The following is a 57,671-nucleotide window of genomic DNA, read 5'->3' on the forward strand; positions in this document are numbered from 1 at the left end:
ATCTGCAAAGTCTGCGCTTCGGAGTTATGCGGCGGCGCTGCTCATTATCCTCGGAACCCTTCAGGGCTCCGCTCTTGCGCAAGTTCGCTCAGCGACTGATAGAGACAGGGCCGACAAGGAAAAGGAACGTCAGGCGCAGGTCTCCGATTACATCAAGGCGAACTACACCAAGTACGAGTACCAGGTCCCCATGCGCGACGGAAAAAAGCTATTCACCTCCGTCTACGTGCCCAAGGACAACTCGCAAACCTATCCCATCCTGTTCGATCGCACACCCTACGCCGTCGCTCCTTATGGACCGGACAACTACCGCACGAACCTTGGACCTTCTGAACAGTTAATGCGGTCCGGCTACATCTTCGCCTATCAGGATGTGCGCGGACGCTTCATGTCGGAAGGCGACTTCGTGGAAGTTCGCCCCTTCAACCCTAACAAGAAGGGGACCGACATCGATGAAAGCTCCGATGCCTACGACACCATCGATTTCCTGGTGAAGAACGTGCCCAGGAACAACGGCAAGGTTGGAATGTGGGGCATCTCGTATCCGGGCTTCTACACGGCCATGGGAATGATCGACGCGCACCCCGCACTGAAAGCCGTCTCTCCGCAGGCGCCTATCGCCGATTGGTTCATCGGTGACGACTTCCATCACAACGGCGCATTGTTTATGCCGCATATGTTGCTGTTCGAGGCTGCGTTCGGACTGGCGCGCCCGAAGCCAACGACGAAGTGGCCCGAGCGCCTCGATCCGGGCACGCCTGACGGATACAACTTCTTTCTTGGTCTCGAGCCGCTCAGCAACGTGAACGAAAAATATTTCCACCGCCAGGTCAAATTCTGGGACGAGTTCATTCAGCACCCCAACTACGACGAATTCTGGAAGTCGCGCAGCACCCTGCAACATCTTAAGAACATCAAGCCTGCCGTCCTCATCGTAGGCGGATGGTATGACGCCGAAGACCTCTGGGGCGAAATCCATTCCTACGAAGCGGCTAATCGCCAAAGCCCGCAAGGCGACGTCAAGTTCGTGATGGGCCCATGGTGCCACGGCTGCTGGGGTCGAGGAGAAGGCGAACATCTTGGCTACGTTTGGTTCGGATCAAAAACGAGCGTCTTCTATCGCGAGAACATCGAATTTCCATTCTTCGAGCAGTACCTGAAGGACAGGGGCGATGCCAAGCTGCCGGAAGCCTTCGTTTTCGAAACAGGCTCAAACGAGTGGAAGCAGTACGACGCCTGGCCTCCAAAGCAAGCGAAGCAAACTTCTCTCTACCTGCACGCTAATGGGAAGCTGAGCTTTGATCCGCCGGCGGCGAACGAAGCTTTTGACGAGTACGTAAGCGATCCCGCCAAGCCCGTCCCCTTTTACTCGGAGACGCAGATCGGCATGGCGCAACCTTATATGGTTGACGACCAGCGCTGGGCCGGGCGCCGCACCGATGTTCTTGTCTATCAAACCGACGTTCTCGATCGGGACGTTACTCTCGCTGGGCCGCTCAAGCCGAGCCTTTTCGTCTCCACCACCGGAACGGATTCGGACTTTGTCGTGAAGCTGATCGACGTTTATCCCGATGACACGACCGATACGGACGATAAGAATCCAGCGCACGTCCGCCTCGCGGCCTATCAGCAACTTGTGCGTGGAGAGCCGTTCCGCGGACGCTTCCGAAACAGCTTCGAGAAGCCTGAGCCATTCGAACCCGGCAAGACCACAAAGGTCGAATTCGCAATGCCGGACGTGAATCACACCTTCCGCCGCGGCCACCGCATCATGGTCCAGATTCAGAGCACCTGGTTCCCGCTCGTGGATATCAATCCGCAGAAGTTCGTACCGAACATCTACCTGGCGGCACCGGCGGACTTTCAGAAAGCTACGCAGCGCGTTTACCACGCGACGAACGCCGCCTCGCGCATCAACGTGACGACGCTGCAACCCTAAGGCACGCGCGTAAAGCGCGCAGCAATGGCGAAGGGCAAACCGTCTCGGTTCGCCCTTCGCCGTAACCATCCGTCCACAACAGGAGTGACCGATGACCCGCATAGGCCTATTGTTCGCAACGTTGCTGTTAGCCGTTTCTGGCTTAGCAGCCGATCAGCCTAAGAGTGCGACATTCTCTACAAGCGACGGCGTGAAACTACACTACATAGAAAGTGGCAAGGGCCCCGCCATCGTTTTCATACCCGGTTGGACCATGCCCGCCACCATTTGGCAGCCACAAATTGATTCTCTTTCCCGGAACTATCATGTGGTCGCCCTCGATCCACGCTCACAAGGTGACAGTGACAAGCCAACAGACGGGCACTACCTCGAGCGTCGCGCCCAGGACGTGAAAGAACTTATCAACCACCTCAAACTTGAAAACGTCGTCCTCGTCGGATGGTCTCTCGCGGTACCGGAACTGGTCACCTACGCAAAAAGTTTCGATAACGCGCACACCGCCGGGTACGTTCTCGTTGATGGAATGCTCTGGGACAAACCAGATCCCAAAGCGACCGCCGAGTTCGCCGGGTGGATGACAGAGTTTCAGAAAGCTCGAGTGAAGAGCACGACGGAGTTCGTCCGTAACATGTACAAGAAGCCACATCCGCCCGAATACTTCAAGAGTGTCGAACAGGCTTCCTTTAAAACGCCCTCCAACACCGCGGCCGTACTTATTTACAACATGGCGGCCGTGACCGATTTCAGCCCCGCAATCAGGAAGATCACGGTGCCCGTCATGTTCACCTACACGCCGGACACAAAGTCCAGCGCCGATCTTGTGAAATCACTTATTCCGTCCACACGCCTGGAACTCTTCGAGGACGACGGACACGCGCTTTTTGTCGATAATGCCGAACGTTTCAATCGCGTGCTGGACGAGTTCACCAAGTCAGTACAGCCCAGATAGAACACTTGGGCGGAACTATGCTTGCAGCCTAGTTTTGCAGCGTGCGCCTGCAATGAAGCAAGCCCCGTTCCGCCCAGCGTTTCCCTCCCTTGCCTTGCCTGTTCTACAATTCCCGGTTGACCTTCCTGTTCTGGTGAATCCTAATCAACACTGGAGTACGACTTTGCCTGAGACGATCTATGACGTCGCTATTATCGGGAGCGGTCCTGCGGGTTACACGGCCGCCATCCGCGCCGGTCAGCTCGGATTGAAAACCTGCCTCATCGAGGGAGAGGCCAAACTTGGCGGCACCTGCCTGCACGTCGGCTGCATCCCGACTAAGGCGCTGCTCTTCAATGCCGAAATCTTCGATCACATCAAGGATGCAAAGGAATTCGGGATAGAGGGTGTTGACGGCGCAAAGCTTAACTGGACGACGATTCAGGATCGCAAGAACAAGATCGTCGCTAAGCACGCCAAGGGCCTTGAGTTCCTCATGAAGAAGAACAAGGTCACCGTCATCCCGGGTTGGGGACGCCTCGCCGGCCCAGCGCAAAACGGTGTTCACACCGTTGCGGTCGAGAACGGCGGCAAAAACCAGAACGTCCAGGCAAAAAACATCCTGCTGGCGACGGGCTCTACGGCACGAATGCTGCCCGGGTTGCAGGCCGACGACCGCATTCTCACCAACGTCGAAATCCTGAACCTGAAGCAAATTCCGAAATCGCTGGTCATCATCGGCTCCGGTGCCGTAGGCGTCGAGTTTGGATCGATTTACAAATCCTTCGGCGCGGAAGTCACTATTCTTGAAATGCTGCCGCGCATCGTTCCCGTGGAAGATGAAGAGGTCAGCAAGGAACTTGCGCGCGTTTACCGCAAGCGCGGCATCAACACGCACACCAGCGCGAAGGTGGAGAAAGTCGAACGCACGAAGACGGGCGTAGCCGTTACGTTCGCTGTCGACGGCAAGCCGCAGACCATCGAAGCCGAAAAGTGTCTCATCGCCGTGGGCCGTGCGCCGCGCACGGAAGGCATCGGACTCGACAAGGTGCCGCAGATTAAGGTCGAGCGCGGCTTCATTCACGTTGACGAATGTATGCGCACGGGCGTCCCCGGCATCTATGCTGTCGGCGACATCTGCGCCGGATACCCGCAACTCGCACACGCCGGCAGCATGGAAGGCATTACGGCTGTCACGCAGATCGCTGGAAAGCCCGCCAAGCCCGTGAACAAGAATCGCATTCCCGGCGCCACGTATTGCCATCCTGAAATCGGCAGCGTGGGCCTCACCGAAGCCAAGGCAAGAGAGCTGGGCTACGAGGTGAAGGTCGGCAAGTTCCCATTCACCGCCAACTCGCGCGCATCCATCGTCGGCCAGCACGAAGGCTTCATCAAGGTCGTCGCCGAGGCGAAGTTCGGCGAAGTTCTCGGCGTACACATCATCGGCCCGCAGGCGACCGAGTTGATCATGGAAGCCGTCGCCGCACTCGAACTCGAAGCGCGCGTCGAAGACTTGATGTGGACGATCCACGCGCACCCGACACTCGCCGAAGCAATGGGCGACGCGGTCGCGGGCGTTTATGGAATGTCCATCAACGCGTAAAACTCGTAAAGGCGCATGGCAGGAGACATCCGTGCCATGCGCTAGAGAATTGTGCGTCATCCTGAGGTCGAGGCTTCTAGTGCGGCCGAAGGATCTGCTTTGTTCAGGGTAGCGGCACAGAAAGCAGATCCTTCGCTTTCGCTTAGGATGACCCTCTGTTTTTTGGCGTGACGCGTTTCGCGACGCGCCTCTACTTCGCTGCTTTAGCACTGGGTGAGAGCACGCGGAAGATGATTTAGAATTCCTTTCACGCTTTCGTGGTGAACCGCCTTTGATCTCCGTCGTAAATCTCGGACGTGTTGACTACTCCTCAGCGCAGGAGCTACAGAAAACTCTCGTCGATCTTCGCAAGCAGAATCGCATCTCCGACGTGCTGCTGCTGCTGGAACACACGCCTGTAATCACGCTGGGACGCAACGCCAAAGAAAACAACATCGTTGCTTCCCGGGAGCTTCTGGCAAGCCGAGAAGTTGAGGTCGTCGATTGCGACCGCGGCGGAGACGTGACCTTCCACGGCCCCGGACAGCTTGTCGCATATCCCATCTTCGACCTGCGAGCCTTCCGGGAAAAGATCGGCGCGGTCGAGTTCGTTCGCCGACTTGAAGAAGTCCTCATGCTCACTTGCGCCTTCTACGGCATCGCCACCCAGCGCATCAAGGGCATGACCGGAGTGTGGACCAACGCCGAACCGCCAGCACGCGCGCGGGTGGAGCCGCGCACTAGCAACGCCCCTTGGCCCGAGCGCAAGATTGCCGCCATCGGCGTACACATCTCGCGCGCCGTCACCTCGCACGGGTTCGCGCTCAACGTCAGCACTGACCTCGACTACTTCAACCTCATCGTGCCCTGCGGACTGACCAAACCTGTCACATCCATTGAGTTTGAAACCGGCCAGAATCCATCGCTTGAAGAAGTGATGCCCGTCGTAACTCGACACTTCGGTCAGGTATTTCAGCAACAGGTGCTCTGGGTCGAGTCGCTCAACGACCTGCTTCCCGGCATCGACATCGGCGCTCCGCAGGACACGCCCGCTACCGCGCCCAGGAACCTGCACGAACTTCATGGCGACGACTTATTCAACGTTTAGATTCGTCAAAGAAACCGTGGTTCTTGCGAGTAACGGGCGTTGACTTACTCGGCGCTCTCCTGCGTCACAAAATCGTTTAGACTGGGATTACTGAATTGAAGGACAGAAATCGTCATTATGCCGACGCCCGTTTACAAGCGCATTCTGCTCAAGCTTTCCGGTGAAGCCCTGGCTGCCGGCCAGGGGTTCGGTGTCGATAACACGCGCGTTCACGAGATCGCGGCGGAGATCAAAGACGTTCATTCGCTCGGCATCGAGATGGCCATCGTCGTTGGCGGCGGCAACTTTTTCCGCGGAGTCGCCGAGCAGGCCAAGGAGATGGATCGCGTTTCCGCAGATCACATGGGAATGCTTGCTACGGTCATCAATGCGCTCGCCTTGCAAGATGCCATCGAAAAACAGGGTGTACACACGCGCGTGATGTCGGCCATCGAGATGAACCAGGTTGCCGAACCGTTCATCCGGCGCCGCGCCATGCGCCACCTGGAGAAGGGCCGCGTCGTCGTCTTCGCCGCCGGAACCGGCAATCCATACTTCTCCACCGACACCGCCGCTTCGCTGCGCGCCATGGAGATCAAGGCTGATGTCATCATGAAAGCCACGAAGGTCGATGGCATCTACGACGCCGATCCGGTGCTCGTAAAAGACGCCACCATGTTCCCGGAGATCAGCTACTACGAGGTGCTCAAGAAGGGCCTTCGCGTGATGGACGCCACGGCGATCAGCCTCTGCCGCGAAAACAATCTGCCTATCGTCATCTTCAACCTCAACACCTACGGAAACATCCGTCGCGTGGTGCTGGGCGAAAAGGTCGGATCTCTCGTCACCGCCTGATTTGCGCTGGCTGAACGGTCGAAGCTTTCGCACCCGGTATCGGGACTTGCAAACGGGCGCGTGAGCGTGTCTTCGGGATCGTTGTTTCAGGGTTTATAATCGCTCGTTCAGTACACTTGAAATAGGCGGACAACAATGGCTCAGATCAGCATGGCGGCTGTGCCCGCATTGAAAGAACTGTACGTGCAGCTAAAAACACGTATGGAAAAGGCTGTCGAGGATTTCCGTAAGGAAATGGCCGCAACCCGTACCGGACGCGCCTCCGTACATATGCTCGACAACGTGCAGGTGGACTACTACGGTTCCATGATGCCGCTTAACCAGATTGCGCAGGTACACGCTCCCGAACCACAACTCATCACCGTGCAACCGTTCGATCCCGGCGCACTGGCTGGCATCGAAAAAGCGATTCGCAGCGGGGACCTGGGCCTGAACCCAATGAATGACGGCAAGATCATCCGCGTTCCCGTTCCGGCACTTACCGAAGAACGCCGCAAGGATATGGTTAAACAGCTCCATAAGCTTCTTGAGGAGCATCGCACGGCGGTCCGTAATATACGTCGCGACGGCAACGACGCAATCAAGAAGATCATGAAGGACAAGAAGATCTCCGAGGACGAAGAGCGCGGTGCGATGGAACAAATCCAGAAGCTCACGGACGACGAAATCAAGCGCATGGAAGAAATGAGCAAGGTGAAGGAAAAGGAAGTGATGCAGGTCTGATCGCTTCTTGAGTTGCTTGAGTTCTTAAAGGAAGGCGCGCTGCGGCGCGCCTTTGCTTCTGCTTACGAAAAGTGGCCGTCTGCGTCTGAGTTTCCCGGAGGAAAAATCGTGAGCCTTGGAAAGTGGTGTTCCGTTGTTTCTTCTGTTTGCTGTTGGCCCTGGCCGCCGCTGCGCAGCAACCACTGCGTGTGCCTGCGGGTGAGTTCATCATGATGGATGGGAATCTCGATGCCACGGAGTGGAAAGATGCGGCGCGCATGCCGCTTGGAGATTTCGCGCGACTATACGTCAAGCAAACGGACGGATACGTGTGGCTTGCAGTGGAATTATTGAAGAGCGACACGGGCACGCTTGATCTCTATCTCTCGCCAGGCGAAAACAAGGTGTATAACCTGCACGCTTCGGCCAAACTGGGAGAGCGCTTCCTGACGACTGGTGTCTGGCCTGAAGAGTGGCACTGGTGGAACAACACTGGCTGGGTTGCGAACGTCTCGCGCGTTGATGCCTGGGACAAGCGCACCTTCATGCCGGAGAAGGTTCGCGAGTATCAGATATCGCGAGCGCGATTCCCCGGCAGCGAATGGCGAGTCATGTTGGAAATCATGACGCCGGCTAAACCCTCGTGGCAGACAACGGCTTTTCCTGCGGGCGCTAACAACACTGATCCAAAGGACTGGATCAGGCTGCGGCTTGACTAATCTCGTCAGACGTCAGGTCAGGCATCAGCCGTCACGAGACCTGAATCTACAGGTGGGTACCTGAGCCGCTGCTTCCTGCTTGTCGAGTGCAGGGACTGAAGGCCTGCTCCGATCAAAGTCCGGATCGGTTTTCGATTGAAAGAACGGTAGCTTCAACTTCGGACCGAGCTTCGGGACTTTCAAAAGCGTAGCCGAGTGACTCTGCTCTGGTCGGCGCGCATAGCCGAAACTTGGTCAACTTTTGCGGGTTCGATTTGTTATGGGACTTCCAGGCGGGTGCCGCTTGTGGTATTCCGGACGCTAGTTCCGTATAATCAACGTTTCCGCACTCCAAGTGTCTGAGGGTGTTCCCATTACCGGCATTCATCACGTCAATGCTGTGCCTGCCGTCGGTTGCAATCCGCGCCGAAATCGCAAGATTGCATTCCTACTCTGCCTCTTCGTGCTGCTCTGCTGCGGTTTGGCATTTGCGCAGCAGGGTGTGGTCGAGGAAGTCATCATCCACGGCAACCGGCGCATCCCGGCCGACACCATCCGTGCACGACTGTTCACTCGTCCAGGTGATGTGTATGACCAGCCCGGGATCGAGCGTGACTTCAACTCGCTATGGAATACCGGCTACTTCGACGATTTGCGCATCGAGCGCGAAGAAACGCCTAAGGGCTGGCGTTTGCACGTTTACGTCAAAGAGAAGCCGACGATCCGCGAGATCAAGTACGACGGACTGAAGTCAGTTTCTCAGTCCGATGTGCTTGAGAAGTTCAAGGAGCGCAAGGTTGGACTGACACAGGAAAGTCAGTATGACCCGACCCGCGTCAAGAAGGCCGAAGTCGTCCTGAAAGAACTGCTTGCCGCTCGCGGACGCCAGTTCGCCACCATTCGCACGGAAATCAAGCCGATTCCTCCCGCCGCCGTCAGTGTCAGCTTCATCGTCAAGGAAGGCACGAAGGTTAAGGTCGGCAACATCCGCTTTGAAGGCAACAAGAAAGTCAGCAGCCGATTCCTCCGTAGCGCGATGAGGAACTCGCGACCCATCGGCATTCCGCACAGCATCATCCTCGAGAGCCTGTTCGCCAAGACCTTCGACGCCACCAAGCTGAGCGAAGATGCCGAACGCGTGCGCGTTGCCTATCAGGAGAAGGGCTACTTCAAGGCGCTCGTGCAGGATCCCAAAACGAAGATCCGCGACGCTGGCGGCGTGAGATGGTATTTCCCCTTCAAGGCAAACAATGGGAAAGTCGTAGATATTACGGTTCCTGTCGAGGAAGGCGAGCGCTTCCACCTGAAAGAGATCAACTTCAGCGGTAACAAGGCCATCACCAACACTGCCTTGTTGCGCAGGTTGTTCAAGATGAAGGAAGGCGACCTTTTCAACACTTCCTTAGTTCGCAAGGGCCTCGACGAACTTCGCAAGGCATACGGTTCGCTCGGCTACATCAACTTCACTTCGGTTCCGAACACCGTAATCGATGACGAGAAAAAGCAGATTACCATCAACGTCGACGTCGACGAGGGAAAGCCGTTCTATGTTCGCCGTATAGAGTTTGCGGGGAACAGTACCACGCGCGACAAGGTCATCCGCCGCGAGTTGGCGTTGGAAGAAGGCCAGGTTTACAACTCGCAACTGTGGGAACTGAGCCTGCTGCGCCTCAATCAGTTGAATTATTTCGAGCCGCTCAAGCCTGAAGAGGATTCCGAAGTTCACCAGAACAATCAGGAAAGCACGGTCGATATCACGCTCAAGGTCAAGGAGAAGGGCAAGAACTCCATCGGCCTGACTGGCGGTGTCAGCGGTCTTGCCGGTTCGTTCATCGGCTTGAATTACGAAACCAATAACTTCCTCGGCATGGGAGAAACCTTACACGTGGAAGCGAACGTTGGCAGCCGCGAGCGCAACCTTGTGTTCGGATTCACCGAACCGTACATGTTCGATCGTCCGCTCCAGTTCGGATTCACGGTCTTCACCCGCAAGTACAACTACGACCAGGCAAAGGAAGCGGAGATTTCCAGCAACCAACAGCTCAATCTTCCGCAATCATTCCTGGAGTCCTTGCAGAATTTCACGCAGTCATCGACCGGCTTCACCGTATCCGCCAGTTATCCGCTGCATCGTTCGTTCAAGCGTGTCGGCTTAACGTATTCGCTGGACACCTCATCGGTCGAAGTCTTCACGGACGCATCACGCGGATATTTCGAGGCCCTCGCGTTCCGCGGCATTTCCGGCCCAGACTCCTTGAAGGGCGTAATCACCAGCAAGTTCGTTCCGACGTTCAGCTTCAGCACAATCGATAACCCGATGCGTCCGCACAGCGGCCACAGCCTGTTCCTCGGCACGGACATTTCCGGACTCGGCGGCAACGTACAGATGCTGCGTCCCGTCATGGAGTACAAGCGCTTCATGCCGATGAAGGGGATCCACTTTGCCGACGCTCAGACAGGTCAGCAGACGCTCGGCATCCGCCTCCAGAGCACGTTTGTGACAGGCTATGCGGGCAGAGTGGCGCCTCCGTTCGAGCGGATGTACACCGGCGGCGACAACGATATTCGCGGTTTCGATATCCGCTCCATCTCGCCAGTCGCGTTCCTGGTGGATAGCGTTAGCATGCCGTTGACCAACCCTGACGGTTCTGTGGTGCCGATCGATCCGAGTAACCCGCGTCGTGGCAGCGTCACCGTTCCTATCCCGGTTCATCGCCTCGTATTCCCCGGCGGCGACACCAGCATCGTGGGCAACGTCGAGTACCGAGTTCCCATCGCAGGTCCGGTCACGCTGGCCGCCTTCGTCGATAGCGGTATGAATTTCGTGTTGCGCAACTCGCAACTCCGGTTGAGCGACGTTCAGGTCAATAACCTGAACAACACTCCGTTCGGCTGCCCTGTGATCGCACCCGGCAGTTTCACTTGTGGCGGCACTCAGAACTTGACGTTCCAGCGCGAACTAACGCCGCTGAGCAAGACGAATTACATTCCCCGCATGTCGACCGGATTAGAACTTCAGGTCATCATGCCTGTCGTCAACGCGCCGTTCCGCATCTACTATGCGTACAATCCCTTGCGGCTCGACACGTTTGCGACACCTCCGTCTCAGTTCAATCGGTCAATGTTCCCTGTAGGCGCAGCAGGCGATTTCACGTTCCAGCAGGCGCAGGCACTCTACGGCTCGGCCTTCATGCTGAGAGAACCAAGAAAGACGGTGCGCTTCACGGTCAGCACCACGTTCTAAGTTATTCTGATCGGGCCTTGGAAGACGTCATCAACATAGCTTTAGATTGTTTGGTTTGACGCTTGCAGGCCCTAATTCTATAATTCGTACTCCGAAGCCAATGAAATTTTTTGGTTGGGCATGAACGGCTGATTCTCTGCCGAGCGCCCCATTCCTGAAAGGTTTCTGAGGATTCACACGGAAGCTCCCAAGGAGTGAAAGCAACTCAATGACACACAAGCTCGCTCGTTTCATCCCGGTTCTTGCGCTCGTTCTTTCTATCTCAGCGGTCGCGCAGACGGGCACCGCAGCACCCGCCGCCGCACCCGTTGCTGGGCCGGCCAAAGTCGGTATCATCAACGTGCAGGCCGCCATCGTCAGCACCAACGAAGGCCAGCGCGATTTCCAGGGTTTGCAGAAGAAATTTGATCCCAAGCGCACGGAAATCGAGGGCCTCGGCAAGCAGGTTGACGATCTGAAGAAACAGCTCAGCGCACAAGGCGACAAGCTAAACGACGACGCCCGTGCTCAACTCGTCAAGCAGATCGAGCAGAAGCAGAAAGTACTTCAGCGCGAATACGAAGACGCCAACAACGAACTGCAGGCGCAGCAGAACGAGATCGCCAGTCGCATCGGCCAGAAGATGATGCAGATGCTTGAGAAGTATGCTCGTGAAAACGGCTACACAGTTGTACTCGATGCAGGCTCGCAGCAGAGCTCGGTCCTGTGGGCCACCCAAGCCGCGGACATTACACAGGCCATCGTCGATTCGTACAACGTTGAGTCCGGCGTTCCTGCTCAGCCTCGCCCCGCTGGCGCTCCTGCGGCAGGCACGGCGGCTCCGAAGACCGCGACTCCTCCGGCGCGTCCGGCTGGTGCTGCGACCAAGCCTACGCCGAAGTAAATTCGCACATTCTGTTCTATTGACTAGGCCGCCCCGACCGGGCGGCCTTTCGTTCTTGATCTTGTTTGACTCCTGACGCCGCATACCTGTGATTTGTTCCCTGTGCGCGGTCTTTATATTTTTCGCCACCCTCCTGAAATCCGACCGTTGCCGGTGTCCATTCTCAGTACAAGCGACGTACGGAGGTGGACGATGTTCGACAACGCTGTTTTCGATACGCTCGAAACCACTCCCCACAATCGGACGTGGACGACGATGGCGTCATTCGCGCTGCAAGGGATTGGCATCGGAGTGCTCGTGCTCATGCCACTCATCTACACGGAAGCCCTGCCAAAATTGCGGATCGCCGAAGCGCCGTCCGCACCGCCTGCGCCTCGCCGGCCGCAGGCAGCCGAAGTTGTCCCTGTCCCGGCAACGTTGCGCCATGCCAGCCAGTTTGTGGAAGGCGCGCTCGTCGAACCGCGCTGGATCCCGAAACACGCCCAATACTTCAACGATCCGCCGCCGCCAGCACCGGGTGGCGATGGCATCGGCGTTCCGTATGGCCTGGGGACGCCAGACGCCAGGCAGAGCGCAGCTTTGCGCAACATCCTTGCCCTTAACGTTGCACCGGCCGTTGCCCCGACGGTGGTGCGTCCGCGGCCATCCGTACTGTTGCAGGGCAACCTCGTCCGTCGCATCGAACCTGCATATCCGGCGAAGGCTCGCCTCGCACGCGTGCAGGGTCCGGTGCTGCTTGCCGCCGTCATCGATGCCGACGGTAACATTGCGAACTTGAAAGTAATCAGCGGACACCCGTTCCTGGCTGAGGCCGCGCTCGACGCCGTCCGCCAGTGGCGCTACCGCCCGTACGTTCTCAATGGCGTGCCCATCGAAGTCGAAACGCAGATCACTGTTGTGTTCACCCTGCGCTGAGCAAGCTCCCGCCGTGCTCTTCCTCAGCGTTCTTCCGGATTCAGGAGGCGCCTCATCGCAGGCGCCTTTTTTTGGTTCCAAATCAGTACTTGAATCTGTTCCCAACGAACTTGAGTTGCTTCAAATATGTGGCAGCTTCGGTGGGGAAGAAATTACGCAATGCGGAGACGCAGTTTTTACGCGCCCTGCAAACTGCGCCGCCAGAAATTCCCCTGTTCCGATCTGGCACGCCTGTGGAAAATTTTGTGGAATACGCAGAGGTGCTCCGCCAGACAGCTCGCCACGGAGCCCTGAGATGTCCTTTGGCAGGCTAGGGAAAGCCATGAAGCCACTGCGTTTTCAGCGATTTGCGATATTACGGTTTTTGTTGTTGACGAGAGGATTGTTGTCTGCGAGAGAAACGTTCTAAAGAGAGTTTTGCACACCTATCACCTTAGACAGCGACTTGAACTCTCCTGTGCCTCGGACCGTAGATGCCGAGTTTTCAGCAGCTTAGGATGTAGAAATTGCAGAAATCTGAAGGTCGATGCCGGTTGGAAAGACGACAGTATTTACGCCGAAGTTAACTAATTGAAGTTAACTAATCTTCCCCAACGCGAAGCACCGCCAGGAACGCTTCCTGCGGAATGTCCACTTTGCCGATACGCTTCATCCGCTTCTTGCCTTCCTTCTGTTTCTCCAGCAGCTTGCGCTTGCGCGAGATGTCGCCGCCGTAACACTTCGCAATTACATTTTTGCGAATAGCGCCGACAGTTTCGCGCGCGATGACCTTGGCGCCGATCGCGGCTTGTATGGCGACCTCGAACATCTGTCGCGGGATCAACTCCCGCATCTTGGAGACGAGCGACCGGCCACGCTCATAAGCGAAATCCTTGTGCACGATGATCGACAGGGCATCCACGGCTTCGCCCGCGACCAGTATGTCCAGCTTCGTCATCGCCGATTCCCACATGCCTGAGAGGTGGTAATCGAGCGAAGCGTATCCGCGAGAAACCGTCTTCAGCTTGTCGTAGAAATCGAGCACGATTTCATTCAACGGCAGTTCGTAGGTCAGCATCACGCGCGTTGCGCTCACATATTCGAAGTTCTTCTGCTTGCCGCGCTTCTCTTCCACAAGCTTCAGAATGCCGCCAACGTATTCCTCGTTTGTGAGGATCGTCGCCATAATGATCGGCTCTTCGATTTTGGCGATGTAGCTCTGCTCTGGCCACTTGGATGGATTATCCACCTCGACGACCGAGCCATCCGTCAGCGTTACGCGAAAGCGAACGCCGGGGGCGGTTACGATGAGGTCCAGGTTGTACTCGCGCTCCAGGCGCTCCTGGATGATCTCCATGTGCAACAGGCCAAGGAAGCCGCAGCGGAAGCCAAACCCCAGCGCCACAGAGCTTTCCGGTTCGAAGAAGAATGAGGCATCGTTCAGCCGAAGTTTTTCGAGCGCCTCACGTAGCAGCGTGTGCTCGTGTGCATCCACCGTGTAGAGGCCCGCGAAGACCATCGGCTTCAGCTCTTCGAAGCCCGGAAGCGGTTCGATTGCCGGACGCGCATCGTCCGTGATCGTGTCGCCAATCTTCGTGTCGGCAACATTCTTCAGGTTGGCAAACAGGAACCCGACTTCTCCGGCTTCGAGCTTGTCGATCTCGACAGGTTTAGGCGATTGCACGCCCACGGTTTCCACGTCGAAGGATTTGCCGTTCGACCAGAGCCGGATCTTCTGCCCCTTGTACAGCGTGCCCTGGAAGACGCGCGCCAGCACGCCAACGCCTCGATACGGATCGAACCAAGAGTCGAAGATGAGGGCCTGTAGCGGCAGGTCCGGCTTGCCCTTGGGGGGTGGGATGCGCTGCACGATGGCCTCTAGAACATCTTCTACGCCCAGACCGGTCTTCGCGCTGATCGGCAATGCATCCGTCGCATCCAGCCCGACAGCGCTTTCAATCATTTCCTTCGTGCGCTCGATGTCCGCGCTCGGCAAGTCGATCTTGTTGATGACCGGAACGATCTCAAGCCCGTGATTGATAGCCAGGTAAGAGTTCGCCAGCGTCTGCGCTTCCACGCCCTGCGTCGCATCAACGACCAGCAGAGCGCCTTCGCAAGATGCCAGCGCACGAGACACTTCATAGGAGAAGTCCACGTGTCCAGGCGTATCGATCAGGTTCAGTTGATACATCTGGCCGTCCCGCGCCTTGTAGTTCATGCGGACGGCATGGGCCTTGATGGTGATTCCGCGCTCGCGCTCCAGGTCCATGTCATCCAGCACCTGTTCCTGCATCTCGCGGGCGGTCAACGCACCCGTCAGCTCAAGCATGCGGTCGGCAAGCGTGCTCTTCCCATGGTCGATATGGGCAATGACGGCGAAATTCCGGATGTATGCGCGATCCATGTCCTACGTATTCTGTTCGGTTTCGAATGGCGGCGCGCCGAAAAGGCGCTGCCCACGATCGGGTAGTCGCAAACGCCGATCATGCCCCAGCACACGTCGAACTGCGGTACTGGGCTGGAATGGGACTGGCTTGATTGTAGCATCCAGCGCGCGTTATCACTTTGCGCCGGAAGGCGGCAACCTTTTTACTAAGTCGCTTAGCTGCTGAATCGCTGAGTCGCTTGGCTACCGCAAAATCGCGTTCTCCTGAGAGCGTAAGCCCGAGTCGAAGGATACTTTTTGGCTTTGTGCTGATCGTAGGGTCCTTCGACTCCGCGGCGCTCCGCTCAGAGAAGGAAGACAACTCAGCTTGACGCTTTGGCAGTTCAGTAGCTTAGGAGCTCAGCAGCTTCGTAGCCGCTGGAACACTCGCACGGCATAACCGTCTTCGTCGCTCGCAAAGGCCTGTCGCCAGCATTTTCCGGGATCATAATTCGCCTCACCTCGGAATCTCGCCACGACCAGGATTTTAGGCTCGTCCCTGGGCACCTGCATCACCAACTCGTCTTCGCGAAACTCGGCAGCGCACGTACGTTCGCCGTGAGCAATATGACGCCGGCGCAATGCAAGCAACTGCCGATACCAGCGCAACATGTCGTTCTCATCCGTTGCCAAATCCCAGTGCAGGCGCGAGCGCTCGAAGGTCGAAGCATCCTGCGGATCAGGAACATCGTCCCACTTGAAGGCCTTGAATTCCTTTCGACGCCCTTCGCTCACAGCCTGCTGGAGATTCGGATCGCCGAAGTCGGTGAAGAATTGAAACGGCGAGGGTTCATCGTATTCCTGCCCCATAAACAGCAGAGGGGTTTGCGGCGCGAGCAGCAGTAGCGCGGCGGCAAGCTTGCGCGCCCCCCGCGGCACCAGATGATTCAGGCGCTCGCCCCTGGCGCGATTCCCGACTTGATCGTGATTTTGAATGGAGATGATGTGCTTCGGCAGCGGAATCCCCACAGCCGAAGTGCCGCGAACGTCGCTCCAGTAGTGGAAGAACTCTCCCTGGAAGACGAAGCCTTCGTTCAGCGCGCGCGCAATCTGTTTTTTGTTTCCGAAATCCTGGTAATAGCCTTCGCGTTCGCCCGTCAGGTACGCGTGCAGTGCGTGATGGAAATCGTCGCTCCAGACGGCGTCCAGCCCATAGCCGCCTTTCTCGGCGGGCAGTACGTAGCGCGAATCGTTCTCGTCGGTTTCAACCGTCACACAAACAATCCGCCCTAGTTCGCGAGCCAGCGCCTGCACATTTTGCTGAATTTCGGCTGTGATGTGCAGCGGCGAATCATCCTTGATTGTCTGCACCGCATCCAGCCGTAGTCCGTCGAGATGGTATTCGCGAATCCAGTACAGCGCGTTATCCACGATGAAGCGGCGCACGCCTTCACAGCCATCGTCGTCGTAATTCACGGCTTCGCCCCAGGGCGTCTGGTGCTTCGCCGTGAAGTACGGGCCGAACATCCGCAAATAATTGCCCTCATTACCCAGGTGGTTGTAGACAACGTCGAGCATGACGCCAAGGCCTTCACGGTGTGCTGCGTCCACAAAGCGTTTGAACGCATCCGGCCCTCCGTAGCTCGCCTGCACTGCGTACAGCCCCACCCCGTCGTATCCCCAGTTGCGCTTTCCAGGAAACGCATTCACCGGCATAACTTCGATGATCGAAACGCCGAGTTGCTTGAGATAACTCAGCTTTTCGATTGCTGTGTCGAACGTGCCCTCGGACGTGAACGTGCCGATATGCAGTTCGTAGATGACGTAGTCCCGCAGTTCGCGACCGCGCCAGTCGTGATCTGTCCAGCGGAACGTGCCCGGCTCCACTATTTCCGTCGGCCCGTGCACTCCCTCCGGAAGCAGCCGCGACACCGGATCGGGCACCGGTTTCTGATCGTTCACCATGTAGAAGTAGCGGTCGCCCGGGCGCGCGTCGATTCCCGTCAGCGCCCACGTATCCATGTCCACCAGTTCGGAGAGGTCCGGCAGGCCGAAATCCGCTGAGCCCAGCCGCCGCATAGAAATGTCCTCGGCGTCACAGCGCCCTGCCCGCATCAGTCGCAAAACGACCTTCTGTGCCGCAGGCACCCACACGCGGAACTCCACCTCGCGGCCGCGCACAATCGCGCCGTTCATCGTGCTTTGCACTTCGGTGCTCACGCTCGTGAGACGAGACCCGCACCGGCAAGGATGTATGGATGTAAACGAGGGCGGTACAATCGCTGCCGTATGCTCATCCTGGCCTCCGCCTCACCACGCCGCTCCGAACTGCTGCGCAATGCCGACATCGCTTTCCAGGTCAAACCAGCGCACGTGCCTGAAGTCGCCGATTCCGGCGAAGCGCCGTTGGCGTATGCAAAGCGACTCGCGCGCGATAAGGCACGGGCCATCTCCGCCGCGCACCGCTCAGACTTCGTCCTCGGCGCAGATACCGTCGTCATCGTGGACGAACACCTGCTCGAGAAGCCGCGCCACGCCGACGACGCAGCGCGCATGTTGCGCTTGCTCTCGGGACGCGTTCACCAGGTCACAACCGGCGTCTGCCTCATTGGCCCGGCGGAGGATGGGAATTCGTTCGAGGACGTCCGCTCCGCAACAACAGAGGTGACGTTTAACCACCTTAGCGACGACGACATTCGCGCCTACATCTCGAGCGGCGAACCCATGGACAAAGCTGGCGCTTATGCCATTCAGGGCATAGCCTCTCGTTGGATTCCGCGCATAGACGGCTGCTACTTCAACGTTGTCGGACTGCCGGTGCCGCTCGTCTTCGCCATGCTGCGAGAGCGCCTGGCCATCTGAGCGTTGTGCAAAAGCGAACGCCCCACAGTAGGGGCGTTACAGATCAAAGCTCGTGCCAATCGACGTTTAGGCCTTCTTGTCGGTCTCGCCGTCGCCGTCTTTCACAGCGCTCTTGAAGTTGCGGATTCCATCGCCAAGACCTTTTCCCAATTCCGAGAGCCGACCCGGCCCGAAGATCAGGAGCGCGATCGCGAGGATGATAAGGATTTCGGGCAGTCCGATTTTGCCAAACATACGACCTCCAATTTAGTGCAGGCCCATCAAGTCGCTGCCGGGGTTGTGCCGCACAACAAATATATACGCCGCTCCTCCAAACTCACATGGAGTGTTTCAGCAACGGCGCGCTCCCTAGGCTTAATACATAGTCTAGGTCAGCTTGCGGCGCGAGTCAAAGGAACTGCTACTCACGAGGCCAGGCATCAGACGCCGGACCTTGGACGTCAAACGCGAGACATCAGACATTAAACGTCGACGGCTCGCAAGCAGACTACGAAGACCCTGATTCGGAATCTTATCTCTGATCAAGAACAACCGCAGCGTAAACTCAGGCAAGCTTCATGCCTGTGTAAAGACTCGCTTACATGCTTTCCAGGAGCCGGGCCAACAGCGCTGCCCTGCGTGGAATATCCGCTACTATCACGTGTTCGTGCTTGGCGTGCGCACCGTCGCCGACCGCTCCAAGGCCATCGAGAGTAGGAATACCGATACCGGCGGTGAAGTTTCCGTCGGAACCGCCGCCTACCGAGGTTTCGGCCAATTCAAAGCCAAGCTCGGCTGCCAATCCCCGCGCTTTGCCGTAGAGCGCAGCCACCCCGTTGGTCCGCTCGAAAGGTGCTCGGTTCAGCCCGCCTGCAACCTCGATCGTGCAACGCTTATCGAACGGCCGCAGGTGGCGCAACTTACGATCCAGAGCTCGACCATCGCGCATGGTTGCAACGCGCACATCGATCTCGGCTTCAGCCGAAGCCGCCACGACGTTCGTGCGCGTGCCTCCGCGCACAAGCCCCGGATTCACAGTGGTTCCGCACTTCAGATCCGTGAACTGCACCACCTCGACTAACTGCCGCGCCAGTTCCGTGATTGCGCTGGCACCCTTCTCGAAGTCCAGTCCAGCGTGGGCTGCGCGCCCTGTCACCTTGATCGTGTAATTGCCGACGCCTTTGCGCGCCGTCTTGCACGCGCCTCTCGCTCCCGCCGCCGGCTCCAGCACGAGCACGGCATCGCAACCCGTCGCCAGCTTTTCCGTGACCGCTCGCGATGCCACGCTCCCCACCTCTTCGTCAGTGTTCAGCAGCACCGTCACAGGACATGGCAGCCGACCACTAACTTCCTTCAGCGCGCGAAGTGCGTACAGCATCTGTGCGATGCCGGCTTTCATGTCGAAGACTCCGGGCCCGTAGATACGCCCGCCGCGCTCACGCCACGGCATGACCGAAAGGGTTCCCAGTTCATACACGGTATCGATGTGCCCCAGCAGCAGCACCCGGCCGCGTTTCGCTTTCGTGACGAAGTCCGCTTGCAGAAGGTTGCCGAATTCCCGTTGCCTGTGCAGGCGCACTCGTCCTCCTGCGCTATCCAGTTCCGCCGCGACGAACTCGCCTAGCGCATCGACTGCGTGCTTACTACTGCTCGGCGATTCGCGCACGACCAGCTCGCGCGTTAGCGCAACCATCTCGCTGCGCCGCTGCACCAGCCACTTCAACAGCGCTTGCTCATGCGCCGCATCGGCAGTCACGCTCTTCGCCTTCGTCATTTGATAACCCGTCCTTCGCGGTCGTTCGCCGTTACGCGTGTATAATTTTCGATTCCGACTGGATTTCTCATGACTGACACCACGAACCTCCCCACGGAAAACGCGGCCACCGCGACACCGACGACGCTGGACATCAACGATATCCAGCAAATCCTTCCGCACCGCTATCCGCTGCTGCTCATCGATCGCGTCATCGACATGACGCGATGCAAGCGTATTGTTGCCATCAAGAACGTCACCGTCAATGAACCGTTCTTTACCGGACACTTTCCCGGTTATCCCATTATGCCCGGCGTGCTCATTGTGGAAGCCATTGCGCAAGCCGGTGCAGCGCTATTGCTCACCGAGATTCCGGATCGCAAAAGCAAACTGATGTTCTTCGCGGGCATCGAGCGCGCCAAGTTTCGCAAGCCCGTCGTGCCTGGCGACCAGCTACGCATTGAGGTTGACGTCATCGTGTGGCGAAGCACCGCCGTAAAGATGCAGGGCAAAGCCTACGTTGACGGCAAACTCGCGTGTGAAGCCATTGTCACCTGCCAGCTTGTAAACCGACCGGACAAGCCGAACGCTGAACGCCCCAGGGCCACGTAACTATAAACGGATAACATCGAAATGAGTATTCACCCAAGCGCCGTCGTCGATCCTTCAGCCAAAGTTCCGGCTTCTTGCCGCATCGGACCGTTCTGCTTCGTGGGACCGAACGTGGAGATGGGCGAAGAGTGCGAACTGATATCGCACGTCGTGCTGCAAGGCCCCACCACCATGGGCAGCCACAACCGTGTCTTCCCATTCTCCACCCTGGGAGTCGGCCCGCAAGACCTCACGTACAGCGGACAACCAACGCGCCTTGAGATCGGCGACCACAACGAGATACGCGAATACGTCACCATCCATCGCGGCACCGTGAAAGGCGGTGGACTGACGCGCCTTGGCAACCACGCGCTCATCATGGCCTACGCGCACATCGCCCACGACTGCTTCATCGGCGATAACGTCATCATGGCCAATGCGGCCACACTCGCCGGTCACGTAACAATCGAGGACTGGGCCGTTGTCGGTGCCCTCTGTCCCGTCCATCAGTTCGTCCGCGTCGGCAAGCACGCATACATCGGCGGCGGGACTACGATCACCCAGGACGTCCTTCCATTTTCGAAGACGAGCGCTGTGCGCGATGTCCACGCCTATGGCGCGAACTACGTCGGCCTCGAACGTCGAGGTTTTTCGAGTGACCGCGTCCGCAAGATTCAGCGCGCTTTCCGCATCCTGCTGGCTTCCAAGCTGAACACAACACAGGCAATCGAACGCATCCGCTCCAACGGCGACTTAAGCGAGGAAGTAGAGATGCTCCTCCGCTTCATCGAGAGCTCCGAGCGCGGAGTGCTGAAGTAGGCAAGACAGTTGCCGGTTCCCGGTTGTCAGTTGCCAGTTATGGGTAAAAGCTACAGAGATCTACTCGCTTGGCAGAAAGCCATGGACTTCGCCGAACAGGTTTACGGCGCAACCGAGCAATTCCCGCCGCGCGAGACCTATGGACTGACCTCGCAACTGCGTCGCGCTGCAGTTTCCGTCCCGAGCAACATCGCTGAGGGCCAGGGAAGAAGAACATCTGCTGACTTCGTACACTTTTTGAGTAACGCAAGAGGGTCACTCATGGAGGTGGAGACACAGTTGATGCTTGCACGGAGATTGCGTTTCGTATCTGATGAGCGCTGCACCGACCTGCTTAACATGGCAGGCGAAATTGGCCGAATGTTGAACGGACTTATGAACTCATTGCGCGCGAAGTGACGTAAGGTCTGGCAACACTCGACCGGTTTTCTCCTGGCAACTGGCGACTGGCGACCAGCAACTAGCTATGTCAAAGCTTGGACTCATCGCGGGAAATGGCAAGTTCCCCTTCCTCGTTCTGGAAGCGGCGAAGGCGCGCGGTTACGAAGTCGTAGTCGCTGCAATCAAGGAAGAGACTTTTCCTGAGATCGAGAAGCACGGCGCTTTGGCCGTTCACTGGCTCTCGCTCGGCGAACTCTCGAGGCTGATCGACACCTTCAGGCGTGAAGGCATTACCGAAGCCGTGATGGCCGGGCAAGTAAAGCACAAGCAAATCTTCAGCAGCATCCGTCCTGATTGGAAATTGGCGAAGTTGCTCATGTCGCTCGCCACGCGTAACACGGACGCGCTTATCGGCGCCGTCGCCAAGGTGCTCGCCGATGAGGGCATTCACCTCATGAATTCCACGGCCCTGCTTGAGCCTTTGCTCGCAAAGCCAGGGGTGCTGACCCGGCGGGCGCCCACGGACCAGGAGCAGACGAACATCACCTACGGTCGCGCCGTCGCGCAACACGTCGCGCGCTTCGATATTGGACAGACCGTCGTCATCGCAGAAGCCGCCTGCGTTGCGATTGAAGCCATGGAGGGCACAGACGCCGCCATCCTGCGCGCCGGAGAACTTATGGCCACGCTGCGCGGAGAAGCTTCCACGTTCAGCCGCGCTCTCACCGTGGTCAAAGTCGCGAAACCGAAACAGGACATGCGCTTCGATGTTCCTGTCGTTGGCCTTTACACGATTGAGACCATGAAGCGCGCTGGCGCAAGCTGTCTCGCCCTGGAAGCCCAGCGCTGCCTCGTGCTCGACGGCGATGCCGTGTACCGTGCCGCCGACGAAGCCGGCATCGCCATCGTCGCCGACCCTGTCTAGGCTTTCCCCCAGCGCTTACGTCTGCGACAATCGATGGTTCGCGAAAGAGGCCTCTGTGCAATCATCCAAAACCATTCGCGTTGCCGTCATCGGCGTCGGCTCTTTCGGGCGCAACCACGCCCGCGTCTATCACCAGCTTCAGCAGGAGTCGCAGAAGGCCGCGTCAGCACCAACGGCATCATTACCTCCGGCACCAGCACCACGGATCGAACTTGCGGCTATTGTAGATGCCAATCCGGAGCGTGCCACCGAAGTCGCTCGCGAGTTCGGCGCACAACCGTTCACGTCCATCGAACAGATGCTTCGGGCCACGACCATCGACGCCGCCTCTGTGGCAGTGCCTACCATCGCGCACCTCGAAGCTGCCTCTGCCCTGATGAATGCCGGCGTGGACGTGCTCATCGAGAAGCCGATCGCCGCCTCGCGCGAGCAGGCGGATGAGCTCATCTCAATCGCCAAGCGCACCGGGTGCATCGCACAGGTCGGCCAGCTCGAACGCTTTAATCCAGCCGTTCGCGCAACCATGCCGTTCATCACGAATCCCATGTTTTTCGAAGTGCACCGGCTCAGCATTTTCACGCCGCGCTCACTCGACGTGGACGTTGTGCTCGACCTGATGATTCACGATCTCGACGTCGTGCTTTCGCTCGTCAACTCGCCGGTAAGCGAAATTCGCGCGGTCGGCCTGCCCGTGCTCACCAACAAGGTAGATATCGCCAATGTGCGCGTGCAGTTCGAATCCGGCTGTGTGGCGAACTTCACCGCCAGCCGCGTCAGCACGGAACGCGTACGCAAGCTGCGCTTCTTCCAGCCCCATCAGTATGTCTCGCTCGACTACTCGCGCCGCGATGTGTTCATGCTCACAGTGAAGCCCATCGGTGCAGCAGCTTCCGCATCGTCGGAATTCACCATGCCCGACATTGTCCCGTCCAAGCCTGAGGTTGTCGCCGAAGAGCCGCTGCTTGCCGAACTACGCAGCTTCCTGCACGCGGTCGATACGCGAACAGCGCCCCTTGTTCCTCTGGAAGATGGACGTCGCGCACTGGCCCTTGCGCTCGACGTGCTCTCGGCCATTGAGGAACATAGCCGTAGAGCTAATCTCGATTCAATCATTCACGCGAAGGCTTGACTGAAGTGCGTCAGGTTAACACCTGAGTTGTACGTGTAATTGAGAAGCTAGTACCAACGATTGGGCGGGTGACGCGCCCCATGACGACGCCAGAAATGAGAGAATATCCACAGCAACAGCTTGTGGCACTGTGTGTTTGTAATATTCAAAGGTGCGCCGCTTGCCGTGAGGTTCGTTACCAACTTCGTGCGACGCCGTTAGTGCCCTACGCGCGTCTAACAGAAAGCAGAGACGCGAACTGACCAACTCAAGGCCGATGGCAACATTCGAGATTCCGCCTAGACCTCCTGATCCCGGCCAGCCCGGTTCCGATCACCTCCGCCGTTCCGGAGATGAAGCTGCGGAATTCGCGCCCGTGCTGCTCAGCCAGCTACAGGATGATCTCGCGCGTTCGCGCATGCGCGAAGCCTTTTGGATCTCGGTAGTCGTTCACATCCTCCTCGTGCTGACGATAGCTCTTGCGCCCAAATACATGCCGCACCGCGGCTACGTTCAGGTCGCCACCGCCGAGGATCTTCTGCGGAACAAGGAACTCACGTATCTGGAGTTGCCGTCCGATCAACAGGCGCCTCCGCCTAAGCCGCCAGACACGAAGTTCATGTCTGACAAGAATCGCATTGCTACATCGCGAGCGCCGCAACTCGACAAGAAGACACTGGAAGACCTGCGCCCGAGTCCGCCACCCGGACCTCCGGGGCCGCCTGAACCACAGCAGAGTGCGCGTGCGACTCCGGCCGCTCCCCCACCTCAGGGAGGCCAACAGGCAGCGCAGCAGCCGGGTGGCACGCCTTCGGCCAATTCGAACTCTCCATTCACCGCCCCGGCAAATGCTGCCAAGCCGAACCCGTTCGGTGGCGCTATGTCCGCAGGCACATCGATCGCCGAAGCCGCACGTAACAGCGCTCGCGCCGGATACGGCGGCGCTGCCGGTGACTTCGGAATCGGCCCCGCTGGTTCCCCCGGTAAGATCCGCAGCAACATGGACGTGCTCAGCGACACTATGGGCGTCGACTTCGGCCCTTACCTCTCGCGCGTTCTACAGGCGGTTCGCATGAACTGGTATACGTTGATTCCTGAAGTTGCGCGCGCGCCGTTGATGAAAAGAGGAAAGTCTTCGATTGAGTTCGCAATCCTGAAAGACGGTCGCGTTGCAGGTATGCGTATGGTCGGTCCGTCTGGCGACGTTTCCCTCGACCGCGCCGCCTGGGGCGGCATTACGGCTTCCAATCCGTTCCCGCCATTGCCCGGCGAGTTCCACGGACCTTACCTGGCGCTGCGCTTCCACTTCTATTACAACCCCGACAAAAATGACATGCAGTAACGCCGCTGTATCAAATCTCTACTGATTCAACTGACAGACGAGCCGCTACAATGTGCGTCGTGGAATCTGAGCAGGCCAAACCGCAGTCGCAAACACCTGTGCCGACGCGTCCCCCGGTTGACCCGGCCGTCGTGGGCCTGCTCGTTCTCGCAGTCGTCTTGTTCCTCTACATGATCGTTCGCTACTTCCGCGTCATCCCGTGGAGCGCGCGCTGATGGAGACGACGGCTTCACCGCAGCATCCTCTCGTCGTAATTCTTGGCCCGACCGCCAGCGGAAAGACATCTCTCTCTATCGCGCTGGCACGCCGATTCGGTGGCGAGATCGTGAACTGCGACTCCGTTGCCATCTATCGCGAGCTCGAGATAGGCACCGCCAAGCCCGACGGCCTCGAACGCTCGCTCGCGCCGCACCATCTCCTGGACATCGCGCTGCCCACGCAGGGATTCACCGCCGGCGAGTACGCCCGCATGGCTCGCTCCGTTCTCGGCGAGATCGCCTCGCGCGGAGCACTGCCTATCGTCGTCGGCGGCACCGGACTCTATCTGCGCGCACTACTTGAAGGACTCTTTCCCGGCCCCCAGCGCTCGGACGAACTCCGCGAACGCCTTCGCCACCGCGAGCGACAGAAGGGTTCCGTGCATCTTCATCGAGTGCTGTGGCGACTCGATCCGAAGTCTGCGTCAAACATCCACCCGAACGATGCACCGAAGATCATCCGGGCCATCGAGGTCTGCCTGGCGGCCAAGCGGCCCATGAGCGAACTACTGCAACAACAGGCGCGCGACCCGCTGCTCGGCTTCCGAATCCTGCGCCTCGGCCTCGATCCTGCGCGCGAAGCGCTCTATTCGCGCATCAACGACCGGGCCAGGCAGATGTTCGAGCGCGGCCTCGTCGAAGAAACTCGCAATCTGCTTGCCAGATACGGCGGCCCCGACGTCGCGCCACCGCTCGGCTCGCTCGGCTACAAGCAGGCCACCGCCTTCCTGAACGGAGGACTCACGCTCGAGCAGGCCGTAACCGCCGCGCAGCAGGGCCATCGCAATTACGCCAAACGTCAGATGACGTGGTTCCGCCGCGAACCCGATGTCCATTGGCTACGCGGCTTCGGCAACGATGCAGAAGTTGCAAACGAGAGCATCGCGTTGGTGGAGAGCTTTGTGACGGCATAGACGGTCGCCCACACCCCTTGTCTTCCTGAGCTGCCGAGTTCGCTTGTCTTGAGCGGAGCGAAGCAGTCGCGGAGTTGAAGAACCCCTATGGTCAGCACTGAGCTGGCCATAGGTGTTTCGACTCGGACTTGGGCAATCACTCAGGAGGACAGATTTATTCCTGCTCAGTAGCTCAGTAGCTTAGCGACTCAGCGGCGGAGTTCATTGAACGCTGTCTCGTTTCGCTGCGCTGCACAGATTTCCGCACCTACACTCGCCTCTGCTCTGCTATCGTGCTCCCGATGCGGAAACGTCTGCGGAAACGTCTTGTCCTCATATTGTTCTTACTGGTTTCGCTCGGCACCGCTAAAGATCGCTTTCAGGCAGCCAGCCCCATTCACCTCGACCGCGATGGCGAGCGCTGGGCCGAGCGCACATTGCGCAAACTTTCGCTCGAAGAGAAGGTCGGCCAATTGTTCATGGTCAGGGCGCGCGTCGAGTTCTATAACGTTGCCAGCCCTGATTACCGGCAACTGCGCGAGAATATGCGCAAGTACCACATTGGTTCCTTCCTGGTGACGGTCACCGCTGAAGGGCCTTTCCTTTACCGCAACCAGCCCTACGAAGCGGCCATGCTCGCCAACTCGTTGCAGCGCGACTCCGAACTGCCGCTGATCTTCGCTGCCGATTTCGAACGCGGCCTCTACATGCGCCTGAACGGCACAACCGGATTCCCGCACGCGATGGCGTTTGGCGCGACGGGCAACAAAGATTACGCATTCGCCTTCGGCAAGATCACGGCCGAGGAAGCGCGCGCTATCGGCATCCACTGGAACTTCTATCCCAACGCGGACCTTAACTCGAATCCCGCCAATCCCATCATCAACACGCGCTCGTTCGGCGAAGAGCCGCGACAGGTCAGCGAATTGGTGAATGCCTACATCGCGGGCGCGCGCGGCGCGGGAATGCTGACCACCGTCAAGCATTTCCCCGGCCACGGCGATACCGACGCCGACACCCACCTCGCCCTCGCACGCGTCGGCACAACACGCGAGCATCTTGAGAGCATCGAGCTCGTTCCTTTCCGTAACGCCATCAACGCCGGGGTGGACGCCGTCATGGTCGCGCACGTCACCGTACCCGCGTTGGAGCCCGACCCGAATCGCGTCGCGACCGTTTCCCGCAACGTCATCACTGGGCTGCTGAAGCAGCAATTGGGTTTCAATGGCATCGTGATCACAGACGCCATGGACATGAATGGCCTCATGCGCCTCTTCCCGTCCGAAACGCCGGCAGCCAGCGCCGGGCGAGCAGCTGTGGAGGCCATTAAGGCGGGCAATGACATGATCCTGATCCCGTCCGACCTCGATGGTGCCTACAACGGAGTCCTTGCTGCCGTCCGCCGTGGCGAAATCCCGGAGACCCAGATCGACGCGTCGGTGTTGAAGCTTCTCCGCGCCAAGGCCGCAGTCGGCCTGCACCGTGGTCGTTTCGTCGATATCGATGCGATGTCCAGCCTGATTGCCCGGCCGGAGAACCTTGCAGTGGCGAAGCGAGTTGCAGAGGACGCCGTCACCCTCGTCCGCTACACCGGGCAATTTCTTCCGTTGCGTCCGTCTGGAACCACCGCTCCCGCTCTTGCGTATAAGAATACGGAGGAGACGCGCAACCGCGTCGTAGCCATCGTGTTCTCAGACGACGTTCGCTCAGATTCGGGCCGCGTTTTCGAACGCCAACTTAAGCTGCGCCTGCCAGACGCGAACGTGCTCTTTGTGGACAGCCGCACCGCCGCGGGCGCCGCGCCGGTGGTGCTGGAGGCTGTGCGCCAGGCACAAACCGTCCTGGCCGCCGTGTATGTAATTCCCAGCGCCGGACGTACAGTGCGCGCTGGCGGCGCGATGAAAGCCTCTGTGGCGCTTTCCGACGTCCCCGCCGCGCTGCTGTCATCCGTTCTTCAACAGGCCGGCGAAAGGACTATGCTGCTCGCCATGGGAAACCCGTACCTTGCCGCCGACTTCCCGGCCGTGCAGAATTATCTCTGTACTTTTTCTAACGAGCCCGTTTCGGAAACGAGCGCCGTCAAGGCTTTGTTCGGCGAGATCACCATCAAAGGACGCCTGCCCGTTACCATTCCTGACGTCGCCGTGCGTGGCTCCGGGCTCGATCGCGTCGCAAATTCAAGGTAGGAGGCTTCCCATGAAGCACACGTATCGTCGCTCAACCCGCACCGGCCTGGTGCGTGCCGTTGCCCTGCTGGCCACCATCGTCAGCCTGCTGCTCCTCTCCTCCTGCAACATGCGCGTTAACAAGGGCAAGAACGGCGAAGAAAAGAAGGTGGATATCCAAACGCCCTTCGGCGGCCTCAAGGTTCGCACAGACGACGTTCAGGCCAAGGATACCGGCCTGCCGCTCTATCCAGGCGCCGTGCCCAAGCCGAAGGATGGTAACGATGACGATCACAAGGCCAACGTCAACCTGAACTTCGGCAAGTTCGGACTCAAGGTCGTCGCGCTCAGCTTCACCAGCGGCGACTCGCCCGACAAAGTTCTCGAGTTCTATCGCAACGAGATGAAGAAGTACGGCAATACGATCGAATGTAAGGGCGGCTCAACCGGAGGCTTCCGGATGAAGAAGAGCGACACCAAGGAACTCTCTTGCGAGAAAGCCGATACCAATAGCCAAACGATCGAGTTGAAGGTCGGCACCAGTGATCGCCAGCGCATCGTCGCCGTCAAACCGAACGGCAGTGGCAGCGAGTTCTCACTCGTATACGTTCAGACTCATGGCGACGAGGGAGAACTGTAGCGACTGAGCTACTAAGCTACTGAGCAAGGAACAACCTGTCTCCTGAGCGAGGGCGCAAGCCCGAGTCGAAGGATCCCTTTTGCCAGGTTCGTGGTGATGATAGGGATCGTTCGACTCCGCGACTGCGTCGCTCCGCTCAGGAAGAACAACGAAACTCCGCAGCCCAGCAGGCGGCAAGCCCAGCCACTCAGTAGCTCAGCAGCTCTTCCGCTTCCTTGCATCTTCGCCGTCCCTGCTGATACCTTCGCTTCGTGGAACACGCTTGTCACAAGTGCGGTGCAACAGTTGAAGATGGCACTCCGTTTTGTGCCCAATGTAATGCTCCGCAGATCCGCGTGAATGTATTGCTCGGCGAGGAACCTGCGACACCGCCATTGCCTCCCAGCACGCCGGATAACCTGCAGCCACCGTCCGAACCACTACGCCCCACAGAGTCGCCTCTAACTCTGCCCGCCGATATCCTCCCCGGTCGATTGAACTGGGGGCAGGCACTCCGCACGGCGCTACTGGTCGGGATTATCGCCGGCCTGATCACGATCGTGCGCAGTCCATTGCTGCTGGGCTTATGGCTGCTCGCGGCGGGAGGCATCAGCGTCGCTTTCTATCGCGCGCGAATGGCGCACCACCCCATTACGCCCGGAATCGGATTCCGCTTAGGCGCTGTGACTGGCCTGGTCGCTTTTGCCGTTAAGGCCATCGTCAGTTCCATCGGCGTGCTTGTACCCGCGAGCCGCGCTGAAATTGTGCGCCAGGTACAGGAGCAGGTTGCTGCCGCTATCGCCAACAATCCCGATCCGGCGGCGCAGGAGATGATGCGCAATATCGGTGAATGGTTGAATACTCCCGGCGGATTCGCCACCATGTTCACCATCGGCCTGCTGTTTTTGTGCCTATTCTCCACGGTCTTGGCTGGCGTAGGGGGGGCATTGGGCGCTCTCTTCGGACGCAAAGACCACGAACCTTAAAGCTGTACTCTGGCTACGCTCTTCCCACAGCGCGGCCTGCTTCGGTCTACGTAGATTTGCCCCAGTGCTTTCGAGTCGGATATCATGCGAGCTCATGAACGTTCCAGTTTCTTCTCGCCCTCCGAATCTTTGCGAAAAAGCGCAACTCATGTCGGCCTCCGAGATTGAGCGCACCCTTGTTCGGCTCGCGCACGAAATTGTCGAGAAGAACAATGGTGTCGGCAACCTAGGCCTGGTCGGGATCAAGCGACGCGGCATTCCCATTGCCGAACGCCTTGCCCGGCACATTGAACGGATCGAAAAGGCGCCCGTCCCGGTCGGGACGCTCGATATCACCTTGTACCGCGACGACCTCACCACGGTCGGCCCGAAGCCGGTTGTCGAAAAGTCGGAGATGCAGTTCGCCATCACCGGCAAAGACATCGTCATGTGCGACGACGTTCTCTACACCGGACGCACCGTCCGCGCCGCGCTCGATGCTCTCTTCGACCACGGACGCCCCCGCCGCGTGCAACTGCTCGTTCTCATTGACCGCGGACACCGCGAACTACCCATCGAAGCCACATTCGTCGGACGCCGCATCCAGACCAGCGATATCGAGATTATTGAAGTCAAATTGCAGGAAACCGATCAGTCGGAAAAGGTCCTGCTCGTAGAACGCCAAGACTAACCATGACCACCAGCTCGCGCTCCCTGCTTGCAATAGAGCCTATGGAGCCGAAGCAGATTGTTTCCCTGCTTCGGCTTGCGAAACGAATGCATTACGAAAAGCCACGCAATATTCTGCGTGGCCGTCGCGTGGTTTTACTTTTCTACGAGGCGTCCACTCGTACCCGCGTTTCGTTTGAATTCGCAGCCAAGGCTCTCGGCGCAACGACGGCGGTCGTCAGCGCAACTGCTTCCAGCATCGAAAAGGGCGAATCGCTCCTCGATACCGGCGCCACCCTCCGAGCCCTCGGCGCCGATGCCATCGTCATTCGCCATCCTTCGTCCGGCGCGCCGGGCCTGCTCGCCCGCAATCTCGATATCCCGATCATCAATGCCGGCGACGGCATGCACGAGCATCCCTCGCAGGGACTGCTCGATGCCTTCACCATCCTTGAGCACAAGGGTGATCTGCACGGGCTGCGCGTTACGATCGTCGGCGACGTCTTTCACAGCCGTGTCGCCCGCTCCGATGTCCATCTGCTCAGCAAATTTGGCGCGAAGATCACCTTGTGTGGGCCGCCAGCGCTCGTCCCGGACAATGCACTCGCGCTTGCGCCCGGCATTCGCATCAGCCAGAACCTCGATGAAAGCCTGCACGGAGCCGATGTAGTCATCCTGCTCCGCGTGCAGAAAGAACGTCTGCAAGGCCTTGAACTCGACGTGCACGAATACACAGTTAATTATCAGCTCACCCGCGAGCGGCTGCGCCTTGCGCGCCGCGGAGTTATCGTGCTCCACCCCGGCCCCATCATGCGAGGCATGGAACTCACCGACGACATAGCCGACGGTTCTCAGAACGTCATTCTCGATCAGGTTCGTAACGGCGTCAGCGTGCGTATGGCCATTCTTGCTTACGCCCTCGGAGGTGCTCGATGACCAGCCGCGAAAGCATTCTTATCCGTCGCGGGCGCGTCATTGATCCGGCGCAAAAGCTCGACGCCGAGATGGACATCGTCCTGAGCGACGCGCGCGTGACCCAGATTGGTCTGCCGGGCAGCCTTCGCGGCACTCCCGATCATGTCATCGACGCGCACGGCCTCGTCGTCACGCCCGGTCTCGTCGATCTCCACGTTCATCTGCGCCAGCCCGGCCAGGGATACAAGGAGACGATCGCCAGCGGTACCGCTGCGGCAGCGGCAGGCGGCTTCACTTCCGTCTGTCCCATGCCCAACACCACGCCCGTCAATGACCTTCCCGAAACCACAGCGTGGATGCAACATCCGGAACGCGGCGCACTCGTTAACGTCTTCCCGATAGCCGCCGCCACTCAGGGCAGTGAAGGCCGAGTGCTCACCGACTTCCGCAAACTGAAACTTGCTGGCGCTGTCGCAATCAGCGATGACGGCAAGCCGATTCTCGATGACGGCCTGATGCGTCGTGCGCTCGTGCTCGCCCACGAAGTGGGTCTGCCTGTCATCCAGCACGCCGAAGACACCCGCCTCACCGCGGGCCGGCCCATGAATCTTGGCCCCACGTCGTTCCGTCTAGGCCTGCGTGGGCAGCCAGCTTCGGCCGAAGCTCGCGTCGTTGAACGCGACATTGCACTCGCCGCCGAAACGGGAGCGCATCTTCACATCGCCCACATCTCCACCGCTGAAGCGCTCCAAGCCGTGCGCAAGGCGAAGCGCGCTGGAGTGCAGGTAACGTGCGAAGTGGCACCGCACCACTTCCTCTTCATTGACGAGGATATTGGCGACTACAACACGAACTTGAAGATGAATCCGCCGCTGCGCTCCGCGGCCGATCGCGAAGCCATGCTTGCCGGAATCGCGGACCGTACCATCGACGCCATCGCAACCGACCACGCCCCGCATGCGCGTTATGAGAAGAACGTCGAGTTTGACCGCGCGGCTTACGGCATTACCGGCCTGGAAGTTGCGCTCGCCTTGGCCATTACGCGCCTGCATCGCGTGAAAGGCGTGCCGCTGTCGCACATAGTGGCTCTGCTCTCAACCAATCCGGCGCGCATCATCGCCCGTAGTGGCCGAGGCACGCTGGCCAAGGGCTCATACGCAGACGTAACGATCTTCGATCCGAAGAAGCGCTGGACCTACGACGTTTCGAAATCGCGATCACTTTCCCGCAACTGCCCATACGATGGCATACACCTCTACGGCAAAGTCATGTACACCATCGTCGCCGGAGAAATGATTTACGGCGGATAAACAGACAGCAGACGTTGGACATCGACCTCGGACGTCTGCCGTTGGACATCAGACGTCAGAAAGCCGCCTGCCGACTGAGGTCTGACGTCTGCCGTCTGAGTGCTAACTAAATTTTCTTCGCTACTCCTTTTCCAATTACAGTTGTACTTCGGGCCTCATGGATACTCTCACCCACAAGCTGAACTCCGTTTTCGGCATTTCCGCTTTTCGCCCTGCGCAACGCGAAGTCATACAGGACCTGCTTGCCGGTCATGACGTCGTCTGCGTCATGCCGACAGGTGCGGGTAAGAGTTTGTGTTTCCAGCTTCCGGCGGTCGTTACCGGCGGACTCACCATCATCATCTCGCCGTTGATTTCACTGATGGCCGATCAGTCCGCTCAGTTACGACGACTCAACATCCCGGCTCTTGTGCTCAACAGTTCGCAAAGCGGCGACGAACAGCGGAGTGCGCTTTCCGCGCTGCATCGCGGCTTCACCGGGCTCCTCTACATCGCGCCCGAGCGTTTCAGCGCTCCCAGCTTTCAGTCATTGTTGCCTAAGCTTCAACCCAAGCTCTTCGCCGTGGACGAAGCGCACTGCATCAGTTCCTGGGGACACGACTTCCGCCCCGAATACGCTCGTCTCGGCGAGATGCGCCGTCAACTCGGATCAGCCCGAACCATCGCGCTCACGGCGACGGCAACACCGCTTGTGCGCGACGACATAATCAGGCAACTCGGCCTCAAGTCCCCGCGCATCCATATCACCGGCTTCGACCGTCCTAACCTCGCTTACACCTGCCAGAGGCTCGAGGACGCCGGCACCCGCAACAACGAACTCGTTAACTTCCTGCGCAAGAACACCGGCAGCGGAATTGTTTATTGCGCCACGCGCAAGGCCGTCGAACTGGTCACGACGCTCATCAGCAATCGCATACCATCGCGTCCTGTGTTTTCGTATCACGCCGGAATGGATCAGTCGGCGCGCAGTTCGAACCATAAGCGCTTCATGGAAGGCGCTGGCGCAATCGCTGTCGCCACGAACGCCTTTGGCATGGGCATCAACAAGCCTGATATTCGATTCGTCGTCCACTACAACATGCCGGGAACGGTCGAGGCCTACTACCAGGAAGCCGGCCGCGCTGGCCGCGATGGGAATCCTTCGGAGTGCATGCTCCTCTACAGCGCCTCCGATCGCCGCACGCAGGAATTTTTCATCGATAAGATTGGCGACAACAACGACGCGCTCAGCCCGCGTGCGCTGGCCTTGCTGAAAGATCACGCCCGGAAGAAGCTGGCCGCAATGACTTCTTACGTCTTCTCCGCGCGCTGTCGCCGCAAGGGCATTCTCGACTATTTTGGCGACAAGACATCCGAGGTCACGAACTGCGCTTGCGACAACTGCGCATCAGCGCGTCGGCTTGCAACGGCCACAGCCATCGCCGCCCCGGAGACAATGGCCACGCCACGCCTCCCGCGTGAAGACGTCCTCACCATCCGCAAAATTCTTTCGGCAGTCCAGCAGATCGAACGCCGAGGGGCAATGGGCGTTCACATAGTTGCCGATGTCCTCGTGGGCAGCAAGAACCGTAAGCTCCAAGATCTCGAACTTGACCAGCTACCCGCCTACGCCGCGCTGCAAGACTACAAGCAGGACGAAGTCGTTAGACTCCTGAATGCGCTTGTCGAAGAACGCCTCGTAAATCGCCGCGGCGCAAACGGCAACGCAATGCGTCCGGTCGTAACGCTCTCCGCTACGGGTATCGCCGTCACTGGCGGCCATGCTGAGCCACCATCTTCGCTTGCTCGCGCTCTGCATCGGCCGCAGACGTCTGTGCCAAGCACCAAGCCAACACAGCACTCGTACACCGCTAAGACTGCGCCGCAGTCAGCAAAACGAGACACCGTTTACGAGCCACTCGACAATGAGTACTTCGATGGCAACGAAGACGCGCGCTTCGGTCGCCTCCGCCGTGTGCGCGCCGAGCTTGCGAAGAAAGCCGGACGCCCCGCGTTCCTCATCCTGCACGACAGCACTCTCCGCGAAATCGCCCGTGTCGCCCCCAGGAACATGACCGCACTTGCAAAGGTAAAGGGCCTCGGCCCGATCAAGCTTGAGATGTTCGGCAGCGACTTACTTCGCGCCCTCTCGGACGACGAAGCCGGGTGAGTCGTGAGTCGCGAGTCGCAAGTAAGTCGTGAGTCGCGGGTCGCGAGCAACCTGTGAGCAAACAAAGAGAGCGTCATCCTGTAGCGAAGCGAAGGATCTGCTTTGTGCCGCAGCGGAAAGCAGACCAGCCTGAAGGTCAGAGAGAGCACCTACAGCTAGTGCAAAAAAGGCACGGCCGAAGCCGTGCCCAACTAAGGTCTGCCGTCCAACGTCTGCCGTCTGCCTTACAGAATTCCCATCCTCTTGCCTACGCGCTTCAGCGTCTCCAGCGCCTGGTCCAGCTCTTCGCGAGTGTGTGTCGCGGTCACAATGGTGCGGATGCGCGCTTTGCCTTCTGCCACCGTTGGGAACGCGATGCCTGTTCCCATCACGCCTTCCTTGAACAGCTCGCGCGAGAACTCCATCGTCAACTTCCCGTCACCAATAATGATCGGCGTAATCGGGGTCTCGCTCGCAGGCGTGTTCACGCCACCGATGTTGAAGCCAAGCGTTCCAAGCTCTTTCTTCCAATACTTCGTGTTGGCCCAGAGCTGCTCCATCCACTGCGGCTCGGTTTCGAGCACATCGAACGCCGCGATACACGTCGCCGCCACTGAGGGCGGATGCGAGGTCGAGAACAGAAACGGGCGAGCGCGGTGATATAGAAAGTCAATCAGATCCTTCGATCCGCAGACGTAGCCGCCCAACGCGCCAATCGCCTTCGACAACGTTCCCACCTGCACATCCACACGGCCGTGAACGTTAAAGTGGTCGATCGTGCCGCGCCCGTTGCGCCCCAACACACCCGACGAATGAGCATCGTCCACCATCATGATCGCGCCATACTTCTCCGCCACTTCGCACAATCCTGGCAGCGGACCAATGTCGCCGTCCATCGAGAAGACGCCGTCCGTGATCACCAACTTGTGTCCGGGCTGATCCTTCACGCTCGCCAACTGCTCTTCCGCGTGCTTTACGTCCTTGTGCCGGAAAACCAAAATCTTAGCTCTGGACAACCGGGCACCGTCGATGATCGACGCATGGTTCAACTCGTCGGAGATGATGTAGTCTTCCTTGCCGAGAATCGCAGAAACTGTCCCCGAGTTAGCCGTGAAGCCCGACTGGAATACGACGCACGCTTCCACGTTCTTGAAGCGTGCAATCTTCTCCTCGAGTTCCATGTGGATCTTCATCGTCCCGGCGATCGTGCGCACCGCGCCCGAACCAACACCGTACTTCCTGGTCGCAGCCAGCGCGGCTTCGCGCAGCTTTGGGTGCGTGGTCAGGCCGAGATAGTTGTTCGACGCCAGGTTGATTACCCGCTTGCCATCGAACGTGCATACCGCCGCCTGCTCATCATCAAGCACGCGCAACTTGAAGTGAGTGCCCTTTTCTCTTAGTTGGTTGAGTTGCTCCGTCAAATAGGAAAGCTGAGGACGAGTGCCAGTAGTCGTTGCCATAATTGTAAGAACCCCGCCGCAGGCGTGAATTATCGCAAAATTCAAACTCAACAGTCTAACCCTTTGCCTGCGGGGAGGGAACGAGGATGCGCCAAAATCGCATCGTGGGTGCCGAACCTATGTGTGCACCCGCACCGACCGCTTCATTGTGTCTGACTGCTGCGCCTCAGCGAACTCTCGTGATCTCCACCCAATTCCGGGCCTTAGGCGCTTCTTGCAAGGCGGCCGATGCTCGCTCGCTCGAACGTTTGCGAAATGCAAAAAGGCCGCCCAAAAAGGGCGGCCTCAAATCTCTGCTTATTAATTCCAAATCGACCGAATTTCGAATTACCCGATTACAAATTACCCGATCGTTCCTACTTCACTCCGTTCGGATACAGCAAAATCTTGCTTGCGACGCCTGAATTCAGCATATCCATGCCCTTACTGAAATCCTTCATTGGCAGGCGATCGGTGATCACCGGATGCAGATCCAGCATCCCGGCCTTCAGCAGCGCCGTCATCTGATACCACGTCTGAAACATACGACGCCCATTGATGCCCTGCACCGTCGCACCTTTGAAGATAATGTCCGTCGCCAAATTCATTTCTACCGGGCGCGAAGGGATGCCCAGCAGCGATGCCCGTCCGCCCAGGCGCAGCACATCGAATCCCAGTTTGATCGCGTCCTTGTGGCCCGCCATTTCAAGCAATACATCTACGCCCGTGCCATCCGTTTGTTCTTTGAGGATCGCCCGCACATCCTGCGTCGCAGGATCCAGCACCAGGTCGGCCTTCATTTTTTCGGCGACTTTGCGGCGATGCTCATTCACTTCGATCGCGAAAACCTTGGTCGCGCCGCACGCCTTTGCCACGGCAATGGCGAATAATCCTATTGGGCCGCATCCGCTGATAACAACCGTCTTCGTTGCGATGTCGCCTGCAAGCACCGTATGCACCGCGTTGCCAAGCGGATCGAGCAGCGACGCGTACTCCAGCGGGATCGAGGGGTCCAGTTTCCAGATGTTCGATTCGGGGATGGTTACGTACTCTGCAAAAGCACCATCGGCATCCACGCCGATGATCTTCACGTGCTGGCAGATATGCGCTTCGCCCGTGCGGCACTGGTAACACTTGCCGCAGTTCACGTGCATCTCGGCGGAAACGAAATCGCCCTCTTTCACGGTCGTAACTTCGTCGCCAACGGCTGCAACTTCGCCGCAGAACTCGTGCCCGGGAATCAGCGGCGGATGGATGCGCCCTTGCGCCCAGGGGTCCCAGTTGTAAATGTGAACGTCGGTGCCGCACACCGAGGCCACTTTCACTTTCACCAGCACCTCTGTTGGTCCAAACTTGGGAACTTTTACGTCGCGAATTTCTGCGCCGGCCTTGGCTTCGGGCTTAACAACGGCAAGCATTGTGTCAGGCATTAGGATGGCTGCTTTCTCGCCGCGCGGCTCAGGACGGGATTATCGGTCGCCGCTGGGCGTGATTACTCAGTAGGAGACTAAGTATTCTAGCACCGGGCGCTACTCACATTGTCCGCGGCAACAACCGGGTGCATCACTGCGAACTGCTCAGCGCTTTCAGATTAGAGTCAAGTGAGCAACACTTTTTTTGTCGAATTTTATTGACATAAAAGGTAAGTCACCACAAAATCTGGTGTCAGTAATCGCGCTCACACAAATTCGTGGGCTGGCGATGCAAGGAATGGGCCCTATCTAACAACCTTCAAGGGAGAAGGTTCTAGGAGGCAACACATGCCAGTAAAGAAAAAGCCAGCAAAGAAAGCCGCAAAGAAGAAAGCCAAGAAGTAGCAACCATCCACTTCAGGCCCAACCACTTCTTTCGAGTCTCCGCTTCGGCGGAGACTTTTTGTTTACGGCAGGCGGCAGACGACAGGCCTCAGACGTCAGACATTGGCGTGTAAAACAGATTGGCGCCGACTGCCTGGCGGACGAAACTCCTACGGACCTACGGGGTGTCCCGGCGACACTTCCGTTTTATGGGATAGGTCGCAGGTTGAAGCTGGCGCTGTCGGCGGTCCCAACACTTGCACCAGAGTCTTGCAGGTGGCATCGTTTGCGTCCGAGGCGTTGCACCACCAAGGCTGCTCCGGCATTGGCGGGGGCGTCATCCACGATGGATTTGCAAAATCGAAAAACTCCGACATGTCGTCTGCGGCCGCGTCTCTCGCGGTTAGCGGCGGCACGTTGAACCGCGTCTCGATCAGCTTCAAGATGGACGCAGTGGTCCGCGGAGTATGTGAAACGAAGTTCTTCTTTGCCCACGGCGACACCACGATCACCGGCGTGCGGAACCCGGAGTCCGTGAACATGTCCCACTGTCCAATATCCGTAGACAGCAGATTCGGCGGCGTGCCGTCCGGTGCAGGAACGGCGAACGGCGCTACGTGTTCGTACAGGCCGCCGCCCTCGTCGTAGGTCAATATGAATGCCCACGTTGGCCAGGCAGCGCTTGCCATCAGCGCATCGATCATCTTCTTGGTATTGAATACTCCCGGTTGCAATCCCCACTTGTTATCAGGATGCTCGTTCAGTTGCCAGCCCGCCGCCTGCTCCAGGAACACGACTTGCGGCAGCAATTGGTCTGCCTTTGGATCCGACAGGATTCTGAAATACTCCGAAATGTTGCGCACGCGCCCCTGCGAAGCCGGGTCGTTCCAGATGTCAAACTGCGCCAGGTACACGTCGCCGCTCTGGTAGTAGTAACGCCACGTCACACCTGCTTCGTTCAGCGCCTGGAATAGAGTTTTCTGCGTGTACGGCGGATGCTTCGAACTGGAGTCCGGGCGCGTAAACCCGAACGAGGTCCCGGTAAACAGATACATGCGGTTCGGTATCGTCGGGCCCATCAGCGACGCGAACCACCGGTCACTGGTTGCGAACTGCGTTGCCAGTTCGTAGTAGTACGGAATGTCGCTCTGGTCATAGTACCCCAGCGAGCGCGTGTAATGCGGGTCCACCGTCGAGTGCTGCGAGTCCTCCTGCTGCATCATCCAGAAGTCCATCCCGAATGTGCCATTCGACTTGCGGTGCGCGAAAAAGTGACTCTCGTTCCACCCCGGACTCGTCACCTCGATGCAGGTTGTCGGCGTGTGAAAGGGCTTCACCTCGTGACCGTAGTAGTCGGTGAGTACCTTGTTGACATCGATGCCATCGGCATCAGCCGGCAGGCCCTTGCTCTGCCTGTATTGCCCGAGCATGCCGAAGTAGTTATCGAACGACCGGTTCTCCTGCATGTAGAAAATGATGTGCTTCAGCGTACTCAGTCCCGCACTACCTCCAAGCACCGTGACGGTTGCCGTCGCAGTCTTTGTCGTTCCGTTCACATCTGTTGCCGTGGCCGTATAGGTCTTCGTAGTCGAGGGCGTCACGGGTGCTGAACCATTCAGATTCACCGAGCCGAGATCCGTAATAGAAACGCTGACCGCGTTCTGCGATGTCCATTCCAACGTGCTCGAACGGCCGCTGCTCACGTTGACCGGATTCGCGGCCAGCGTAATTCCCAACTGGCCGACGGCTGCGACTGTCACGGTCGCGGTTGCCGCGGCGCTTCCGCCTGCGCCAGTCACAGTCGCCGTGTAGGTTGTCGTTGATGATGGAGTGACCTTCGCGGAGCCGCTGGCCGTCGTGAACGTGCCCACGTTGTTATCAATCGTTATGGAAGTTGCATTCTGCGCGGACCACGATAGTTCCGAAGTCTGTCCGGCGTTGATCGATTCGGGCGACGCAGTGAAGGTGATGGTCGGCTTCGCGGGAGTCACACTGATTGTCACAGCCGCCTGCTTCGAACCATCAGAGTTCGTCGCAGTTGCGGTGTACGTCGTAGTCGAGAGCGGAGCGACCTGGATCGTCCCTGTCAAGTCCAGCGCGTCCTCACTCACCGGAGGCGTGATCGTCAATGACTTCGCGTTTGTTGTGCTCCAGTTCAGCGTGACCAGGTCTCCGGCCGTTGATGTCATCTTGTCGGCCGTGATGCTTACGCCCGGAAGTTGCGGATTCCCGCTGCCACCGCCAGCGTTGTCGTTGGAACTGGATGCGCTGCCGGACGAGCCGCAACCGCACGAGAGGACAACCACAGAGGCGACAGCCAAGATTAAGCAGAAGCGGAGCATCCGGAACATGCTGTTCACATGGACCACCCACAACCAATTTCAGAGTTCTTGGATTCCGAATGGGTGGTCGGAGTTGTTCCCGGACGGCGGGTCGTGGTAAAAGCAGTTACACCCGGAATGCGGTATGGCTGCGCACGGGCGCGAATGTCAGTTTCCGGAGCGAGCGCAGCGTCAAGGTCAGCGTCCCGCACACAAACCATGAGCACTGCAAAGAAAAGGCGTGTGAAGAGCCAGGCGGATGAAATCACCGTCCCTGACAAGCTCTACTTCCGCATCGGCGAGGTTGCAAAACTCAGCCGGTTGCCTGCTTACGTCCTTCGCTTCTGGGAGACCGAGTTCCCGCAGTTGAAACCATCCAAGGGCAGCACCGGCCAGCGTATGTACCGCCGACGCGATGTCGAGAATGTCCTGGTAATCAAAAAGCTTTTGTACGAAGAGGGCTACACAATCGCTGGCGCGCGAGAGAAACTGAAGGCAGACGTTCGAATCACCAGGTCTCAGCCGGTTCTGCCGTTCCCCAAGAAGGCGCCAGCCGAGAGCCTCAAACGCGTCCGTCACGGATTGAAAGAGATTCTGGAAATCCTGACTACACGCCGTTGATCGCCGCCGTGGTTCTGAGTTGCTTCGGAGCGTTCCGCCCGCATCCTTAGTCGGAAACCGCCAACTCTCCTGGCAATATCTTCCGAGTTCGTGGCAGAACGCCGCGCCGGGCAAGTGAACCGATAACAACGATGACCGCTATGAAAGCAGTGAGCATCAGGACATCGGTGAACCGGCTCTGTGGAAGCGCGACCCACAACAGCCACAGGGCAGCGTGCGCGACAGGAACCGACCAGACCGCTCCGTAGAAGTAACGGCGCTCGTCACCTTCTCCCTTGGTCGAGGCTTTGACGCGCGGCAATCTCCCCCAAAAACCGAGAAGCCACAGGCTAGCGACCATCGGCAGGTAACCCACGGCGTAGATCTGTTGCAGTCGCCACTTGCCAATCACGATCGCTCCGGCCAGTCCGCAGATATTCAGAACTGCGTAGGTGATAAGTTCACTCCAGGCGAGCGTATAGCAGATACGCCGATACAGAGGGTTCGGACGATCTTCGGTAAAGCGAAGGATGTAAGGTCTGGGCTCCACACCCGGTAACTTTCCAAATAGACCGGAAAGGGCTGTTCCCACGACAACGATGGCAAGCCAGTAGCCCATCGCGCGGTCAGCCCCATGAGCAAATAGATTGAACGTCATTGGGCCCGGCACGAGATAGAACACCACAATCCAAATCGGCCAGTGTGCAAGACGGTAGTAGAGCTTGTTGCGCACGCGAAGCTTGTGCGCGCTGGAGTATTCAACCTGGCAGGCCATTCCTGCCGGTTTACAGACTTGACCTTCACCCATGCCCACGTCCTGACGCATCGGATGGTGGTTCAGTCTTGGATGCTGTTTGCGCGTTGTTCGATAGCGTGGCAGTTCCCGCGGGTCGGGTGCCCCATGCAAGCCGACTTTGCTTGCGTGGGATTCTAATGTTGCAAGAACCATTCCCGATTTACAAAGGGCTTTCCAAGCTCGACCTTCTCTCCCGGCGCTGGAGTCACAATCTGCACGCCGGCTTTTCTGGCTGCCGCCACGGTGCGAACGATCGGCTCATCCCACGCATGGTAGCTCAGGTTGAATGTCGCCCAGTGCACGGGAAGAAACACTTTTCCTCCAAGGTCTTGATGCGCTCGAATTGCGGACTCGGGGTCCATTTGGATGTCGAGCCAGGTACTTCCATAGGCTCCGACTTTCAACACAGAGAGGTCGACGGCACCCAACCGCTTACGAGTTTCGCTGAAGTGATGGGAATAACCTGTGTCACCACTAAAGTAGAACGAGGAATGCGGCCCTCGGACCAACCATGCTGACCAAAGTGTCGAGTTATCCATCCGCTTTCGTCCCGAATAATGGCGAGCAGGGGTGCAGTTCACTTGAACACCCTTGATCTCAGCAGAGTCCCACCAATCCATCTCGTGAATTTGCTGTGCGGGTACGCTCCAACGCGCCAGATGCGCGCCAACTCCAAGAGGAACGTAGAAGTGTGTGCCTCGGGCGGCAAAGTGCTTCGTCGCCTCCATATCGAGATGATCGAAATGATCGTGCGAGATCACGACCGCATCCACTCGAGGCATCTGCTCAAGAGCGAGCGGAACCGGATGAAGCCTCTTGGGGCCGACTCCCTGGAACGGAGACGCATATTCCGAAAACACAGGGTCTGTCATAACCCGTATTCCATCGATTTCAATCAGCGTAGTCGAATGGCCAAACCAGTAGGCACGAAGTCCCGGCTCAATTTCTTCAGCAAACTGACTCGTTGTGAGCTTTACGACAGGAACTACAAATTGCGGCTTTCTCACCTGCCCCTTGGAGTAGTCCTGTAGCGTCTTCAGAAACTCCATCTCACTTTTCTGGGGAGGCGTATTCTCGAACCGGTTTTCGTGGAACTGTGGCGAATGGCGCATTCTCTCCCAGCGCGCCTCTTCGAAGCTTCCCCCGAATATCGGCATGCGGAATATGAAGATCGCGGCTACACCAAAAGCAGCAATTGCTCCAGTTGCCCAGATCAAGAGTCTCTTCAGGCTTTTCATTCGTCAGACACCCCCGCCGCCAGACCGCACCCCGTCGAAGGCGCGCTTCATTCCACAAATACGGGTTGTTCGAAGCAAGACATGACAACGGCAGCATAGACCTGGAGTCCGCCTGATGGGAATGAAATTTGGGGAAGAAACAAACTGGACCCTAAACGAAGGAGGTAGATGGTCGGCTTTTTGGCCCTTACGCCCTCGCTCGCAGGCAGCCTGACGTCAATCTCCTGCGGAAACTATCCACACAAGCAAAGGAAAACTTGCGCCCTACAGAATCTCGGACCTTGCAACAGAGAGATCGACGATGGCAAATGAAATGCCGTGATCACCTGTGCCCGAGCAACTCGGACACAGGTGTTGCCTCATTTTCTTCGAAGGCTATAAGGGGACTGATTAGTCGGTTTGAGCGAAATTTCCTCTGAAGCAGCCTTGGAATAAACCGCCGCCTCGCTTCGACCAAGCTTGTGTGCAATCAGACCAGTGGGTGTGTTATGCGTCGCAAGTTGTTCCAATCGCGTAACTTCGTTTTTCGTCCACGGCTTGTTGTTGTTCGTAGGTTTGTTGCTACTCATTCGTATCTACTCCTGCAAGCAAATGGCTTGCTTGACTTCCGGGGGAGCAAGCCCGAAAATTGGAGATGAAGCATGATTCGGGGCTTGCTCCGGGTTGAAAGTTTCGGTGACGCATATCACCGACTGGCGCTCACCATGGCCTACTTCGATGTCCCTCGAAGACATCGGAGTGGGTCTTGTTGTTTTGGCCCGAACGCACGGTGTGCATGGTGCGAGAGGCTACGCGTCTAACGTCATAACGTGACCTTTCATCAGCTACCCAACTTCCTTCCGCTCAGTTTGCCGCGCCTGTTGCGATGGCGAGGATGGTTGATCCTCCTGTAGCGACAATTCCAGAATCGCCAGTAGCCTCTTTAGGTCTCTTGCCTCGTCCCAGTCTCCCGGCAATTCCAAGTACGCCGTGCGCCCTTTACCGAGTGGAATCGAAATACGTTCCGACCGCTGTAAAGATTCTGTTGCGTGAAATGGGACCGCGCGCGCATGCGTTGTACTGCTCTGATCCTCTGTTACGTCCTTACCCGCAAAAATGCTCAGGAACGAGAACTCTGAATATGCGCGAAGCAATTCGCCCTCGCGGACGATCAAGCCAGCAGCCAGGAGAAAATCAACAATGATAGAAACTTGTGATGCATGTGAGGAGTTGCCGCCTGCGGCATTCACGAGTGTTGCAATCGACTCTTGCAATGCGAGCGGACACTCTCGCAGCCTCGGAAGCAATGCTTGCGAAAACCACGTTTTCTTAAGCGCCGGGGCGAGTTTCTCGGCAGCACGGGCATCTCGGCAATCGTGCGCTAGGCTGTAAGCAGTAACATCAAAAGTAGGTTTATAGCCTGTTCCCAAGCCTTTAGTTAGTAGGTTGGCTGCAACAAAGAATGGATTACACGTCGATACTGTCGTTGCTGCCATCCCAGCAGCTTCTGCTACCTGTTCATTAGTGACGTCCTTATTCTCCCGTCCGAGACGGGCATAAGTTCGAAGGAGAAACAGCTGCCGAGTAAAGCCGACGCGGTCGGAAGGAAACTGGAATTTGGGTTTGCTACGACCAAGCGTTCCAATCGAGTTGAGGTCAAGTGCCATCAGTTGATGATGCTAGCCCTCTTTTGAGTAATTGGCAAGGCCAAATTTTGAGTGCTGACTCCAATTGCTCAATTCTTAGACATCTCATTGGAGCACGCCTGGGGGCGATTTCAAAGTTTCGCACCCACGGCCGACTTGCCGGGGCCTGACCGTTTTCGAGATGGCTGAGCCCTGCCGACTCCCTCATCCGGAACGCCCGGCGACCCGCAGCAACTCGCTGAGTTCGTGGATATCGGCTGGACTGGCGTCGCCTACCACAACGTAACGCAATCCACCTTCGCTCCATGTTTCCAGGTTGAAGGCCATTTCGCGAGTAGCGGTTGCGCCCGTCGGCAGCGGAATCATTCCCGCCTGGTCCTGAAAGACAAATACCGATAGCTGGTGATTGCGAAGTTCGAACAGCAACTGGGCACCCGCACTGTGCTTCAAGTACATAACTCTTCCGCCAACCAGCTTGAACGAAGAATTCTGCAGTTCGGGAAGGTTGAAAGTGAATGGGAGCTTGCCCTGGAACCATGGCTTCACGGTGTGCCGATCGGTTGAAATCACGTCGACGGGATTCGCGCTCGCCGTGGTGGCGACGTGCACATCGAGCAGCTCTGCGAGAGTCTGCTCGCGAGCTGAATACCGCATCCACAGAGCCACTGAGGCAACGATCAGCACGAGCGGAATGGCGACCGCGACCAGCCGCATCCACGTGAACGCCCAGACCGGCTTGCGATTCGCCCCGATACTCTGTTCAAGGCGCAGCCGGAACTGCGGCGATGGGGAGTATCGCGCAGCTGCGGCAGCTTGCGTCATGCGCTTCATCTGCAGGCGACCGAGCGCGTCTGCAGCGCACGACGGACACGTTCGCAGATGGGCCTCCAGGCTCGCCAGTTCCTCTTGCGACGCATCGTTGTCCACGTAAGCGTCCAGCTTGTCCTGCCACAGATCGCAGGTCATCGCGAACCCTCCCGTAATTTGGCCGCCAGCAATTCGCGCATGGCTTTTCGCGCGCGAGAAAGGCGCGACATCACCGTACCCGTGGGAATCCCGAGCGTCTCGCCGATTTCCTGGTAGCTCATCTCCTCCAGATCAGACAAAAGAATGATCTCGCGAAACTTCACCGGCAACAGCGCCAGAGCGTTCTGGATGGTCTCCAATTCCACCCGCGCGAGCAGAACCGATTCTGGAGTGTCGGCAGCCGCTGGTTCGGTCGGCTTGTCGTCTTCGTTATCGAAGGAGACGAAGGCGCTGGCCTTCAGCCCCACCTGCGTCGTCAGGAAAGTATTCCGCAAAATCCTGTACATCCAAGCGCGGCAGTTCGTTCCCTGCCGGAAGGAAGAAAAACCTTGCAGCGCCTTCATATACGTTTCCTGCACAAGATCCTCCGCTGCGGCGCGGTCCTGGGTGAGCCAGTGGGCAAAGTTGTAGAGCTTGGCGAAGAGCGGCATCGCCAGTTCTTCGAACGACCCGAAATCACCAGCACGATCAGCCACAGCCCCCACCAGTCCACCTCCGGCGAGGCTCGTCCTCTCTCCCCGCCGGAGTTCCAGGGCCGCCAACCAATTCAGTGGCTGGTGGCAGCCGACAAGTCCAGCGACCTCTCCGACTGGACGCGTTCCAAGACGCCGCCCTTTCTCCATTTGCGGAGCAGCACCGCATCCAGCGACCACTTTCCGGGCCCATTCCCTAACAGAAAAGCAACCGTCAGAAGCTGCGCGTACTCGGATCGGATTTCGTGCAGCACAGCCCAGAAACCGACCTGTGGAGGCACCGGCGGCAATGGCAACGGCGACGTTCCCAGATACAACGAAATCTTCGTCGAAAGTATCGCCACAATCATCTCGACAACAAACGGGATCGCAATCAGCCTCGTCATCAGGCCGGTAAGCAACAGCAGCCCTCCAACGATCTCAAGGTATCCGATGGTGGTGGCCGTGAAATGCGGAAACGGAATCCCAAGTTTTGTAAACCGGCCAACGCCCTGGTTCACATATACAAACTTCAAAATCCCTTCCCAGAGAAACACTCCTCCTGCCATAAGTCTCAGCAGTAGTGTGGATTTGGGACCGTCAGTTGGAGGATGTGTGAGCCACAAAAGAAACTTTTTCATTGGTTGCTCCCTTCACCACATACAACTGGAACAACCTAAAAATATTCCCTGATATTCGATCTGTTCCTGATCGAACGCCCACGCGTCACTATTGACTGTGCAACAAAGCCAACGTCAAGCAGTCGTTTACGCGGTGGACAGCTCCGGTGCGATCATGTATTCGCTCTGTACCATGCCGCTCGGATAGGATCGCGTGGCCACGTGTTGCATTCGTATGTCGTGCGGCAGAGGTCCGAACAAGGGAATCCCGCTTCCGAGGAGCAACGGTATTCGCGTGATGATTAAGTGCTGGATGAGTCCTGCCTTTAAGAAGCCTTGAATAGTCACTCCGCCATCGACGTAGAGATGGTTGAAACCACGTTGCGCGAGCCGAGCCACGATCTCGTGTGGCGTGCCGGCCATCACATCGCACACGGCGCCCTCAGGCATTTTCAACTTTGACATCGTCGTGCTGAGCACTACCACCGGCTTCTTGCCGTACGGCCAGGCATCGAATGTCAACACCGTCTCAAACGTATTGCGGCCGATCACAATACAATCCACCGTGGCGATGAACTCCTCGTATCCGTGAGGTTCGCCGCCGTTGGCTGGCAGCCAATCCAGCGCACCGTCCTGCCGCGCGATGAAACCGTCGACGCTCGTTGCAATGAATACCGATGACTTCATCTCACCCTCACCACTAAGCCTTCGCCCATCCTATTGAAACGCCAGATTGGGATTGGCCATCACGTCACTTCACCCGCTTCCAATGGCTCTGCGAATAAACGGCGAACTCCTTTTTGGGTTCTGCCAGTTCGAACACCTCGATGAACTCATCTTGGCTCACGATTCTGTAGGTTTCCCGCGCCCTCCAGCCGTCTGGTATGTTCTCGATTCGCTCGGTCTCGAATGCGAGCGTTTTGCCGTCTTTTCCCTCCTGCTCGACATATTCATTTACGAACCCTTCTACATGAAACTGTCGGAGCACAAGTCTTTTCCGTTGGCGATCGAAGCTGAAGAAGCCAACATCTTCGTGAACTTCGCCCTTTGGATTCTTTTCTTGCGGGGGATAAACGGTCTTGTTGGTTGCGCGAAGAAACTTGCCGCCGAACACAAATTCGTAGTTTCGATCTCCCTTACCTTTGCCAGGTTCGCCCTGCGATGTGCCTTGCCAGTGACCGACAAAGAACTTCACTGGATCAAAAGGAGACTTCGCAATTGATTCTTGCCCTATCGCTATTCCGGGGAGGAGGAGAATGATGACGACTGTCAGAGAGTAGATCGGCTTCATGGCGAGAATTGTCTCATTTATTCTCGCTTCGCCGAAAAGTGGCGTGCGGGTGTGGTGCTGCTGGAGCGAACTCCATATCCGCTGCCCACGTACGCGCAACTAACGTCCCTAACAATGCAGCCGCATTGCGAGCCAGACTGAAATTGGGAATTGAAGCTAATTCGTGGTGGCCCATGCAAGCCGGTGTTGCTTGCATGGGCATGAGTGCAATCGAATCCGCGCGCAGCGCGTCCAAGACTCTCAACTGGGAACCGGCTATGAGAACCGGCAACCATCCATTAACTAAGCGACTAAGTTGCCGACTGAGAGTTCCTCGGCCGGTCGAATGTTCTGATTTACCCGGAAAAAGTTCTTGGGGTCATACTTCTTCTTGATTTCGGCCAGACGCTGATAGTTATCGCGATATGTGGCTTGAACGCGATCCTGGCCCTCATCCATCATGAAGTTTACGTACGCGCCACCCGCCGAGAACGGATGCAGAGCGTCCCAATACTCTTTGCACCACGAAGTGATTTTCTGAGCGTTCGCGGGATCAGGGTCCACGCCCACGATTACCTCGGAGAACAGCGCTTCACGAAAACTGTATGCCGTCTCGTTCTTGCCGACGCCTTGTGGCGCGCCATTGACCGGGTAAAGATGCATCGTTGAGAGCATGGTCGGGATCTGAGATCCGTGCTCGACATGCCGGGCGATCGCCTCTTTGCTCAATTCCGTGAAGTTGTCAGCCCGCCAATACCATTGCAGGCCGGGAACGAACAGTGGATCAAACAAACTTTGCGCGGCCGGAAATGGCACAGCCCCTACGTGGTCGAAAAGCGGGTGGCCGAGCGACCGCATCGGCTTCAGGGCTTGCTCCGTCTGTTCGGCAGAGCCAGTGCAACACCAAACGATGCCGCACACGTTCTTGTTGTGGAGATGCTCAGGGAACATTGGAGCGGGCGGGACGACAAGAAAAGCAAAGAAGCCGCTCACGTACTCGGGAGCGTTCTTGATGAAGTCTTGATAGGCGCTGAGTACATTCGCGGCCTCGGCGAGCGGCCAGAACGTCGGGCCGAACTGGACGATGTTGACCGGGTGCAGCCGAAACTTGAAGGAAGTGACCACGCCGAAGTTTCCTCCACCGCCGCGTACGGCCCAGAACAAATCGGGGTTCTCCTCGCTACTCGCCGTCACAAAGCTCCCATCGGCCAAAACCATGTCCACCGCGAGCAGATTGTCGATCGTCAGGCCATATCTGCGGGTGAGATATCCGATCCCTCCGCCCAAGGTGAGCCCGGCCACCCCGGTGGTCGAAATGAATCCGCTGGGCGTAGCCATGCCGAAAACATGTGTTGCATGATCGACGTCGCCCCAAACGCACCCTGCCTCAACGCGGACGGTTCTGTCCTCGGGGTCCACGCGAATGCCCTTCATTCGTGAAAGATCGATAACCAGACCGTCGTCACAAATTCCTAGGCCCGCACCGTTGTGTCCGCCACCACGAATCGCGGTCAACATCGCATTGCCCGCACCAAACCGTACCGCCGCTATGACGTCGGCAACATCCACGCAGTACGCAATGAGACGCGGGCGCTTGTCAATCATCCCGTTGTAGACTTTGCGAGCGGACTCATAGGCGGCATCTGTCGGTTGAACAAGCTCCCCCCGGAAAGAACTCTTCAACTGATCTAACGATTGTCCAGGCATGGCATCCTCCAATCACATCTCGGATGAACGACTACTCGGAAGTCGTTGCCAGTGACGAGTTCCAAATCGAAAGATGGGTCTGCCTTGTAAGTTGAGGGGCGCGTTCGCGCAGCTAACGTTGGGTAACAGTGCAGCCGCCTTGCGGGTCAGGCGAAACTTGAGAGTGATGCTGCTCACCACACTCTTATCGCGGATCGGTTCAACGCAACGGAAGCACTGCCACGATTCTCGTCGGTGCGCCGGAGCCGCCCCCGATCTTCATCGGCAAAGCAATCAATAGTGCGCCAGTAGCTGGTACGTGATCCAAGTTGGCAACGTTTTCCAGGCCATAGAGATTCGCGCCGTTGATAACCGCGTGAGTGGCGAAGTCCTTCGACTGTCCGTAATCCATGCTTGCGGTATCAATGCCAACCGCGACAATTCCACGTGAAGCGAGCAGCTTGGCTGCTTCCACCCCGATTCCGGGAAAATGCAGGTTGGCCACATCACCCTTTGTGTCCGTGCCCATGTACTGTTTTTTGTTCGGCCAGAACTTTCCCCATCCTGTGCGCACCAACGCGATCGAACCTTTCGGGACACGGCCATGAAACCTCTCCCAATCCTCGACATCGCGTGGTGTTAAAAGGTAGTCACGATTCACTCTGCATTGCTTGCTGATGTCGATCACCACTGCCGGCGCTATCAAATGCGAAACCGGAATCTCATCCACTGTGTGTCTTCCCTGCGAAAAGTGAATCGGAGCATCCATGTGAGTGCCGCCATGTTCGCTCGCGGCATAGTGCCCTGCCGCGTACCAGCGGCCGTCCTCACGCGGACCCCAATGCTCCGGCCTCCACTCAAATGCACTAGCGTTCGGCCAGTAGATAGTTTGTGCATTGAAGGGATACGTAAGATCGACCAGCTTGGATGGGTCGATTACCGTTGCCAATGGGTGAGAGCCCTGCTGTTGCGCAGACAGGGAGATAACAGTGCAGAACACCAGAGCTACTACCGTCGTCACGAGCTTAGATAATTTCTTCATGCCCAACGTGTGATGCAGGAAACGCAGGAGCCCGGTGCCCCATGTCTGGCCGTCTCGGTTGGCTGACAGAAGACAGACTCCGCGCGAAGCGCGTCCAAGAAAAGAAAATTCACAGCCTCACGAACAAGGGTGCGATCAGTCGTACAATCTACTTCCTTATTTCCGAATACGGCAATGCCGCGTCGAAACAGATCAATAAGCGCAAGGAAACGCGTGAAGGAACACGATTGCCCTCACCCCGAACACACGGAAAGATGCGCACGGCGTAACTGGCGTAACTGATGAAGCGGCACACTGGTGGCCCATGCAAGCCGGGGTTGCTTGCATGGGGAATGCGCCCCGATGCATTCGAACCGTGCGCAGTGCGTCCAAGACTGCAACTGGGAATCGGCTACCGAGAACCGGCAATCGGAAAGAAAATGGTCAGCCCTAGCAGGCGATCTTAGAACTTTCCTGTCATCCCGCTTCCCCGAACGCTACAGAGTGCCTTGAGCTCTGGATAGCTGCGTTGGGGAGTGGTGACATATGTGTTTGCCCGGCGGTTTTGGCACATATGGGAGTCATCGGAGTCATCCTTCAATGCCAGAACTCACTCGATGATAAAACAACAAAGAGGTGGAGATTGAAGAGACAAAGACCCACATCTGCCAACGTCAGGCAGATGTAGGGCACCTTCGAGGTCTTCCTATCTCGAGATGTTGATTGGATAAGGGCGAAGGCTTCGCTTCGATCCAGAGTAGTCCTTGGGTTTGAGGACTCAAGACCTCTGGGAAGAAGGAGCCTTCATGACTATTGTAGGCTGTGACTTTCATCCGAGCTGGCAACAAGTTGCGGTTTTTGATGCCGAAACGGGAGAGATATCCGAACTCAAGCTGGTCAACGGAGATGGTGAGGCGGAGCGGTTTTACCGTTCGCTATCTGCAGCGGCGTTGATTGGGATCGAAGCCTGCGGCAACAGTCAGTGGTTGATCGACTTGTTGTCGCAGCTGGGCCACGAAGTCTGGGTTGGCGATGCGGCGCAGATTCGCGCGAGCTACGTGCGCAAGCAGAAGACGGACAAGCGCGACGCGGCGCACATTCTGAAGCTGCTGGTGGAGGGGCGGTTTCCGCGGCTGTGGATGCCTTCGGCCGAGCAGCGTGACGTGCGGCAGCTGCTGATTCATCGCTACAAGCTGGTAGAGATCCGCACGCGGGTGAAGAACGGGTTGCAGCACCTGATGCTGAACCGCGGCGTGCAGAAGAAGCGCAAGCTGTGGAGCGAGGCGGGGCAGAAGGCGCTGCGCGAGCTTCCGCTGGAAGGCTGGGCAGCGCGGCGGCGCGAGGATTTGCTCGGTCTGCTGAAGAGCTTGGACGAGCAGATTGGCAAGCTCGACCAGGCGGCGGAGATGGCAGCCGCCAAGCACCCGCAGGCGCGCTTGCTGATGACGCAGCCGGGCGTGGGTCCGATCACCTCTCTGGCGTTTGCGGTGACCATCGGCGACCCGACGCGGTTCAAACGTGGCAAGCAGGTGGCCAGCTATCTCGGACTGATTCCGCGCGAGTACAGCTCGGGCGGCCGGCAGCAGCTGGGTTCGATCAGCAAACAGGGGAACCGCTTCGTCCGCATGTTGCTGGTGGAAGCGGTTCACAACGTCACGCGGTTGGATGAAGGGTTTCGTAAACAGTACAAGCATCGCTGTCACACGATGGAAAAAGGCGTGGCCAAAGTGGCGGCGGCGCGGCGGTTGGCGGTACGACTCTACTGGATGCTGCGCACCAACACAGCGTATCCGGAGATCGTTCATGTCGAGAGCAGCTCGCGGGTGGCCCTGGTCGGCGAAAGCTAGACCGATGTGTTGACTGGGCGCTCTCGCATCCAGCACGAGGCTGGATGTTCGCATAGAAGAATCATGGCCGCAGTAGAGGCCGCATCGATGGTTGGTGGAACGACTTCTTGAAAAGCCGTATAGAACACGCAACAGCAACGGCTTCCTAAGAAGAGAAAACCACCGCAGGGTGATTCAGCGTGAAATGCCCAGGGTCTTGGTCCTCAACCTTCTCTGGCAAACACGCGGTGTCACAAACACCGGGCAGGATATCTTTGTCCTTGACAAAGCCTTCGCCCTTATCGAGGGCCACCAGCCGGGGCGTGTGACCGACAAGTTCCACTGGCAGTCGCCGTAAACACTTCGGTTCTGAGCCCTGTTCCACTATTGCAAGTGCGGGGTACCATTGCTGCCGTGAAGAACGTCATCGCTATCTTCGTTTTTCTGTTTGCCGTAGCGGCTTCAGGATGCCACCGCGCTTCACACTCTGAGTCGCAACCGCAAGTTGTTGACATCGAACAAGTCGTGGCGAGGCCCCAGTCGTACGCACACAAAGTGGTGACGGTACACGCATGCTTTGTCAGCAGCTTCGAACGGGTTGCGCTATTACCTTGCCAAGGTGCTGACCTTGACTACTCCATCTGGGTCGAAGATGCAGAGATGCTTCATGCGATGCAGGAAACGAGCCTTCCCGCTATGCCACAGGCCGTTCCAGACGAGCTACGGACAGCACCGAAAGCCGGGTTCGTCTTCAGGTACGACGAGGCAAAAATCAGAGCCGCTTGGAATAAACTGCGTCCCGAGAACTCTCCGAATCCTTACCGTGCGGAAGTTGTCGTTGTGGGCCAGTTCGAGACGGTTGAGCCACGCAGACCCGAGGTGTTGAAGAACGGCTTCGGGCACATGAACATGTACGCACACGAACTCATACTCGTGGACGTCCTCGCCGTTTCTCCGCTCTCGGGTACTACGCAGAAGTCATCCGAATCTACGCCCCCGAGTGGAGAACCCGTTGGGGAAGGGGACGTAGCGCGCATCCCCATGCAAACTGGTGTTGCTTGCATGGGAAATGCCGCCCCGATGCATTCGAACCGTGCGCAGTGCGTCCAAGACTTTCAACTGGGGACCGGCTACCGAGAACCGGCGACCGGAGAAAAGAAAATGGTCGGGACGGGCAGATTTGAACTGCCGACCCCTCGCACCCCAACAGAGGGCGCTCCGTTAACAGCAGTGAGCCCGCGGCTCTTGAGCAACGCTATGTAGTGCTATACCAAGCGATTACATGCGATGGGGCAAGAGAGCCGCGGACACCCCAAAAAGACCACTTACGGCACGTTTTTATGCTTGTCCCTTTGAAGATTCCTTTGAGGGTTTCAGCTTGTCAAATCCCAACGTGAGCACTCCGTTCGTCTGAACCATCACCACCACATTCCCATGGTGTGCTGCGACTTTCGCGACGGACCCAATGAGTGCCAATTCTTCCGGATCGTATTCGTCACCTATCGCTTGCTCTTGGATGACGAGTATCGATTTTCCCTGTCGAATCTTCTCCAACGACCCGGGATACCTTTCTTCCAACTGTTGCTCAGCCTGCGCAAGATAGTCAGCGGCAGTGTACAGCTTCTTTTCTCGCATCTATTTCTCCGGCTTTATCAGATTGCTCTCAATTAAGGCGACAAGTGACCGCTCGGTAATTCGTACGCAACGACCAATACGTACGACTTCGATCTTCTCGCGACGTAGAATCCAAGAACGGATCGTTGCAGGTTTCACACCCAGGCGGGCAGCTGCTTGTGGAACGCTGAGAAGCGAGCCCACGTCTCTGTTCTCAGGTGGTTCGAAAGTCGGTTGCACCTCGGGTTGTTTTCGCGGGGACCCAGACGTTGTGATTCTGTCCTGCCCCTTCTTATGTTCCATATCTTTCCTTTCGAATGTTGTTGACGTTTAGGAACGGCTGAACTGCGCCATTCCTCTGCTTGCGAGAATCCGCGCGAGTGTTGACGAGCTACAGCTCGCGTGGCACACTGATGTCCTTCCCTCCCCAAGTGAAGGCGGACGACTATTCCCAAAAGGGAGATCCGCATGTCACTTTTCAAGTACCGCAAGAAGGGCAACTACCATTACGACTTCCAATTCAAGGGCAAAACGTACCGAGGCACACTTGGCACGTCGAAGTTGACGGTCGCACGGGATCGCCTACGTGCAATCAGGAACCGCATCGAAGACGCTTATTACGGAACGAACCGAGGCGGGATAGACAAGACTTTCGAAGAAGCTGCCAAGGAGTACCAGGCTTCAAGAAAGCACGCTGTCTCGGATTCGATGATGGACATCGAGTTCTACAGTCTTCAGCACCTCCTGCCCGTGTTTGGGAAGATGATGCTGTCCCAGATAACGGACAAGGATCTGAAGGCGTATCAGCAGGCCAGGCTTGCAGAACGCGCTGCTCCTGCCACCATAAACCTCGAGTACGATGCCTTCCGCGGCATCATGAAGATGTTCAAGTGGTGGGATGGTATTCGCGACAATGTCCGCAAGCTGCCGGTGGGCGACTTTCACGGAATCGCGCTATCTCCTGATGAGGCTTGGTGGTTAGTTAGAGTTTGCGCAAAGAGCGTCGCTCGCTATTTGGCTGTTGTCGTCGTGCTCGCACTGTCCACGACGATGCGTGACGAGGAGATTCGCCTGCTTCGTTGGTGGCAAGTTAATCTTGTCGGCTGCTATCTGGAGGTGCGCAAAAGCAAAACCAAACACGGAAGTGGAAGAGTTATTCCACTAAACCCGTTTGCTATGCGGGCGATGACTTGGTGGGCCAACCAGTTCCCGGATCGGCATCAGGATGACTACGTGTTCCCCCACGAGCGATCATCCATGGGCCGCGATGGTAAAGCGCGCCGCAAAACAATTCCCACACGCGCGCTGGGTTCATGGAAGAAGTGTTGGCAGACTGCGAAGAAGAGGGCCGGAGTGAAGTGCAGATTTCACGACCTCCGTCACACGGCGATCACGTGGATGTTGGAGGCGGGCATCCCCTACGCGATTGTGGCGGGGATCGCCGGTTGGAGTGCCAGTCAGGCCATCCACATGGCGAAGAGGTATGGCCATATCGGTCAGCGACCGTACCTTGATGCGGTCTGGGCCATTCAGGACAGGTTTGGTGTACTGGCTACACCGCCGCTCCTCGCACCAGCAGATTGCCCGCTAGACGACGCCGAATTCGAAGTTGAGGAGAGTCCGCATTCAGAGGCATGGACAGACCTCGATGAATGCGCGGATCTAATCGATGCTTCCCGGGGTGAACTCTGCGCTTAGAGTGGGTGTGGGCACAGCACCAATACAATGCCCTTGCGCTGGGAGATTGGTTCTGTGCCCTCTAGCTGCTGGATTTAGCAACCTTCGTCTGTTTTCGTGTTGATTTGGTCGGCGTTCCTGACATCTCGACTGCAGCCTCAGCCAAGAGGTGTGGCTGCAAGAAATCGAACCTCACTCGTGACGCGTCAATGTAGTCCTGCTTGATCTCGACTGACTTCCATCGACGGCCGAGCATTTCAGCAACGGCACCTGTCGTATTGCTGCCCGCAAAAGGATCAATCACTAGGTCGTTCGCTGACGTCAGAAATCTAATGAAGAACTCGACTAACTTCGCCGGCATGCGTGCCGGGTGGAGAGGGACGTCGTTCTTCCGGCAGTGTTCTTGGTAACCATCATTGCTACCCGTGTTCGCCAGTGCGAACACGTTGCCCGGTTGCGAGGTTATCTCTTCCACGACACTCGCAATGGATGCGGCCAGAACGTTTGGAGGAATTGCACCGCGATTGTTCGTCAGGAACGACTTCTCCCCAATCTTGAATTCAGATGGACGATGACCGGGGTTATACGTTCCGCTCTCTAGCAGCTTCTTCATGCTGTCGCTGTACGAGGTCAGCACGTTTCTGTTATCCGCCTTGGGTCGTGGGGTGGAAGAGAGCCACCAAACTCGAGTGAACGCATCTTTCACGCGACAACGTTCTACGTTCACCCATTGCGCGGGACTTGGCAGTCTAGCGGGGTTGTAGCAAACGAACTCTTGGCATAAATGAAACTTACCCTTCCGCTTGAACGCTAGCAGCGCCTCCAGGGGCAACGTTGACATAGTGGGCTTCCCCGGGACCCACCCGTTCCCAAGCTCAATGACAATCGAACCATCCGGCTTGAGTAAGTCCGCGAACAGCGGCGCCAATGAACTTAGCCACTGAATGTATTCCCGCCCGGTGAGGTTTCCGTACTTCTTCTTCCGGTTCAGGACAAATGGAGGAGAAGTAAAGATCAATTGAGCCGAGTGCTTGAAACCAGCACGGTTGAGCTTCGCGAGGATTTCCTTCGCGTCGCCTGCGTACATCTCGCCCGACGGCGTAGAGTAAGCGGGCTCCAACCTGATGATCTTCTTCTTATGTTTCTTCATTGCGTGGGAACCGAAGCGGAATCTGCTTATCCCTGTGATCCTCGACGAAGGTCGCGATCGCGATGCGAACGACCTGCGCCAACTTCATGCTGTTCAGCTCGGCAATTCGCTCCAAGACCTGCCGTTGGCCTGGAGCCAGCGTGACCGTAAGTCGATCGCCTTCGCTAACTTGTAATGCCATGATGAAAACCTCATCAGGTTGCATCATTTTGCATCACAAGTGGCGACAGCTCAAGTGTGAAATATGGGTGAGTGAAATAGGCTTACTTCGACTTCAGACGCCAGACGCTATTCCGCTTGCCGTCACACACCGCCATCACCTTTAGTTCCCTCCGAAGCTGATGCATCCATTCCAGGTCAGTGTCACGCAGCTTCTCTCGGTGCGGGCATGGCGTTGACTGGCAATCTTGTGGCTGGCGCTCACGCGCTAACGTGTACAGCTCTCGAACGGTCGCAGGCAATTCATCGGTTATGAGTTTCTCAAACATGGCGTAGCAATCCTTCTTCCCATCTTCAGTACCGCCGAGTGCTGGTATGTGCGATCAGTTACGATCGTTTGTGGTATGATGATGCTGGCAGCGTGCGAAAGCAAGCTGTTCGCTTCACGGCCAGTCCGGCGGTGAGGCGTGTATTTGCCCAGTCAGGGCGTACATGGA

At 57.7% G+C, this 57,671-nt stretch carries 51 protein-coding genes; 30 read left to right on the forward strand and 21 right to left on the reverse strand.

Annotated features, from left to right (window positions below; all coding sequences use genetic code 11):
* The 10 genes from VN622_08205 to VN622_08250 all read left to right on the forward strand — a co-directional run.
* Positions 1 to 1,939 (forward strand): CocE/NonD family hydrolase (locus tag VN622_08205; GenBank protein HWR35832.1); only part of this gene is annotated, 1,939 nt, incomplete at its 5' end.
* A 91-nt stretch (positions 1,940 to 2,030) separates the two neighbouring features.
* Positions 2,031 to 2,888 (forward strand): alpha/beta hydrolase, encoded by an 858-nt coding sequence (locus VN622_08210; protein ID HWR35833.1) that lies wholly within the window; start codon positions 2,031 to 2,033, stop codon positions 2,886 to 2,888.
* A 163-nt stretch (positions 2,889 to 3,051) separates the two neighbouring features.
* Entirely contained in the window at positions 3,052 to 4,470 is a 1,419-nt protein-coding gene (lpdA, locus tag VN622_08215) for a dihydrolipoyl dehydrogenase (GenBank protein HWR35834.1), read from the forward strand.
* Between the two features lie 271 nt (positions 4,471 to 4,741).
* Positions 4,742 to 5,557 carry a lipoyl(octanoyl) transferase LipB gene (lipB, locus tag VN622_08220; GenBank protein HWR35835.1) on the forward strand — a complete coding sequence of 272 codons (816 nt, stop codon included), beginning with the start codon at positions 4,742 to 4,744 and terminating at the stop codon, positions 5,555 to 5,557.
* Between the two features lie 117 nt (positions 5,558 to 5,674).
* Entirely contained in the window at positions 5,675 to 6,391 is a 717-nt protein-coding gene (gene pyrH, locus VN622_08225) for a UMP kinase (protein ID HWR35836.1), read from the forward strand.
* A gap of 135 nt (positions 6,392 to 6,526) precedes the next feature.
* Positions 6,527 to 7,114 carry a ribosome recycling factor gene (frr, locus tag VN622_08230; protein HWR35837.1) on the forward strand — a complete coding sequence of 196 codons (588 nt, stop codon included), beginning with the start codon at positions 6,527 to 6,529 and terminating at the stop codon, positions 7,112 to 7,114.
* Positions 7,115 to 7,236: 122 nt separating this feature from the next.
* The gene (locus VN622_08235) at positions 7,237 to 7,812 is read left to right on the forward strand and encodes a hypothetical protein (protein ID HWR35838.1); all 576 of its coding nucleotides are present in this window, start codon (positions 7,237 to 7,239) and stop codon (positions 7,810 to 7,812) included.
* A gap of 334 nt (positions 7,813 to 8,146) precedes the next feature.
* Positions 8,147 to 11,035 (forward strand): outer membrane protein assembly factor BamA, encoded by a 2,889-nt coding sequence (gene bamA / locus VN622_08240; protein HWR35839.1) that lies wholly within the window; start codon positions 8,147 to 8,149, stop codon positions 11,033 to 11,035.
* 208 nt (positions 11,036 to 11,243) lie between these two features.
* The gene (locus VN622_08245) at positions 11,244 to 11,918 is read left to right on the forward strand and encodes an OmpH family outer membrane protein (protein HWR35840.1); all 675 of its coding nucleotides are present in this window, start codon (positions 11,244 to 11,246) and stop codon (positions 11,916 to 11,918) included.
* 192 nt (positions 11,919 to 12,110) lie between these two features.
* Positions 12,111 to 12,833, forward strand: a complete 723-nt coding sequence (locus VN622_08250; protein ID HWR35841.1) for an energy transducer TonB — start codon at positions 12,111 to 12,113, stop codon at positions 12,831 to 12,833.
* Between the two features lie 580 nt (positions 12,834 to 13,413).
* Here VN622_08250 and lepA read toward each other — a convergent pair.
* Positions 13,414 to 15,216 carry a translation elongation factor 4 gene (gene lepA, locus VN622_08255; protein ID HWR35842.1) on the reverse strand — a complete coding sequence of 601 codons (1,803 nt, stop codon included), beginning with the start codon at positions 15,214 to 15,216 and terminating at the stop codon, positions 13,414 to 13,416.
* 381 nt (positions 15,217 to 15,597) lie between these two features.
* Positions 15,598 to 17,385, reverse strand: a complete 1,788-nt coding sequence (gene treZ / locus VN622_08260; GenBank protein ID HWR35843.1) for a malto-oligosyltrehalose trehalohydrolase — start codon at positions 17,383 to 17,385, stop codon at positions 15,598 to 15,600.
* A gap of 81 nt (positions 17,386 to 17,466) precedes the next feature.
* Between treZ and VN622_08265 the strand changes: the two genes are divergently transcribed.
* Positions 17,467 to 18,039 carry a Maf family protein gene (locus tag VN622_08265; GenBank protein HWR35844.1) on the forward strand — a complete coding sequence of 191 codons (573 nt, stop codon included), beginning with the start codon at positions 17,467 to 17,469 and terminating at the stop codon, positions 18,037 to 18,039.
* 66 nt (positions 18,040 to 18,105) lie between these two features.
* Here VN622_08265 and tatA read toward each other — a convergent pair whose 3' ends face one another.
* Positions 18,106 to 18,273 carry a twin-arginine translocase TatA/TatE family subunit gene (tatA, locus tag VN622_08270; protein HWR35845.1) on the reverse strand — a complete coding sequence of 56 codons (168 nt, stop codon included), beginning with the start codon at positions 18,271 to 18,273 and terminating at the stop codon, positions 18,106 to 18,108.
* Between the two features lie 343 nt (positions 18,274 to 18,616).
* Positions 18,617 to 19,792, reverse strand: a complete 1,176-nt coding sequence (locus VN622_08275; GenBank protein ID HWR35846.1) for a M20 family metallopeptidase — start codon at positions 19,790 to 19,792, stop codon at positions 18,617 to 18,619.
* 69 nt (positions 19,793 to 19,861) lie between these two features.
* Here VN622_08275 and fabZ point away from each other — a divergent pair, with 69 nt between their 5' ends.
* From fabZ to VN622_08350, 15 genes are all read left to right on the forward strand, one after another.
* Positions 19,862 to 20,383, forward strand: a complete 522-nt coding sequence (gene fabZ, locus VN622_08280) for a 3-hydroxyacyl-ACP dehydratase FabZ (protein HWR35847.1) — start codon at positions 19,862 to 19,864, stop codon at positions 20,381 to 20,383.
* A 21-nt stretch (positions 20,384 to 20,404) separates the two neighbouring features.
* Positions 20,405 to 21,181, forward strand: coding sequence for an acyl-ACP--UDP-N-acetylglucosamine O-acyltransferase (gene lpxA / locus VN622_08285; GenBank protein HWR35848.1), 777 nt, complete (start codon positions 20,405 to 20,407; stop codon positions 21,179 to 21,181).
* Between the two features lie 39 nt (positions 21,182 to 21,220).
* Positions 21,221 to 21,580, forward strand: coding sequence for a four helix bundle protein (locus VN622_08290; protein HWR35849.1), 360 nt, complete (start codon positions 21,221 to 21,223; stop codon positions 21,578 to 21,580).
* Between the two features lie 67 nt (positions 21,581 to 21,647).
* Entirely contained in the window at positions 21,648 to 22,487 is an 840-nt protein-coding gene (lpxI, locus tag VN622_08295; protein ID HWR35850.1) for a UDP-2,3-diacylglucosamine diphosphatase LpxI, read from the forward strand.
* 55 nt (positions 22,488 to 22,542) lie between these two features.
* Entirely contained in the window at positions 22,543 to 23,616 is a 1,074-nt protein-coding gene (locus tag VN622_08300; GenBank protein ID HWR35851.1) for a Gfo/Idh/MocA family oxidoreductase, read from the forward strand.
* 256 nt (positions 23,617 to 23,872) lie between these two features.
* The gene (locus tag VN622_08305; protein ID HWR35852.1) at positions 23,873 to 24,937 is read left to right on the forward strand and encodes a TonB family protein; all 1,065 of its coding nucleotides are present in this window, start codon (positions 23,873 to 23,875) and stop codon (positions 24,935 to 24,937) included.
* Between the two features lie 50 nt (positions 24,938 to 24,987).
* Positions 24,988 to 25,152, forward strand: a complete 165-nt coding sequence (locus VN622_08310) for a hypothetical protein (GenBank protein HWR35853.1) — start codon at positions 24,988 to 24,990, stop codon at positions 25,150 to 25,152.
* On the forward strand, positions 25,152 to 26,108 hold the full coding sequence (gene miaA, locus VN622_08315; protein ID HWR35854.1) for a tRNA (adenosine(37)-N6)-dimethylallyltransferase MiaA: 957 nt from the start codon (positions 25,152 to 25,154) through the stop codon (positions 26,106 to 26,108). The genes VN622_08310 and miaA overlap by 1 nt, the downstream gene beginning before the upstream one ends.
* Before the next feature lie 317 nt (positions 26,109 to 26,425).
* Entirely contained in the window at positions 26,426 to 28,273 is a 1,848-nt protein-coding gene (locus tag VN622_08320; protein HWR35855.1) for a glycoside hydrolase family 3 protein, read from the forward strand.
* 10 nt (positions 28,274 to 28,283) lie between these two features.
* Positions 28,284 to 28,892: a hypothetical protein gene (locus VN622_08325; GenBank protein ID HWR35856.1), complete on the forward strand. Its 609-nt coding sequence runs from the start codon at positions 28,284 to 28,286 to the stop codon at positions 28,890 to 28,892.
* A gap of 335 nt (positions 28,893 to 29,227) precedes the next feature.
* Entirely contained in the window at positions 29,228 to 29,857 is a 630-nt protein-coding gene (locus VN622_08330; protein ID HWR35857.1) for a hypothetical protein, read from the forward strand.
* Between the two features lie 94 nt (positions 29,858 to 29,951).
* Positions 29,952 to 30,527, forward strand: a complete 576-nt coding sequence (gene pyrR / locus VN622_08335) for a bifunctional pyr operon transcriptional regulator/uracil phosphoribosyltransferase PyrR (GenBank protein HWR35858.1) — start codon at positions 29,952 to 29,954, stop codon at positions 30,525 to 30,527.
* 2 nt (positions 30,528 to 30,529) lie between these two features.
* Positions 30,530 to 31,441, forward strand: coding sequence for an aspartate carbamoyltransferase catalytic subunit (locus tag VN622_08340; GenBank protein ID HWR35859.1), 912 nt, complete (start codon positions 30,530 to 30,532; stop codon positions 31,439 to 31,441).
* Positions 31,438 to 32,730 carry a dihydroorotase gene (locus VN622_08345; GenBank protein ID HWR35860.1) on the forward strand — a complete coding sequence of 431 codons (1,293 nt, stop codon included), beginning with the start codon at positions 31,438 to 31,440 and terminating at the stop codon, positions 32,728 to 32,730. The genes VN622_08340 and VN622_08345 overlap by 4 nt, the downstream gene beginning before the upstream one ends.
* 157 nt (positions 32,731 to 32,887) lie before the next feature.
* Positions 32,888 to 34,879: a RecQ family ATP-dependent DNA helicase gene (locus VN622_08350; GenBank protein ID HWR35861.1), complete on the forward strand. Its 1,992-nt coding sequence runs from the start codon at positions 32,888 to 32,890 to the stop codon at positions 34,877 to 34,879.
* Positions 34,880 to 35,103: 224 nt separating this feature from the next.
* Here the strand turns inward: VN622_08350 and VN622_08355 are convergent, their stop codons facing one another.
* The 3 genes from VN622_08355 to VN622_08365 form a co-directional block, all read right to left on the reverse strand.
* Positions 35,104 to 36,318 carry a glycine C-acetyltransferase gene (locus VN622_08355; protein ID HWR35862.1) on the reverse strand — a complete coding sequence of 405 codons (1,215 nt, stop codon included), beginning with the start codon at positions 36,316 to 36,318 and terminating at the stop codon, positions 35,104 to 35,106.
* A gap of 356 nt (positions 36,319 to 36,674) precedes the next feature.
* Positions 36,675 to 37,727 (reverse strand): L-threonine 3-dehydrogenase, encoded by a 1,053-nt coding sequence (tdh, locus tag VN622_08360; protein HWR35863.1) that lies wholly within the window; start codon positions 37,725 to 37,727, stop codon positions 36,675 to 36,677.
* Positions 37,728 to 38,263: 536 nt separating this feature from the next.
* Positions 38,264 to 40,444 (reverse strand): alkaline phosphatase family protein, encoded by a 2,181-nt coding sequence (locus VN622_08365; protein ID HWR35864.1) that lies wholly within the window; start codon positions 40,442 to 40,444, stop codon positions 38,264 to 38,266.
* Between the two features lie 189 nt (positions 40,445 to 40,633).
* On the opposite strand from VN622_08365, the gene VN622_08370 reads away from it, so the two are divergent.
* Positions 40,634 to 41,035, forward strand: coding sequence for a MerR family transcriptional regulator (locus tag VN622_08370; GenBank protein ID HWR35865.1), 402 nt, complete (start codon positions 40,634 to 40,636; stop codon positions 41,033 to 41,035).
* Between the two features lie 46 nt (positions 41,036 to 41,081).
* Here VN622_08370 and VN622_08375 read toward each other — a convergent pair whose 3' ends face one another.
* From VN622_08375 to VN622_08420, 10 genes are all read right to left on the reverse strand, one after another.
* Positions 41,082 to 41,822, reverse strand: a complete 741-nt coding sequence (locus tag VN622_08375) for a hypothetical protein (protein HWR35866.1) — start codon at positions 41,820 to 41,822, stop codon at positions 41,082 to 41,084.
* A gap of 122 nt (positions 41,823 to 41,944) precedes the next feature.
* On the reverse strand, positions 41,945 to 43,048 hold the full coding sequence (locus VN622_08380) for an MBL fold metallo-hydrolase (protein HWR35867.1): 1,104 nt from the start codon (positions 43,046 to 43,048) through the stop codon (positions 41,945 to 41,947).
* Between the two features lie 824 nt (positions 43,049 to 43,872).
* Complete coding sequence (locus tag VN622_08385; protein ID HWR35868.1) at positions 43,873 to 44,694, reverse strand: hypothetical protein; 822 nt, start codon at positions 44,692 to 44,694, stop codon at positions 43,873 to 43,875.
* Positions 44,695 to 44,877: 183 nt separating this feature from the next.
* Positions 44,878 to 45,639, reverse strand: coding sequence for a zf-HC2 domain-containing protein (locus VN622_08390; GenBank protein ID HWR35869.1), 762 nt, complete (start codon positions 45,637 to 45,639; stop codon positions 44,878 to 44,880).
* Positions 45,636 to 46,175 carry a sigma-70 family RNA polymerase sigma factor gene (locus VN622_08395; GenBank protein ID HWR35870.1) on the reverse strand — a complete coding sequence of 180 codons (540 nt, stop codon included), beginning with the start codon at positions 46,173 to 46,175 and terminating at the stop codon, positions 45,636 to 45,638. The genes VN622_08390 and VN622_08395 overlap by 4 nt, the downstream gene beginning before the upstream one ends.
* Before the next feature lie 71 nt (positions 46,176 to 46,246).
* Complete coding sequence (locus VN622_08400) at positions 46,247 to 46,792, reverse strand: DoxX family protein (protein HWR35871.1); 546 nt, start codon at positions 46,790 to 46,792, stop codon at positions 46,247 to 46,249.
* Between the two features lie 126 nt (positions 46,793 to 46,918).
* Positions 46,919 to 47,458, reverse strand: a complete 540-nt coding sequence (locus tag VN622_08405; protein ID HWR35872.1) for a dihydrofolate reductase family protein — start codon at positions 47,456 to 47,458, stop codon at positions 46,919 to 46,921.
* A 64-nt stretch (positions 47,459 to 47,522) separates the two neighbouring features.
* The gene (locus tag VN622_08410; protein ID HWR35873.1) at positions 47,523 to 48,062 is read right to left on the reverse strand and encodes a hypothetical protein; all 540 of its coding nucleotides are present in this window, start codon (positions 48,060 to 48,062) and stop codon (positions 47,523 to 47,525) included.
* A 282-nt stretch (positions 48,063 to 48,344) separates the two neighbouring features.
* Entirely contained in the window at positions 48,345 to 49,748 is a 1,404-nt protein-coding gene (locus tag VN622_08415; protein ID HWR35874.1) for an FAD-binding oxidoreductase, read from the reverse strand.
* Positions 49,749 to 49,947: 199 nt separating this feature from the next.
* Entirely contained in the window at positions 49,948 to 50,769 is an 822-nt protein-coding gene (locus VN622_08420) for a cyclase family protein (protein ID HWR35875.1), read from the reverse strand.
* 785 nt (positions 50,770 to 51,554) lie between these two features.
* Here VN622_08420 and VN622_08425 point away from each other — a divergent pair.
* Both VN622_08425 and VN622_08430 read left to right on the forward strand, forming a co-directional pair.
* Positions 51,555 to 52,595 carry an IS110 family transposase gene (locus tag VN622_08425; GenBank protein ID HWR35876.1) on the forward strand — a complete coding sequence of 347 codons (1,041 nt, stop codon included), beginning with the start codon at positions 51,555 to 51,557 and terminating at the stop codon, positions 52,593 to 52,595.
* A 393-nt stretch (positions 52,596 to 52,988) separates the two neighbouring features.
* The gene (locus tag VN622_08430) at positions 52,989 to 53,837 is read left to right on the forward strand and encodes a hypothetical protein (protein HWR35877.1); all 849 of its coding nucleotides are present in this window, start codon (positions 52,989 to 52,991) and stop codon (positions 53,835 to 53,837) included.
* Between the two features lie 75 nt (positions 53,838 to 53,912).
* Here the strand turns inward: VN622_08430 and VN622_08435 are convergent, their stop codons facing one another.
* Complete coding sequence (locus VN622_08435) at positions 53,913 to 54,209, reverse strand: hypothetical protein (protein ID HWR35878.1); 297 nt, start codon at positions 54,207 to 54,209, stop codon at positions 53,913 to 53,915.
* A 447-nt stretch (positions 54,210 to 54,656) separates the two neighbouring features.
* Between VN622_08435 and VN622_08440 the strand changes: the two genes are divergently transcribed.
* Positions 54,657 to 55,886, forward strand: coding sequence for a site-specific integrase (locus VN622_08440; GenBank protein ID HWR35879.1), 1,230 nt, complete (start codon positions 54,657 to 54,659; stop codon positions 55,884 to 55,886).
* 61 nt (positions 55,887 to 55,947) lie between these two features.
* Here VN622_08440 and VN622_08445 read toward each other — a convergent pair whose 3' ends face one another.
* The 3 genes from VN622_08445 to VN622_08455 all read right to left on the reverse strand — a co-directional run bounded on the left by VN622_08445 (position 55,948) and on the right by VN622_08455 (position 57,503).
* On the reverse strand, positions 55,948 to 57,015 hold the full coding sequence (locus tag VN622_08445) for a site-specific DNA-methyltransferase (protein ID HWR35880.1): 1,068 nt from the start codon (positions 57,013 to 57,015) through the stop codon (positions 55,948 to 55,950).
* Positions 57,002 to 57,196, reverse strand: a complete 195-nt coding sequence (locus VN622_08450; protein HWR35881.1) for a hypothetical protein — start codon at positions 57,194 to 57,196, stop codon at positions 57,002 to 57,004. The genes VN622_08445 and VN622_08450 overlap by 14 nt, the downstream gene beginning before the upstream one ends.
* Before the next feature lie 82 nt (positions 57,197 to 57,278).
* Positions 57,279 to 57,503: a hypothetical protein gene (locus tag VN622_08455; GenBank protein HWR35882.1), complete on the reverse strand. Its 225-nt coding sequence runs from the start codon at positions 57,501 to 57,503 to the stop codon at positions 57,279 to 57,281.
* Between the last annotated feature and the right edge of the window lie 168 nt (positions 57,504 to 57,671).

The sequence above is a fragment of the Clostridia bacterium genome (genome assembly GCA_035561135.1).
Lineage (GTDB): Bacteria > Acidobacteriota > Terriglobia > Terriglobales > Acidobacteriaceae > DATMYA01.

Excerpts from the sequence above, each read along its gene's own strand:
- VN622_08210 (HWR35833.1), top strand. The coding sequence starts at position 2,031 with ATGACCCGCATAGGCCTATTGTTCGCAACGTTGCTGTTAGCCGTTTCT.
- pyrH (HWR35836.1), top strand. The coding sequence starts at position 5,675 with ATGCCGACGCCCGTTTACAAGCGCATTCTGCTCAAGCTTTCCGGTGAA.
- frr (HWR35837.1), top strand. The coding sequence starts at position 6,527 with ATGGCTCAGATCAGCATGGCGGCTGTGCCCGCATTGAAAGAACTGTAC.
- VN622_08245 (HWR35840.1), top strand. The coding sequence starts at position 11,244 with ATGACACACAAGCTCGCTCGTTTCATCCCGGTTCTTGCGCTCGTTCTT.
- VN622_08250 (HWR35841.1), top strand. The coding sequence starts at position 12,111 with ATGTTCGACAACGCTGTTTTCGATACGCTCGAAACCACTCCCCACAAT.
- lepA (HWR35842.1), bottom strand. The coding sequence starts at position 15,216 with ATGGATCGCGCATACATCCGGAATTTCGCCGTCATTGCCCATATCGAC.
- VN622_08265 (HWR35844.1), top strand. The coding sequence starts at position 17,467 with ATGCTCATCCTGGCCTCCGCCTCACCACGCCGCTCCGAACTGCTGCGC.
- tatA (HWR35845.1), bottom strand. The coding sequence starts at position 18,273 with ATGTTTGGCAAAATCGGACTGCCCGAAATCCTTATCATCCTCGCGATC.
- VN622_08275 (HWR35846.1), bottom strand. The coding sequence starts at position 19,792 with ATGACGAAGGCGAAGAGCGTGACTGCCGATGCGGCGCATGAGCAAGCG.
- fabZ (HWR35847.1), top strand. The coding sequence starts at position 19,862 with ATGACTGACACCACGAACCTCCCCACGGAAAACGCGGCCACCGCGACA.
- lpxA (HWR35848.1), top strand. The coding sequence starts at position 20,405 with ATGAGTATTCACCCAAGCGCCGTCGTCGATCCTTCAGCCAAAGTTCCG.
- VN622_08290 (HWR35849.1), top strand. The coding sequence starts at position 21,221 with ATGGGTAAAAGCTACAGAGATCTACTCGCTTGGCAGAAAGCCATGGAC.
- lpxI (HWR35850.1), top strand. The coding sequence starts at position 21,648 with ATGTCAAAGCTTGGACTCATCGCGGGAAATGGCAAGTTCCCCTTCCTC.
- VN622_08305 (HWR35852.1), top strand. The coding sequence starts at position 23,873 with ATGGCAACATTCGAGATTCCGCCTAGACCTCCTGATCCCGGCCAGCCC.
- VN622_08310 (HWR35853.1), top strand. The coding sequence starts at position 24,988 with ATGTGCGTCGTGGAATCTGAGCAGGCCAAACCGCAGTCGCAAACACCT.
- miaA (HWR35854.1), top strand. The coding sequence starts at position 25,152 with ATGGAGACGACGGCTTCACCGCAGCATCCTCTCGTCGTAATTCTTGGC.
- VN622_08325 (HWR35856.1), top strand. The coding sequence starts at position 28,284 with ATGAAGCACACGTATCGTCGCTCAACCCGCACCGGCCTGGTGCGTGCC.
- pyrR (HWR35858.1), top strand. The coding sequence starts at position 29,952 with ATGAACGTTCCAGTTTCTTCTCGCCCTCCGAATCTTTGCGAAAAAGCG.
- VN622_08340 (HWR35859.1), top strand. The coding sequence starts at position 30,530 with ATGACCACCAGCTCGCGCTCCCTGCTTGCAATAGAGCCTATGGAGCCG.
- VN622_08345 (HWR35860.1), top strand. The coding sequence starts at position 31,438 with ATGACCAGCCGCGAAAGCATTCTTATCCGTCGCGGGCGCGTCATTGAT.
- VN622_08350 (HWR35861.1), top strand. The coding sequence starts at position 32,888 with ATGGATACTCTCACCCACAAGCTGAACTCCGTTTTCGGCATTTCCGCT.
- VN622_08355 (HWR35862.1), bottom strand. The coding sequence starts at position 36,318 with ATGGCAACGACTACTGGCACTCGTCCTCAGCTTTCCTATTTGACGGAG.
- tdh (HWR35863.1), bottom strand. The coding sequence starts at position 37,727 with ATGCCTGACACAATGCTTGCCGTTGTTAAGCCCGAAGCCAAGGCCGGC.
- VN622_08365 (HWR35864.1), bottom strand. The coding sequence starts at position 40,444 with ATGTTCCGGATGCTCCGCTTCTGCTTAATCTTGGCTGTCGCCTCTGTG.
- VN622_08370 (HWR35865.1), top strand. The coding sequence starts at position 40,634 with ATGAGCACTGCAAAGAAAAGGCGTGTGAAGAGCCAGGCGGATGAAATC.
- VN622_08375 (HWR35866.1), bottom strand. The coding sequence starts at position 41,822 with ATGGGTGAAGGTCAAGTCTGTAAACCGGCAGGAATGGCCTGCCAGGTT.
- VN622_08380 (HWR35867.1), bottom strand. The coding sequence starts at position 43,048 with ATGAAAAGCCTGAAGAGACTCTTGATCTGGGCAACTGGAGCAATTGCT.
- VN622_08385 (HWR35868.1), bottom strand. The coding sequence starts at position 44,694 with ATGGCACTTGACCTCAACTCGATTGGAACGCTTGGTCGTAGCAAACCC.
- VN622_08390 (HWR35869.1), bottom strand. The coding sequence starts at position 45,639 with ATGACCTGCGATCTGTGGCAGGACAAGCTGGACGCTTACGTGGACAAC.
- VN622_08400 (HWR35871.1), bottom strand. The coding sequence starts at position 46,792 with ATGAAAAAGTTTCTTTTGTGGCTCACACATCCTCCAACTGACGGTCCC.
- VN622_08405 (HWR35872.1), bottom strand. The coding sequence starts at position 47,458 with ATGAAGTCATCGGTATTCATTGCAACGAGCGTCGACGGTTTCATCGCG.
- VN622_08410 (HWR35873.1), bottom strand. The coding sequence starts at position 48,062 with ATGAAGCCGATCTACTCTCTGACAGTCGTCATCATTCTCCTCCTCCCC.
- VN622_08415 (HWR35874.1), bottom strand. The coding sequence starts at position 49,748 with ATGCCTGGACAATCGTTAGATCAGTTGAAGAGTTCTTTCCGGGGGGAG.
- VN622_08420 (HWR35875.1), bottom strand. The coding sequence starts at position 50,769 with ATGAAGAAATTATCTAAGCTCGTGACGACGGTAGTAGCTCTGGTGTTC.
- VN622_08425 (HWR35876.1), top strand. The coding sequence starts at position 51,555 with ATGACTATTGTAGGCTGTGACTTTCATCCGAGCTGGCAACAAGTTGCG.
- VN622_08435 (HWR35878.1), bottom strand. The coding sequence starts at position 54,209 with ATGCGAGAAAAGAAGCTGTACACTGCCGCTGACTATCTTGCGCAGGCT.
- VN622_08440 (HWR35879.1), top strand. The coding sequence starts at position 54,657 with ATGTCACTTTTCAAGTACCGCAAGAAGGGCAACTACCATTACGACTTC.
- VN622_08445 (HWR35880.1), bottom strand. The coding sequence starts at position 57,015 with ATGAAGAAACATAAGAAGAAGATCATCAGGTTGGAGCCCGCTTACTCT.
- VN622_08450 (HWR35881.1), bottom strand. The coding sequence starts at position 57,196 with ATGGCATTACAAGTTAGCGAAGGCGATCGACTTACGGTCACGCTGGCT.
- VN622_08455 (HWR35882.1), bottom strand. The coding sequence starts at position 57,503 with ATGTTTGAGAAACTCATAACCGATGAATTGCCTGCGACCGTTCGAGAG.